The organism is Roseinatronobacter thiooxidans (assembly GCF_001870675.1).
Lineage (GTDB): Bacteria > Pseudomonadota > Alphaproteobacteria > Rhodobacterales > Rhodobacteraceae > Roseinatronobacter > Roseinatronobacter thiooxidans.
Genome location: NZ_MEHT01000001.1, coordinates 173,015 through 230,280 on the forward strand (window position 1 = coordinate 173,015; position 57,266 = coordinate 230,280).

Sequence of the window (57,266 nt, forward strand, 5' to 3'; positions counted from 1 at the left end):
GGCCGCGATGCGGCTGAATATTCCGGTGGTGTTTGTGTCCGGTGGGCCTATGGAGGCCGGCAAGGTCGAGGTTGATGGTGTCTCGAAGGCTGTCGATCTGGTTGATGCGATGGTTTGGGCAGCTGATGATAAATACACCGATGCACAGGTGCAGGCGATGGAAGAGGAAGCCTGTCCCACCTGTGGCTCTTGCTCTGGGATGTTCACGGCCAATTCAATGAACTGCCTGACCGAGGCACTGGGCCTGTCGCTGCCGGGCAATGGCTCGACGCTGGCCACGCACGCTTACCGCCAAAAGCTTTTCCTGCGCGCGGGTCATGTCATCGTGGATCTGGCCAAGCGCTACTATGAACAGGATGATGAGAGCGTGTTGCCGCGCAATATCGCGAGCTTCAAGGCGTTCGAGAATGCCATGTCGCTGGATATCGCGATGGGGGGCTCTACGAACACCGTGCTGCATCTGCTGGCCGCGGCCCATGAGGGTGAGATCGATTTCACTATGGCCGATATTGACAGGCTGTCGCGCAAGGTGCCCTGTCTGTGCAAGGTCGCCCCTGCAAAAGATGATGTGCATATGGAAGATGTGCACCGCGCAGGTGGCATCATGTCTATTCTGGGTCAGCTGGATCGCGCCGGGCTGTTGCATTGTGATCTGCCCACGGTGCACAGCGCGACAATGGGAATGGCGCTCGAAATGTGGGACATCACCCGCACTGATGACCCCGAAGTGCACGATTTTTTCCGCGCCGCCCCCGGTGGGGTGCGCACGACGCAGGCGTTCAGCCAGAGCAAGTCTTATGCCGCGCTGGATACCGACCGCGAAAAGGGCGTGATCCGCAACAAGGAGCACGCGTTTTCGCAAGATGGCGGGTTGGCCGTGCTGTTTGGCAATCTGGCCGAACAGGGCTGTATTGTGAAAACCGCCGGTGTGGACGAATCGATCCTGAAATTCAGCGGCCCTGCGCGCGTGTTCGAATCGCAGGATGACGCTGTCAGCGGCATTCTGACCGGCAAGGTTGTCGCGGGCGAGGTGGTGATCATCCGCTATGAAGGGCCACGCGGCGGGCCGGGCATGCAGGAAATGCTGTATCCCACCAGCTATCTGAAATCCAAAGGGCTGGGCAAGGACTGCGCGCTGATCACGGACGGGCGCTTTTCGGGGGGCACATCGGGCCTGTCCATCGGCCATGTCAGCCCCGAGGCAGAAGAGGGCGGGCTGATCGGTCTGGTGGAAACCGGCGATCTGGTCGAGATTGATATTCCAAACCGTACCATCAATCTGGCCGTCGATGATGCAATCCTTGCCGCGCGCCGCGCCGCGCAGGACGAAAAAGGCTGGCAACCGGCCAAGCCCCGCCCGCGCAAGGTGACGACCGCATTGCGCGCCTATGCCGCACTGACAACATCGGCGGCCATGGGTGCCGTGCGAAAATTGCCCGAAGGAATGTGACATGAGCCGCAGCGTTTATGTGAATGGCGACTACCTGCCCGAGGGCGAGGCGAAAATCTCGATCTTTGATCGGGGTTTTCTGATGGCCGATGGCGTCTATGAAGTGACCACTGTCATTGATGGCAAGCTGATAGACTTTGACGGGCATTTCACCCGCTTGCAGCGTTCGCTGGATGAATTGGGCATCGAGAACCCGATGGACCGCGACGCATGGCTGGAGGTGCACCGCCAGCTTGTGGACCAGAACGCGCTGGATCAGGGCATGATCTATTTGCAAGTGACGCGCGGCGCACCGGGTGACAGGGATTTCGTGTTTCCTGACCCTGAAACCACCAAGCCCACAGTTGTGTTGTTCACACAATCCAACCCTGCACTGGTGGACAGCCCGAAGGCGAAGAAGGGCATCAAGGTTATCACCATTGACGACATCCGCTGGGGTCGGCGCGACATCAAGACAGTGCAGCTTCTCTACCCCAGCATGGGCAAGATGATGGCAATCAAGCAGGGCGCGGATGATGCCTGGATGGTGCAGGAGGGCTGCGTGACCGAAGGCACCTCGAACAACGCCTATATCATCAAGGACGGGCGGATCGTGACGCGGGCGCTGTCGAATGACATCCTGCACGGGATCACCCGCGCCGCCGTGCTGCGCTTCGCGCAAGAGGCACAAATGCCGGTCGAAGAGCGCAGCTTCACTGTGCAAGAGGCGATGCAGGCGGATGAGGCCTTTGTGACCTCGGCCAGCACTTTTGTCATGCCCGTGGTGGAAATTGACGGGGCACGCTTGGGCACCGGCGCGCCGGGGCCACTGGCGCTGCGGCTGCGCGAAATCTATATCGAGGAAAGTCGCAAGGCCGCGATCTAGGGAACAAAATGGCCAGCGCATTGCTGGCCATTTTGCCTTTGCACGTCAGGCATTCTCCGCCCTGAAGAAGTTTTGCGACACGTCGAAGCGATCCGCGGGCATGCGCTGAACATCTTCAAGCGACAGGTTCACAATGTGGACCATGTCCCGCCCGTTTTCCACAACGAACAGATCATCACCGCGTTCTTCAAGCACAGCGGTAGGCGCAGGCGACCCGCCGTCAGGCGCCAGCTCGGAAAACACCCCTATATACTCGAAACTGTTGAAGCCGCTTGGGTCGGGGTCGAAGCCGGTAATCAACGCAGGCCCCAGATCTGCAGGTGATAATCCATAGACAATAATGTTGTTTGGTCCCTCGCCCAGCGCGAGCTTATCGCCCACCCCAATGCTGCCAGAAACGGCGGCATCAACCGCCTCTATTATGGTTGGCCCGGCCTGATACAAATTCGTTATTTCGCCAAAAGCATCGGATACAAAGGCATTGCCATCGTCCGCAGTAAAGACTTCTAAAGTGCCAGTCCCACCAACTATCGTGTCATTGCCGCTGTACGCTTGCACTACGGTAGCGCCTGATCCTACCTCAATATATGCCTCACCGGCAAAGGAAATGATCCTCGTCGACCCAGACCCCCCGATGATTGTATTGTCCGTTCCGAAAGAAGCGACATAAACGCTGACAAGGGCACCAGAGGCGCTCGCATCGACAGTATTCTGACCTTCGCCAATGGAAATCTGTGTGACAGAGGCCATCGTCAGCGAAAAGCTTTCAGCGTTCGCGTCTTCGATCAGGACAGTGCCGTTTTCCTCAATCGTGACCGACAAATCACCTTGGTAAAGAGTCAGATCAATCGCTGCGCGTTCAGGAATAAACACATCTCCGGCATAGTCGTTACCCAGATAATAGGTCGGTTCTTTGAAATCGTCGGAATCGTCAGGTAGCTGCGACAGGCCCGGTTCGATCAGGGTGCCGGGCAATGCCACATTTTCTGGCAACGCGAATGTATATTCCGCGCCTTGCACCTGTATGTCTACGCCTGCGACCACTTCTTCCGGTGTCAGCCCCTGAAGCCCGACAAACTCGATCCCGTCAACCAACACCATCGAGCCGTCATCCGTTGCGACGACAGAGATTTCCACCTCGCTTCCAAAAACCGGGTCCGGGCGGGACGAGTCGTACTTTCCTGTTGCTGCGATCGCCCATGTTGCGACACTTGCCTCGGATGATTTTTGCAGATCAAGAACCAGCGTGTCGCGCTCTGTGTCAAAATCCGTGATGGTGCTGACGGGCAGCGGGGTTCCATCGGCGGCCATGAAATTGCCGTCATCGTCAATACCCGCAGGAGAAATGACGAAGATGTCCGCACCGGGGCCGCCTGTCATAACCGAGCCGCCATGAGAGATCAGAACGTCCTGCCCATAGCCACCGTCAAGCACTTGTGGCCCGTCAGATGCGATCAGATAATCACCGATCAAGATGTCGTCACCACTTCCGCCAAAGGCGCTGTCATTTCCGAAAGCAACAAGAACGTCATCGCCGGAAGCGCCAAAAAGCGACACGCCCGGGCCTGTAAACCCAACCAGCGTATCATTTCCTTGAAGGCCCCGAATTTCGTCAAGACCCCCTTGCGCAATGATCAGATTGTCGCCGCGATTGCCGATCCCTGTGCGGGCGATCCGCTCTTCTTCTGTTTCAGGGAACTGAAACTCTGCCCCGATCACGTCAAGCGCGCCAAAATCTGTTGCAAGGGCTTCCAGCGCCGCCTGCATGTCGCCCCCGCCATAGCCGGACAGTTGCACCACATCCACGCCATCGACCTGCACCATCAGCCCCTCGCCATCGGGGGCGGGAACGCCTGTCAATGTGACCGTGTCATCATCGAACAGCGGAAAGCTGCTGCCGCGCAGGTCAAGGACAAGGCGATCCGCGTCAGGGCTGAAATCATTGATAACCGTAGGCGCAACGGGTTGGCCATTCTTGTCAAGCAGCGCGTTATTGGCCCCCAAGGGCAGCGGTTTGATCACGAAGGTGTCTTCGCCCTCGTCCCCCGTCAGAACGGCACCGCCCCCGTAAGAGACAAGCGTGTCATCCCCTTCGCCGCCCATAAGGGTGCTGTCGCCAAAGGTGATCAGCGTGTCATTGCCGCCAAACCCCTCCAGCACCTCGCCCCCGGCGCTGAACAACAGGTCATCGCCTGCGGTGCCTGCTGGCAAAGCCGGCGTAGCCTTGTCATCGTCCTGCGGGGGCGTATCCGTTTTCTCGTCGCTGCCAGAGCCGGAAAAAAAGTCGCTGAAGGCAAACAGCGCACCGATTCCAAATAATGCAAAAATAAAACCCGTGTTCATGTTTGAATCCAAAAAAGCCAATGCTTTGAGCGGATTTTTTCCTGAGTCAACGAAAAAAACCATGCACTCAACCCTGCCTTGCAAGGCCGCAGCTCAGTCGCGGGGCGCGGGGGCTGTGGGGCTGCGACGCAGGATCAGACAGCCTGCATCCCTGTCAAAATCCGCCCGATAGGCCAAGGCGTCTGATCGCGCGGGCCTTTCAAACTCTGCGCAGGCGCGCACAATATCAGGTGCTGTCCGCGTAACCTGATAGGGCGCGCCGGTCTTCGGGTCCGTCAGGGGCGGGGGCGGGGTGCAGGCGTCGGACGTGTCATCCAGCGCCAACCCCCGATCCAGCAGACAGGTCAGGTGCCGCCCCAGCGCGTTCAGATCGCTCATGCGCTGCGCATCGCGCCGCTCTGCGCGGGCCTGTTCCGGCCCGCCGATGGTCATGACCGCGCCAATCACCACTGCAAGGCTCAGGGCAACAAGGGCCAAGGCGGGTGCGCGCATGTCAGTTTTCCGCCAGAAAACTACGAAACCACGCGATGACCAGCCCCGCCACCAGCGCCACAATCGCCGCCTTGGCAATGAATTGCGCTGTAATATCCCCATTCAGAAATGCAAATACCACGGCAATCGCATCTGCCAGCAGCACAAGTGCGGCCAGAAACACAGTCACTGCGCCAAATTTCTTGCGGATGGGCGAGCGAAGCTGGCCGGGATTGGCGCGCGCGGCGCGGTCTGTGCGCGCCTGTAGCCACAGGAACAAAGGCAAGATCACCACAAGCACCGCAATCGACCAGCGCATCGCGCGTGCGGCCCCATAGCCGGACCAGTCATCCCCCTCTGGCAGCCAGATTTCTACCAGCCAGAAGGCCAGCGCCACCACATTCCAAGTGACAGACAGCAGCGCAAAGAACAAAAGCGCATAGGTGGCCGCTTCTGCCGCGCTGCCAGAGGGGCGCGGACGCGGCACGGGCAAGCGCAAGCCATGATCCGCCCACCCCGCCAGCGCGGTATCAATTTCAGGCTCTGACCAGCCAGCAGCCACCAGCGCGCGGCGCAACTCTGCCGCGCTGTGGCCTGCGCGAAACCCGTCCTGCACAAAGCGCGCCAGCTGGTCTGCGGGTTTCATCTGTCAGGGCTTCCCGCCCACATTCTCGGCAAAGGATTTCTCGAATGCCGCCTGTGTGTCGGCGCTTGCCTCGGTCTGGTGTTTGTCGCGCCATTCGGAATAGGGCATGCCATAGACAATTTCGCGCGCGGCCTCCTTGTCCATGTCGATACCGCGCGCCTGCGCGGCCTCCATATACCAGCGCGACAGGCAGTTGCGGCAAAAGCCTGTCAGGTTCATCATGTCGATATTCTGGACATCGGGGCGCTTGTGCATCAGATGGTCCATCAATGTGCGGAACGCGGCGGCTTCCAATTCTATGCGGGTCTGGTCGTCCATGTTCATACTCCCTGAATTTCAGCTAACCTGCGCCCGCTTCGCGCGCGCGTCAAGCCTGCGAAGGCTTGCAAAACACGCCGGACCTGTTAGGTGTTTGCGCTAACGGTTTCAGTTTGCCGGTTTCCTGTCATAAACCCTGCGTAAAGCTGACCAAGACATGCGGCGCTGCGCCGAAAGAAAGGATTTTGCATGACATCCCCCTTGCGTCGTCATCGTATGATCAAGATCGTGGCCACTCTGGGGCCATCATCTTCCAGTTACGAGATGATCCGCGCGCTGTTCGAAGCGGGCGCAGATGTGTTTCGCCTGAATATGAGTCACGGCACCCATGACGAGATTGCCGCCCGCCACGCGATCATCCGGCAGGTCGAAACGGATCTGGGCCGCCCGATTGCCATTCTCGCCGACCTTCAGGGGCCGAAACTGCGCGTTGGCACCTTCACCGAACCCTCGATCGAACTGGAAGACGGGCAGGACTTCCGCCTTGACCTGAACACCGCCGAAGGGGACGCCACGCGCGTAAACCTGCCCCACCCCGAAATTTTCAAGGCGCTGGAACCGGGCGCGGAACTGCTGGTGAATGATGGCAAGATCCGCCTGCGTGTGAACGCCTGCGGCCCCGATTTCGCGGATTGCACAGTTACCGTGGGCGGCACGATTTCCAACCGCAAGGGCGTGAACGTGCCAGAGGTGGTGCTGCCACTGGCCGCCCTGTCGGAAAAAGACCGCAACGATCTGGAATTCGTCTGCCGTCTGGGTGTGGACTGGCTGGCACTGTCCTTCGTGCAGCGCGCATCAGATGTGACAGAGGCCCGCGAACTGGCCCAGGGCCGCGCGGCGATCATGTCCAAGATCGAGAAACCCGCCGCCGTCAAGGCATTTGACGAAATCCTTGCTGTCTCTGACGGGATCATGGTGGCGCGCGGCGATCTTGGGGTGGAACTGCCGGTGCAAAACGTCCCGCCCATCCAGAAGCGCCTTGTGCGCCGCGCCCGCGCGGCCGCCAAACCAGTGATTGTGGCAACCCAGATGCTGGAATCCATGATCGAAAGCCCCATGCCCACCCGCGCCGAAGTCTCGGATGTGGCAACGGCCATCTATGAAGGCGCAGATGCGATCATGCTGTCTGCCGAATCTGCTGCCGGTCAATACCCGATAGAGGCTGTCACCACGATGAACAATGTCGCCATAGAGGTGGAAAGCGACCCCACCTATATCGACATCATCGACAGTTCGCGCAAAGTCGAGCACCACACCATCGCGGACGGAATTGTGGCCGCAGCCCGCGAACTGGCCGAGAAAACCGATATCGCCGCGATCTGCTGCTTTACGGAATCAGGCACCACCGCCAATCTGGTCGCGCGTGAACGCCCACATGTGCCCATCATCGCCATCACACCCATTCTGCCTGTGGCCCGCCGTCTGGCCTTGGTCTGGGGTGTGCATTGCGAAACTGTCGCAGGCGATGTCGAGCGGTTCAAGAAAGCGGTCATCAACGCTGTGCGGGTCGCGCGTAAATATGGCTTTGCCACCGAGAAGGACCAGATCCTTGTGACCGCAGGCATTCCGTTCAACCAGCCGGGCACGACCAATATTTTGCGCGTCGCACCCTGCGCAGAACACTTGATCATGACAGGAGAGCCTGAGTAAGCTGAAACAGGCATCATGCGGTGGCACATGGATCATGCGACGATCTTTCTGGCGGGCGTCTATCTTTTACCATTGGCAGGTGTCAGCTTTGTCAGTGCATGGGCGCATGGTCACAAACCTGTCTTTGCAACAGCCCTTCTGCTGCTCGGGGCGGCACTGATTGCCGGTGTCGGCATTGACCGCCCCGAAGGCTTGTATCACCTGTCTGAGATACCTGACCTGACAGTTCAGTTTGTTGCGCGGGTTGCAGCTCTTTTATAGGCGCTGCTCTTGCGTTGGGGCGGGTTCTGCGCTACTCGGCGCGCTCGAACCAGAATGCGGCCGGCCGAGAGGCATGCCGAGTCGCATCAACCACCCTCCACCGAAAGGAGACGGAAATGCCCAAGATGAAGACGAAATCCGGCGCGAAAAAGCGCTTCTCCATGACAGCCACAGGCAAGGTCAAGGCAGGTCAGGCAGGCAAACGCCACGGCATGATCAAGCGGACCAAAAAGTTCATTCGTGACGCGCGCGGCAACACAATCCTGTCCGAACAGGATTCGCGCATCGTCAAGAAATATATGCCCTACGACCGTTAAGGAGCAGCTGTCATGTCACGTGTAACGTCCGGCAAAGTCACCCACGCCCGTCATCGCAAGGTCGTCAAGGCCGCCAAAGGCTATTACGGCGCGCGTTCGCGCAACTTCCGCACTGCAACGCAGGCTGTGGATAAAGCAAACCAATACGCCACCCGCGACCGCAAGGTGCGCAAGCGGAATTTCCGCGCCCTGTGGATTCAGCGTATCAACGCCGCAGTCCGCGAGATTGATCCTTCGCTGACATATTCGCGTTTCATCAACGCGCTGGGTCTGGCCGGTATCGAAGTGGACCGCAAGGTTCTGGCCGATCTGGCTGTTCATGAACCCGACGCGTTTGGCCAGATTGTCGCCAAAGCCAAGGCTGCAATGGCCTGAGACGCGCCACAGCAAATCTTGAAACCCCGCAATGCTTATGTATTGCGGGGTTTTTACTAGCCGAATCCCTTGACCGAAAGCGCCGCGCGCCGTAAGAGAGCGCGACCCTTGGGCGGATTCGGCCACGGGTTTTCGCGTGTTTCCATACCTGACAGCTTCAGCAGGGTCAGGCGACCGCGTAACGATATGACAAGCATGACCTATCTCTGGCGGGCATCTCGATGGACCCGGTTGAAGACCAAAGCTATGGGCCAGCATCACCGACGCAGAAAAACTGCGTGCATATGAGAGGATTTGCGATGAACCTGATCGCACAGATCGAAGCCGAGCAGATTGCGCAGCTTGGCAAAGAAATTCCCGATTTCAAGGCGGGTGACACCATCCGCATCGGCTATAAAGTGACCGAGGGCACACGCTCGCGGGTGCAGAACTTTGAAGGCGTGTGCATCGCCCGCAAAGGCGGCACCGGCATCGCGGCATCGTTCACCGTGCGCAAAATTTCCTTCGGCGAAGGCGTGGAACGTGTATTCCCGCTGTATTCGACCAATATCGACAGCATCGAAGTTGTGCGTCGTGGCCGTGTGCGCCGTGCGAAGCTGTATTACCTGCGCGACCGTCGCGGTAAATCTGCCCGTATCGCAGAAAAGACCAACTACCGTCCGCTTGACGCGAAAGCCTGAGGAGCGCCGCCATGAAATCCGAAACTCATCCCGATTACCACCTGATCAATGTCAAGATGACCGATGGCACCATCGTTCAGATGAAATCGACTTGGGGCGCCGAGGGCGACACGCTGTCGCTGGACGTAGACCCAAGCGTGCACCCCGCATGGAACGGCGGCAGCAGCCGCCTTCTGGATACAGGTGGCCGCGTGTCGAAGTTCAAAAACAAATATGCCGGTCTTGGGTTCTGAAACCTGCCTGCATGACGTTTGGAAAGGCGCGGGAAACCGCGCCTTTTTCGTTGTCCGGCAAAGCGTTGTGCAGCATATGAGACAGCTTGTATCCGCCCAGCCGCCAGCCTAGATGGGTGCAGGCATATTTTAGGTTCAAAGTAGCGGGGCATTCGCGATGGCGCATATCATCGTGGTCGGCAATGAAAAAGGCGGATCAGGAAAATCTACTGTTTCGATGCATGTCTCAGTGGCGCTGGCCCGCATGGGGCAACGTGTGGGCGCGATGGATCTTGACCTGCGCCAGCTGACATTCGGGCGCTATATCGAAAACCGCCGCAACTGGATCACGCGCTCGGGGGTTGATCTGCCAAGCCCCCGTTTCCAGCCCCTGCCTGCCGTGACAGATTTCGATCTGCCAGAGGGGCCGCAACTGCATGACGCCCGCATGAGTGCCGCGCTGGAAGCGCTCAGCGCGGATTGCGACTATATCCTGATTGACTGCCCCGGTTCTTACACCAGACTCAGCCAGTTCGCGCATTCGGTTGCAGATACGCTGATCACCCCGATCAATGACAGTTTCATCGATTTCGACCTGCTGGCCCGCACAGACCCCGAAACCGGCGAGGTGCTGTCCCCCTCGATCTATTCTGAAATGGTCTGGAAAGCACGCCAGACCCGCGCGCAGGCCGGGTTGCGGCCCCTGAACTGGGTTGTCTTGCGCAACCGGATGGGCACCACCGCAATGCATAACAAACGCAAAGTGGGCGATGCGCTGGAAGTCCTGTCGCGCCGTATCGGCTTTCGTCTTGCGCCCGGTTTCAGTGAACGCGTTGTCTTTCGCGAGTTGTTTCCAAAGGGCCTGACCTTGCTGGACCTGCGCGATCTGGGGTCAGAGCCGATGACCATGTCCCATGTCGCAGCGCGGCAGGAATTGCGCGACCTTATGGGCGCGCTGGAGCTGCCGGAATTGCAGGTCAGTGTTTGAAATAGCCGCGTTCCGGCAACCGCGCACCCAAGCTGGCTGACAGCGTATCAATCCGCGAATTGACCCGTGCCGCTGCCGGCATTTCCTTGAATTTTCCGCGCGACAGCAAAGAAAACGCGGGGTCATCGCCGTGTTGGGCGCTGTCATCTGACAAGAACTGAAACATCTGCATGTCACTCCGGGCTGTTAACACAGACAGGTTGCTTGGCAGTAAGGGCAGAAATATGGCCGGATCAGGGCGATATTTTGAACATACGCTTTGATGGGGGGCGCGCCCCCTTGGTGCGATTTTCGCATCCCAAGGGGGCAGTAAGGGCAGGAATTACAACGCAACCAGGAACAGTGTAATCGCCGGAAAGGCCACCAGAACAACAACGCGGATCAGGTCTGACGCCACAAAAGGCATGACCGCGCGATAGGTGTCGGTGATCTTGGTTTTCGGGTCCATCGCATTGATAACAAACAGGTTCATGCCCACAGGCGGCGTGATCAACCCCACCTCGACCACAATCAGCACCAGAATCCCGAACCAGATGGCCGTCATCTCGATATTCGCACGCTCCAGCGCCAGAGCATTGACGCGCCGCAGGCCAAGCGCCTGAATTTGCTCGCGCGTCAACTCGGCCCCTGCGGCCAAGGCGGCCTCGACACTTCGCAACATCTCTGGCGCGACTTCTACACCCGCGCGGATCGCCTCGCGCGCGCGCGCGGCATGCAGATCGGCCATTGTGACGAAGTTGAAATCCAGCTCCATCATGATGGGCCAGAAAATCGGGATGGTCAGCAAGATCATGGACAGGCTGTCCATGACGCAGCCCAGAACAAGGTAAAAGCACAAGATCAGAATCAGCACCATCAGCGGGCTGAAGCCAGAGCCGCCCACCCATGCCGCAATGCTTTGGGGCACCTGTGTCAGTGCCAGAAACCCGTTATAGAACGCAGCACCAAAGATGATGAAAAAGATCATCGCACTGGAACGGGCTGTCACATAAAAGCTTTCGGCCAGCGTCTTGCGGGTTAGCCCGCCATTGGCCCATGCAATCAGCCCTGTCCCGAATGCCCCCACAGCGGCCCCTTCAGTTGGGGTGAACCAGCCTGCATAAATACCGCCCACAACCAGCCCGAACACCACCATCACCGGCCAGACCTTGAGAAGCGCGCGGAACCGCTCGCCATATGCCACACGCGGGCGGGTACCGGCGGAATCGGGGTACACCCGCACATAGATCGAGATGACGACAAGATAACCAAGCGCGGCCATGATGCCGGGAATGAACGCCGCCAGAAACAGCTTGGCAATGTTCTGTTCTGTCAGAATGGCATAAATCACCAGCACCACCGAAGGCGGGATCAGAATGCCCAGCGTGCCCCCCGCCGCCAGCGTCGCGGTTGAGAACCCGCCCGCATAGCCATAGCGTTTCAACTCTGGCAAGGCCACGCGGCTCATGGTGGCGGCGGTCGCAAGTGAAGACCCGCAAATCGCGCCAAACCCCGCACTGGACCCGATCGCCGCCATCGCCACACCCCCCTTGCGGTGGCCCAGCCACCCCTCGGCGGCTTTGAACAGCGCTTGCGACATGCCGCCCAGCGTGGCGAAATGGCCCATCAGCAAGAACATGGGGATGATCGACAGCGAATAACTGGCGAATGTGGTAAAAGTTTCGGTCTGCAAGCGCGAGAATGGCATATTGGTGCTGCCCGTCACCATCACCAGCCCGACCAGACCCGTCAGGAACATGGCCAGCCCAATGGGCACGCGCAGAAAGATCAGTGTCAGCAGGGCCGGAAACGACAGCAGCCCAATGGTCATCGCACTCAATGTTCGCTCTCCCCGCCTTCGCCGATAATGTCCTTGCCGCCAATCGCTTCCAGAACACGGATATAAACCATGTAGGCTGCGACAATCACCGCCCCCGATGCCGCGACCATACAGGCCGCATAGGGCCACCAGACCGGCCATTCCAGCAGATAGGTGGTCTGCCCTGTCCGCATCCGGCTGGACATGCCAATCGACAGGCGCCACGCGATCAGCGCGATTGCCCCCAGAAAAATCGTCTCGATAATCAGCCGCAACCAGCGGTTGGTTGCATCGCTTAGGAAGGCGGTGAAAATATCGACGCGCGCATGGCCCGATGTGATCTGGCACAAGGGCAAAAAGCAGAAAACCGCAAAGCCCATGCCCAGTTCCGTCAGTTCAAAATCGCCATAGATGGGACCAATGCCAAACCCCAACAGCCATGTGGCAAGCGCGGGCGCGACGCTTTGCACCATATCGGAATTCAGTGCCGTGCTGGCATGCCTGCCAAGGATCGAGACACAGGTCATCAGGATCAGCGCCGACAGCACGATCCCCCCGATCATCGCCAGACCCCGCGACAGTCCCATCATTACCGAATGCATCTTTACCCTACCCCTGCAAACTTTGGCGTAGCAAGGCGGCCCCCAAACCTTGGGGGCCGCCCCATGCCTGCCTGCCAGATTAGTTTGCGGCCTCGTATTCGGCCATCAATTCGCGCGCACGGTCAATAAGCGCCTGACCATCCTTGCCGCGCCCTTCCATATCCGCGATCCAGCGGTCATAGATGGGTTGTGCCAGCGCTTTCCACTCCTCGGCCTGTTCGGCAGAGATGGTGATGATGTTATTGCCCATCTCCTCGGCCATCTCGCGGCCCGGCGCGTCATAATCCTGCTGCGTGCCGCCCGCAAAGATCGAGAATTCCAGCCCCGACGCATTGTCGATCACCGCTTTCAGGTCATCTGGCAGCGCGTCATAGGTGGGCTGGTGCATGGCCAGCACGAATGTCACAGTATACAGCATCTCGCCTTCAAACTCGGTGTGGTTTTGCACCAGTTCAGGAATGCGCAGCGATGGGGTGACTTCCCATGGCATGACTGCCCCGTTGATCACCCCGCGCGACAGCGATTCGGGGGTTTGCGCAATCGGCATGCCCACCGGCGTTGCGCCCAGCGCTTCCAGCAATTGCACGGTCAGGCGCGAAGGGCCGCGCAACTGCATGCCGCGCAGGTCTGATGGCTGCGTCACAGGGTCTTCGGTGTGAATAACACCCGGCCCATGCACCCATGTGGCAATCATTTTGACATCGGAAAATTCATCCTGCATCGCTTCTTCATACATGGTCCAATAGGCATGCGACGCGGCGCGGGCATCGGTCACCATAAAGGGCAACTCGAACACCTCTGTGCTGGGGAAGCGCCCCGGCGTCAGGCCCACCACTGTCCAGATCACATCGGCGCTGCCGGATACGGCCTGATCATACAATTCGCCCGGCGTGCCGCCCAGTTGCATCGAGGGGAAGCGGTCCACCTTGATGCGGCCTTCGCTGTCCGCCTCGACGCGGTCGGCCCAGACATCCAGAATATGGGTTGGCACATTGGCTTGCGCTGCCAGAAAATGGTGTAGCTTAAGCGTAACCTCTTGGGCCAGCGCCGCGCTGCTGCTTAGTCCAAGGCCAAGGACACCCAATGCGGCACCCCCCATAAGCCCCAAAAGCGGTCTGCGTTTCATCATAATCTCCTCCCGTAAGATAATGTTGCATCCGCAACGATCTATGTGAAAGCACAAGAATCCTTATCATGCTACTGTTTTCTCGACCGAGCGGTTGATTTTGTTTGTTTTGCACGCCGGACCCTCTGCCCGGTCGCGCTAACACAGGCTCCCATAGGCCAAGATTGGACTGGCTTGGCCCGAAAAAGCAAGGTTTGATTCGCCTTGGCGGTTGCGCCCCAAACCGGCTGCGGGCAATGTAGCGCTTGTTTTCATGTGCTGGCGCAAGGAATGACATGGGCGCTGCAACATTATCTGACCTGATGCTGGCACAGCCCATGCGCGCGGGCAGTTTCATTGTCACTGTGTTTGGCGATGTCATCGCCCCGCGCGGCGGCGAGGTCTGGATCGGCAATCTGATCGAGTTTTGCGCCCCCTTCGGCATTAGCGAAACACTGATCCGCACCGCCGTATCGCGCCTTGTCAGCGCCGAGCAGCTTGCGGGCCACCGCAAGGGGCGGCGCAGCTTCTACCGCCTGACCAATGCCGCGCGGCTGGAATACCGGCAGGCGGCAGATATCATCTACGGGCAGTCCGAAAACCTGCCTTGGCGCGTGCTGTTCTTTGCCAAAGGGGCCGCATCTGCACAGATCGAAGGGGCGGGCCTGCATGGATATGTGGCCCTGAATGACACCTGCGCCTTTGGCCCTGCGCGCGGGCCGGTGCCAGACGGGGCGCTTGCCCTGACAGCCCCCCTTGTCGGGGCGCAGCACCAGATACGCGATTTGGGCGCGGCGCTATGGGGTCTGGATGCGCTGGCGCAAGAATATCAGGGCTTTCTGGCGCTGGCCGCGCAGATTGAACAGATGGGCCAGCTTCCCCCGCCCGACGCGCTGCAAGCGCGGGTTCTGCTGGTGCATGCTTTCCGCCAGATCATCTTGCGCGACCCGCGCTTGCCGCATGCGGCCCTTCCCCCCGACTGGGCGGGCCAGCGCGCCCGCACGCGGTTTGCGCAACTGTATCTGGGCCTGAGCGACGCCGCTGATTCGCATGTCGCAGCCAGTTTTCAAGGCTCTGACGGGCTATTGGCAGCACTGAACCCCGATGGGATTGCCCGCTACGATTTGCTGCGCAATAGCCTTAGCGCCTGAAATTAATACATTTTCTTCCGCTCACCCTCTAAAGCGTCACAAAATTATGAAAATTTAGCTTTGAGATGTGACATATCATGCGTATTGTCTGACCATTCGGTCGGTTATTCTCGGCCATGCTTTGGGAGGGGCAGGTTTGCAGCACGCTTTCATCTGTGACGCACAGCGCACGCCAGTCGGGCGCTATGGCGGGGCGCTCTCATCCATCCGCGCGGATGATCTGGCAGCCATTCCGCTGCGCGCGCTTGTGGCACGCAACCCCGCGCTGGATTGGGCCGCGGTCGAAGATGTGATCTATGGTTGCGCCAATCAGGCGGGCGAAGACAACCGCAATGTTGCGCGCATGGCCGCCCTTCTGGCGGGCCTGCCGGTCGATGTGCCGGGGATCACCGTGAACCGCCTGTGTGCCTCCGGGCTGGATGCCGTGGGCATGGCAGCACGCGCCATTCGCGCGGGCGATTGCGCGCTGATGCTGGCAGGCGGCGTCGAAAGCATGAGCCGCGCGCCCTTTGTCATGCCCAAGGCGGACTCTGCCTTTTCGCGCAGCAGCGCAATTTATGACACAACCATCGGCTGGCGGTTTGTGAACCCCAGGATGCAGGCGCAATATGGCGTCGACTCCATGCCCCAGACGGCAGACAATGTCGCCGCCGATTGGGGCGTGTCGCGCGCCGATCAGGATGCGTTCGCGCATCGCTCGCAATCGCGCTGGGCACAGGCGCAGGCACAGGGGCGCTTCGCATCCGAGATTTGCGCCGTTGACGTGCCGCAACGCAAACGCGACCCGCTGGTGATCGACACTGACGAACACCCCCGCCCTGACACCACGCTGGACACACTGACAAAATTGCGCGGCATCAACGGGCCAGAGTTAAGCGTGACGGCAGGCAATGCCAGCGGCGTGAATGATGGCGCGGCAGCCCTGCTGCTGGCCTCGGAAAGCATGGCGCAGGCACAGGGCCTGACACCGCGCGCCCGTGTCGTGGCCATGGCCGCCGCCGGTGTTGCGCCGCGCGTTATGGGCATTGGCCCTGTGCCTGCGGTGCGCAAGGCACTGGCGCTGGCGGGGCTAGGCATTGCCGATATGGACCTGATCGAATTGAACGAAGCTTTCGCTGCGCAAGCCCTTGCTGTGCTGCGCGACCTTGGCCTGCCCGATGATGCCCCCCATGTTAACCCCAATGGCGGCGCGATAGCGATGGGCCACCCGCTGGGTGCCTCTGGCGCGCGGATGGTCACCGCCGCCATATGGGAATTGCACCGCAGCGGCGGGCGCTATGCACTATGCACCATGTGCGTGGGCGTAGGCCAGGGCGTGGCGCTGATACTGGAACGAGTCTGAACACAGGAGTCCTGTCATGTATGCACAGATGGTAAAATCCGAAGCGAGTAATGACGACCCCGCCCTGCTGGCCGCCTTTCAGGCGCGCATTGACGCGGGCGAAAAGATCGAGCCGAAAGAATGGATGCCCGAGGGCTACCGCAAAACCCTGATCCGCCAGATCGGCCAGCACGCCCATTCCGAAATTGTGGGCCAACTGCCCGAAGGCAACTGGATCACCCGCGCCCCCACGCTGGAACGAAAAGCCATTCTGCTGGCCAAGGTCCAGGATGAGGCAGGCCATGGCCTGTATCTGTATTGCGCCGCTGAAACACTGGGCGTGTCGCGGGATGAACTGACCGAGGCGCTGTTGTCGGGCAAGATGAAATATTCATCCATCTTCAACTACCCGACCCTGACATGGGCCGATATGGGCGCAGTCGGCTGGCTGGTCGATGGCGCGGCGATCATGAATCAGGTGCCCTTGCAACGCACCAGCTTTGGCCCCTATGCCCGCGCGATGGTGCGCATCTGCAAGGAAGAAAGTTTCCACCAGCGTCAGGGCTATGACATCATGATGAAACTGGCCCAAGGCACGCCCGAGCAAAAGGCGATGGCCCAAGATGCGCTGAACCGCTTTTGGTATCCAAGCCTGATGATGTTCGGCCCCTCGGACAAGGATTCGGTGCATTCCGCGCAAAGCATGGCGTGGAAGATCAAGATGAACACCAATGACGAGCTGCGCCAGAAATTCGTCGACCAGACCGTGCCACAGGCCGAATATCTGGGCCTGACCGTGCCCGACCCTGCCGTGAAATGGAATGAAGAAAAGGGCGGCTATGACTTCTCGGAACCCGACTGGGCCGAATTCTTCGAGGTGATCAAGGGCAATGGCCCCTGCAACGCCGAGCGGATCGAGGCGCGGCAAAAGGCATGGGATGATGGCGCATGGTTCCGCGACGGGCTGATGGCACATGCCGCGAAGCAGCGCACAGCCAAGGTCGCGGCAGAGTAATCCTGCGGATCAGGGGGCTTCGCCCCCTACGGCCTGCGGCCTACCCCGAGAGTATTTAGAGCAAGAAAATGAGGATATGGATATGTCCAGTGAATGGCCTTTGTGGGAAATCTTCATTCGCGGCCAGCATGGGTTGAACCACCGCCATGTGGGCAGCCTGCACGCGCCCGATGCCGAGATGGCCGTGAAACATGCGCGCGATGTGTATACGCGGCGCAATGAAGGTGTCAGCATCTGGGTGGTGCCGTCGAATGCGATCACGGCCTCCAGCCCGTCGGACAAGGGACCGTTATTCGAGCCGTCAAATGCCAAAGTCTACCGGCATCCGACATTTTTCGACATTCCCGAAGACGTGGGGAAAATGTGATGGCTGTAGCGCTGGATCTGGATGTGGCCCTGTTTGAAGGGCTGTGCCGCTTGGGCGACAGCACGCTTGTGCTGGGCCACAGGGTGTCGGAATGGTGCGGCCATGCGCCTGTGCTGGAAGAAGATATCGCATTGGCCAATGTCGCGCTGGACCTGATCGGGCAGACGCAACTGTGGCTGGGGCTGGCTGCGGAGGTTGAGGGCCGCGGGCGCGACGCAGACAGGCTGGCGTTTCGCCGCGATGTCTGGGATTTTCGCAACCTGCTGCTGGTCGAGCGCCCGAATGGCGATTTCGGCCACACCTTGATGCGCCAGTTCCTGTTTGACGCATGGCACCAGCCGATGTTGAAGGCGCTGGAAGACTCCCACGACCCGCGCATTGCCGCGATTGCCGCCAAGGCGGGCAAGGAAGTGGCCTATCATCTGGAACGTTCGGCCGATCTGGTGATCCGGCTGGGCGATGGCACCGCTGAAAGCCATGGGCGCATGCAGACCGCACTTGACCGGCTGTGGCCCTATACCGGCGAGATGATGATGAGCGACGACACCGACCGCGCCCTGGCCGAAGCCGGGATCATACCCGCACCCGACAGCATCCGCCCGCAATGGGACGCAGTGGTGGCCGAGGTGCTGGCCGAAGCAACGCTGAAAGCCCCCGATCAGGCCTATATGCACAAGGGCGGCAAACAGGGCACGCATTCCGAGCATCTGGGCCATATGCTGGCGACAATGCAATGGCTGCAACGCGCCTATCCGGACTCGACATGGTAGCGCTGGCGCAGGTCTGGGACTGGCTGGCAAAGGTGCCGGACCCTGAAATCCCCGTCATCTCGGTCACCGATCTGGGGATCGTGCGCGATGTGGCCTATGACGGCGACACTTTGGTGGTGACAGTGACGCCCACCTATTCGGGCTGCCCTGCCACTGCCGTGATCAATTTCGAGATCGAGAAAGCCCTGCGCGCCCAAGGCGTGGACAAGCTGCGGCTGGAGCGCCGCCTTGACCCGCCATGGAGCACCGACTGGTTGACGCCAGCAGCACGCGACAAACTGCGCGCCTATGGCATTGCCCCCCCTATCGACGGGACAGGCGCGCAAGGCGTGGTTGCAGGCCGGATCAACCGGCTGACAGGGGCGGCACTTGTGGTGCCCTGCCCGCGCTGCGGGTCAGAACAGACGCAAAAGATCAGCCAGTTCGGGTCTACCCCCTGCAAAGCGGCCTATCAGTGCCGCGATTGTCTGGAACCGTTCGATTATTTCAAATGTATCTGAGGGCCGAGAGATGAGCCGTTTTCACCCGTTGCAAGTAACCGAAGTGCGCCACGACACGCGCGATTCCGTGATCGTCACCTTGCAGCCCAAGGATAGCGAGGCGTTTCGTTTTGTTCAGGGTCAATACCTGACCTTCCGCCGCGAATTTGACGGGCAGGAAATCCGGCGGTCCTATTCCATCTGTTCGGGGCTGGATGATGGCAGCTTGCGCGTGGGCATTAAGCGGGTCGAAGGGGGTGCGTTTTCCACTTGGGCCAATGAAAACCTTGCCCCCGGCGCGGTGTTGGAGGCCATGCCGCCCGCCGGCAATTTCCATGTGCCGCTAACGCCCGAGCAGGGGCGGCATTACCTTGGCTTTGCAGGCGGGTCCGGCATTACGCCAGTGCTGTCGATCATCCGCACTGTTCTAGCGAGAGAGCCGAAGGCGCGCTTCACGCTGGTCTATGCCAACCGGCAAATCAGCTCGATCATGTTCCGCGAAGAGTTGGAAGACCTGAAAAACCTGCATCTGGGGCGGCTGACCGTGCTGCATGTGCTGGAACAGGACGCGCAGGAAATCGAGCTGTTCACAGGCCGCATTGATGCCGACAAGATGGCCGCGCTGTTCACCCATTGGATTGACCCTGCATCGGTGGATTTGGCGTTCATTTGCGGGCCAGAGCCGATGATGCTGACGATTGCGGGCGCCTTGCGCGATCACGGGCTGGAGGAAGGGCAGATCAAGTTCGAGCTGTTCGCCTCGAACCAGCAGGGGCGGCTGAAACGCAGCGCGCAGGCAACTGCGCAGGCGGCAACGGGCAAGACCTGCGCGCTGACCGTCACACTGGATGGCACAACCCGCAACCTTAGCCTGCCGCTGGATGGCACCTCGGTTCTGGATGCCGCCCTTGGGGCCAGTCTGGACGCGCCCTTTGCCTGCAAGGCGGGTGTCTGTTCGACCTGCCGCGCCAAGGTGTTGGAGGGCGAGGCGGAAATGGCCGTAAACCACGCGCTGGAAGATTACGAAGTGCGCCAAGGCTATGTGCTGACCTGCCAATGCCTGCCGCTGAGTGACCGGCTGGTTATCAGCTATGACGAATAGGGGGGTGCGGCCATGAGCGAGATGCCAGTTGAAGACTATCTGGCCCAAGGCGGGCGGCTGACATCGCCCGGCAATGTGCCGCCGCGTTATCGGGGCGAGGTGCTGCGCCTGATGGCGGCCTTTGTCGATAGCGAATTGGCGGCCTCTGCGGGCTTTGCAGATGTCATTAATGATGCGCCCGGCATCACCTCGCGCATTGCCAGCGCGCGGATCGTGCTGGAGAAAGCCGATCATGCAGGGCGCGTGCTGAAGGTGATGGCCGAGTTCGGGGCCGACACCTCGCGCTATGTGGGCACGCACCCTTGGGCCGCACGGCTGGCGCGCGATGCCGATATTGGGGCCGCACGGCAGGGCGGCGATATGCGGCTGGCGGTGTTTCACTACCCGTTCACCGGCTGGGCCGATGCGGTGGTCATGAATGTCTTGCAAGGGGCGGCAGCGGTCATTCAGGTGCAGGAATTCGCGCGCATCTCCTACCAGCCACTGGCAGAGGTGTTTCGCGCGATCCTGCCCGTTGAGATGCGCCATGCGGAACTGGGGCGCGAAGGCTTGGCCCAGATCATGGCGGATGACGCGCAGCGCGTGCGCGCCTCGGTCGCCTATTGGCACCCGCGCGTGGGCTTGGGCTTTGGCGCGAAGGATTCGCAGCGGTTCGCGTTGCACCAGCGCCTTGGGCTACGGCACCGGCCCAATGCCGAATTGCTGGCGGAATGGCAGGCGACAGTTGCGGCGCAACTGGCGGAACATGGAATAAAGGTTGACTGATGCTTGATATGAAACACCCCCTGCGGCTGGAAAGCTATGTCTGCGGCGCGTGGCGCGCGGGGACGGGCAGCCCCAAGCCCTTGCGCGATGCCGCCACAGGCGCGGTGGTGGCCGAGATCGACTCGACCGGCTTGGATTTCGCCGAAACATTGGCTTACGGGCGCGCGGCAGGGGCACAGTTGCGCGCGATGAAACTGCATGACCGCGCGCTGATGCTCAAAGCGCTGGGTCTGCGGCTGATGGAGCAGAAAGACGCGTTTCATGCGCTCTCGCTCGCCACAGGGGCCACACCAAAAGACGGGCAGATAGATATTGAAGGCGGCATTGGCACGCTTTTGAACTATGCCTCCAAGGCGCGGCGCGAATTGCCCAATACCCGCATGCTGACAGATGGGGTGGTCGAACCGCTGTCGAAAGATGCCAGCTTTTCCGCGCAACATATCCTGTCGCCCCTGCGCGGGGTGGCGGTGCATATTAACGCGTTCAACTTTCCCATCTGGGGGATGCTGGAAAAACTGGCCCCCAATCTGCTGGCGGGCATGCCCGCGATTGTGAAACCGGCCAGCCAAACCGCCTATCTGACCGAATTGATGGTGCGCCGCATTATCGAGACGGGGCTTCTGCCCGAAGGCAGCCTGCAACTGGTCTGCGGCGGTGTCGGTGATCTGCTGGACCATGTGACAGGGCAGGATGTTGTCACCTTTACAGGGTCGGCCAGAACCGGGCAGATGTTGCGCGCCCATCCTGCGATCATCGGCAATTCCACCCGCTTCACCATGGAAGCCGACAGCCTGAATGCCTGCATTCTTGGCCCCGATGCAACATCGGACAGCCCCGAATTTGATCTGTTCATCCGCGAAGTCGTGCGCGAGGTGACTGCGAAAGCAGGGCAGAAATGCACCGCCATTCGCCGCGTCATCATCCCGCGCGCGCAGGCAGACGCGGTGCGCGCTGCGCTGGACGCCAAGCTGGGCGCAATTTCCGTGGGCCTGCCCAATGACCCCACAACCCGCATGGGCGCGCTGGCCAGTCTGGACCAGCGCGAAGATGTGCGCCGCGCGATTGCCGCACTTGCCAGTGAGGCCGAGATCATCTTCGGCAACCCCCAGTCCGTGCAAGTTACCACAGGCGACCCAGAAGCAGGCGCCTTCCTCAACCCCGTGCTGCTTTATGCCGACCAGCCCATGCGCGCGCAGGCCATCCATGATGTCGAAGCCTTCGGCCCTGTCGCCACACTCATGCCCTATGACGATCTAGGGCAGGCGGCGGAACTGGCCGCACTGGGCAAAGGCTCTCTCGTGTCGTCGCTGTTCACCAATGCGCCCGATGTGGCCGAGGATGTCGTGCTTGGGCTTGCCCCCTTTCATGGCCGCGTGATGATCGGCAACCGCGACAGCGCCAAATCGTCAACCGGCCACGGCTCTCCTTTGCCGATGCTGGTGCATGGCGGGCCGGGGCGCGCAGGCGGGGGCGAGGAATTGGGCGGCATGCGCGGCATGCACCATTACATGCAACGCACAGCCATACAGGGCGCACCGCGCCTGCTGGCCGCTGTCACAGGGCGCTGGCTGGACGGGGCAGAGGCCCGCGCCGACACTCACCCCTTCCGCAAATCACTGGCAAAGCTGCGCATCGGCGACCAGCTGATCACCGAAAAACGCGAAATCACGCTGGAAGATATCGAACATTTCGCAGGCTTCACCGGCGACACATTCTACGCCCATATGAACGAAGACGCCGCCCGCGCGAACCCGTTTTTCGAGGGGCGCGTGGCGCATGGCTATCTGATCGTGTCTTTTGCCGCTGGGCTGTTTGTGCAACCCGATCCGGGGCCGGTGCTGGCCAATTACGGCATCGACAACTTGCGTTTCCTGACGCCGGTTTACCCCGGCGACAGGCTTGGCGTGCAACTGACCTGCAAAGACATAAACCCCCGCGCCGAAGGCGACTATGGCGAAGTGCGCTGGGATTGTCAGGTCAGCAAAGCCGATGGCGAGGTTGTCGCCCTCTATGACGTGCTGACGATGGTTGCGAAAACATGGCCTGCCTGATTGGGCAGGCCACCCGTTACCGCCGCCCGCAGGCCCGCAATTGCTGGTCATACATCGCCGCGCGCGACGCCACACGATCGGCCACGCCAATCAACCACGGCTTGGAGTTGTAAGACCCGCGCCGGAACCCTGTATGCCCCTCATGATAGGCCAGATACTGGTTGCGGGCATCATTCAGCGGCACGCCGTTGCGTTCGCGCGTTTTGTTGGCATACCAGCCCACAAAATCGGTGGCATCGCGGATATTGGTACGCGACGACCGGCGGTTGCCCACCTCGCGGACATATTCTTCCCATGTGCCATCCAGCGCCTGCGAATAGCCCAGCGCGGAAGATTGCCGCCCCATCGGGATCACACCCAAAGTATAGCGCACAGGCGTGCGCGCATCGCCAATAAAGCGGCTTTCTGCGTGAATAATCGCCATCTGAACCGGCAGGGGCAGGCCCCAGCGCCGCTCTGTTGCGCGCATGGCCGCGAAATATTGCGGGCGCTCGCGTTCCATCAGGCAGGCATTTTCAAGATTTCGGGGGGCTGAAAACTGGGCGTCGCGCCTGCCGCATGCGGCAAACGTGGCAACCACCATTATTAAAAGGATCACTCTGCTCATTTTGACCTCAATTTTTCAGGCACAATAGCGAAATGCACCAATTTTGTAACCCCTGTCTGGCATGTGCAGGCGTCGAATTCCGCGTTCTGTGCTGTTCTGATGTGAATGTGAACTGCCGCCGCAGGTCTGCGCCCGTTAACCCCCTGTTCAGCCCTTGGTGGTACTCTGGTCTTGGGTGTTGAAATAGGTGGGATCATGCAAAAAGCTGACAATGTCAGGCCAATAATCATTAAACGCAAAAAGGTGGTCGCCGGTGGCGGGCATCATGGCGGGGCGTGGAAAGTCGCCTATGCCGATTTCGTCACGGCCATGATGGCCTTTTTCCTTATGCTCTGGCTGCTTGGCTCGGTGACCGAAGACAAGCGCAAGGGCATTGCCGATTACTTCTCTGAAACGCGCGCCATCCGCAGCGATTCCGCAGGCGGCAGCGATCTGTTCGATGGCATCTCCCTCTCGATCGAGCATTCGATCACCGACACAATCGCCACGCAGGAAAAATACCAGTCCGAAACCTTCGCGCTGGATCATATCATGGACCTGCTGGAAGGGTTCGCAATGCAGGACGCGGAATTTGCAGACGCCTTCAGACATGTTGCCATCCGCATAAGTGACGAGGGCCTGATCCTTGAATTATTCGATCTGGAGGATCGAAGCCTGTTTGAAGACGGCACCAATACCCCCCATCCCGTGCTGGAGTTTTTGGTCACAGCCATTGCAGATGCGTTTCGCACAGTTGTGAACCCTATCGCAGTTGGGGCACATTCGCGCAGCTTCCCTTCGGTTTTTCTGGAAAATCCGGTCTGGCCTGCGTCGCTTGAACGGGCGAAAAAAGTGCATGCCATGATGGAAGGTGCCGGCCTTGCCCCGCTGCGGTTTCACCGTGTCACAGGGCATGCAGACCGCAAACTCGCAGATCCGGTGCCAACCGCCGCACGCAACAACCGGATCGAACTTATCCTGCTGCGGCAATATGGTCCGGTCTAGGCTGTTAGGGGGAAATTAAGCCTCGGGCGACATACTGTTCCAAAGAATCAGTTCTGGAATGGAGTCGACATGAGCATTTCATCATCAATGAACGCAGGTGTTGCAGGGTTGCGGGCAAATGCGACGCGGCTTGCAACCATCTCCGACAATATCGCCAATTCGGCAACACACGGGTATCGCCGCGCGCAAACCTCGTTCCATTCCATGGTTGTCGGGAACGGCATGGCAGGACAGGGCAGTTTTGCTGCGGGCGGCGTGCGCACCACAACCCTGCGGCAGGTCGATCAGGGCGGGTCACTTCTTGGCACCCAGAACGCGACCGACATTGCCTTGTCGGGCAGGGGCTTTTTGCCGGTCACAACCGAACTGGGCGCACAGCTACAAGACGGGTCCGCGCCCCTGCTGCTGGCAACAACCGGATCATTCCGCCAGGATGCAAATGGCTTTATGCGCGATTCATCGGGCAATACATTGCTGGGATGGCCCGCAAATCTGGACGGCACAATCCCCGCACATGCGCGCGACAGCACTGCCACCCTGCGACCCATCCGGATAGAGGTTAACCAACAGGCTTTCTCGGAAACCACGCGGGTCAATTTCGGCGTCAACCTGCCCGCATCGGCAACCCAGGCAACCGCATCGGGCGAACCCCTGCGCATGTCGGTAGAATTTTTCAATTCACTCGGCCTTGCCGAAATGATCGATGTCGAACTCAGGCCCAATATCGGGCCACCCGAAAACACTTGGCGCATGAATCTGGAACATGTCCCGACAGGGGCGACGCTGGGCAACTATGATCTGGTTTTCGACGACACACCCGGACAGGGCGGCACATTGGCCGCGGTGACAGATGCGCTGGGGGGCGGTGTCGGCAATTACGACCCCGATGCCGGCACAATCCGGCTGGATGTCGGCGCCCAGCAAATAGATTTCTTCATCGGGCGCTACGCCGAAACGGGCGGTTTGGCACAGAAAGGAACATCTTTCTCGCCCGCGGGCATTGAACAGAACGGGTCTGGCGCAGGCAACCTTGTCGGGCTGATGATCGATGCAAAGGGCAATCTTGATGCTGTGTATGATCAGGGCTTCCGCCAGACATTATATCGCATCCCGATTGTTGATGTGCCCAATCCAAACGGCCTGACGGCCCTGAATTCCCAAACCTTTCAGGTCTCGCGCGACAGCGGGTCATTCTTTCTATGGGATGCGGGCGATGGTCCGGTGGGGGAATTTGTCGGCTTCTCCTTGCAGGAATCCGCGACCGATGTGGCCGCTGAACTGACCGGCCTTATCCAGACGCAGCGCGCGTATTCATCCAATGCAAAAGTCATCCAGACAGTTGACGAGATTTTTCAGGAAACCACCAATATCAAACGCTGACCCCAGCCCAGCATAAGGCCGCATCATGTCTTTATCACTCGCTCTGTCTTCTGCGCTCAGCGGCCTCAATGTGACGGCACGCGGCACGCAGCTTGTCTCGGACAATATCGCCAATGCCCAGACCGAAGGCTACGGGGTCCGCGCGCTGTCGCTGGCCGCGCGCAGCACGGGCGCGCAAGGCAGCGGCGTCATGGCCACAGGTATCTTGCGCGATGTGGACCCCGCGTTGCTGGCCGATCTGCGGCACGCCAAATCCGCGCAGTCCCGCGATCAGGTCATGTCAGGGTTCTGGGCACGGGTCGAAGGCGGCTTCGGAATGCCGGACGAACCGGACGGGCTGACATATCTGCTCGACGCGCTGCAAGTGTCGCTTCAGAATGCCGCCACCGAACCGGAGTCTGACATCCGTCTGCGCCAGATCACGCAGGCCGCAACCGACATCACGCGGCGCTTCGGCGCGGTAGATGACATGCTACAGGCCCAACGCGATGTTGCCGATGCAGCGCTGGCAAAAGATGTGGAATTCCTGAACCACGCCCTTGCCACTGTTGCAGATCTGAACACCAGAATACAGAAACAAACCCTTCTTGGCGGCGCGCCACAAAGTCTGGTCGATGCACGCCAAAAGCTTATTAGTGATATTTCACAAACCATCGCCATTCAGGAAATCCCGCGCGCAGACGGGCGGATCATGCTGATGGGCCAGGGCGGCCATATCCTTGTTGACAGAACCGCCGCACAATTCGGCTTTACCAGAACACCGGGGCCAGCGGCCCGCGACAGTGTCGAGGCCGGCAGCCTGTCGCGCGTCACGCTGAATGATCGGCCCTTGGCGCTAGACAACGCGCTGTTCTCCACAGGGCGGATGGGCGCTTTCCTTGAAATCCGCGACATATCCGCGCCCGCTGCCCAACTCCGGCTGGATTCTCTCGCCCATGACCTTGTGTCGCGCTTCGCGCAGCCCACCCTCGATCCCAGCCTCGGTGCGGCAGAATTCGGGCTGTTTTCCCTTGCCGGACTACACACAATGCCGCCAGACAAAACCGGAATTTCCGGCAAGATCGCCCTCAATCCCTTGGCTGACCCAGACAAGGGGGGCGCGCTATGGCGCTTGCGCCATGGTATGGGGCTGGCCAGCCTGCCCGCTGGAATGGCCTCTGACAATGCGCTCCTCTCCAACAAGCTGCACATGCTGGGCGCCCCGCGTACGCTGGCGGGCGGGTCCGGCCTGGCCAAACCTGCCGCACTGCATGCCGCCGACACGCTGTCCTTCCTCGCATCTGAACGGCTGGCACAGGACCAGCGCGGCGCGGCAAACACCGCCCGCGCTGCGGCATTGGAAGATGCATTCACGGCCCGCGGCGTGGATACCGACGCAGAATTAAGCAAGCTTCTGACTTTGGAACAGGCCTATGCCGCGAATGCAAAGGTCATCGCAACTGTCGACGCCATGTGGCGGACACTGCTGGAGAATGTGTAATGATGGCATCTGGTTTGGGCGACATGTCACACCGCCTTGCGCTGCAACGACAGGGCGCGGGTTTGAAACGCTCTATCGCCACCTTATCGCAAGATATGACAACAGGGTTGGTCAAGGACAAATCCGACAGGGTTAAGGGCGACTTTGCGACGCTTGCCACCATCAACAACGCCTTGCATATGGCAACCGCACGCAAGGACACCGCGCGATCGGCCGGAATGGTTTTTGCCGCCCAGCAAGCCATCCTTGACGATCTGGGTGCGCAGGCGCAATCCGGCTTTCTGGAGGAATTCAAGCGCGGTGCCGCCCCGTCCCAATCCGCGCTTGCATGGGGCACCCGCCTGATGGAAGACGGCTTTCGCCATGCGGTGGCACAGCTGAACACCAGCCTTGGCGGGCGCGCACTTTTTGCCGGAACCGCCACAGATGGCGCGGCCGTCATGGCCGCAGATGACATGCTTGATGCGATATTCCAAGACATGATGGCCGCCTATCCGGCAGGGCCTGATGCAGATACCGCGCATGAGTTTATTGCCGCATGGTTCGCAGTTGGCGGGCCGTTCGACATATCGGGCTATCTTGGCGGCCCCCAAATTCCGGCAAAGCTGGATCTTGGCCATGGCATAACAGTGGGGTTCGAGATGACCGCACAAGACCCCGCTTTCAGACAGGTTCTTGGCGCTTTTGCAACAGGGGCGATCCTGTCCAAAGGGGTGTTTGCGGCCGACCAAGCCGCGCAGCAAGCCCTGCTTGCACATGCCTCGCACGGGCTTGGGGCGGCGCATCACAGCCTGATCGGCCTCTCGGCCAGATTGGGCGCGGCAGAAGCGCGCGCCTCTGCCGGGCTTGCACGGGCAGAGGCGGAACACACCGCCATGTCCATTGCGCGCGTCGAAATTCTGGCAGCAGACCCTTATGAAACAGCCATGCAGCTGGAACAGGCCATGACACAGCTTGATCTGATTTATAACCTTACAGCGCGGCTGTCGCGGCTGTCTTTGGCGAATTATCTGCGATGAGCTGCGCTTTCATCAGATCGGTTTTTCTGGCCTTCCTGCTGGCCATGCTTGCCCATGCGGCCGACGCCTCTGTCCGGCTGAAAGACCTTGTCGAATTCGACGGTGTGCGCGGCAACGACCTGTTGGGCTACGGTCTGGTCGTGGGGCTGGATGGCACGGGCGATGGCATGCGCAACGCCCCGTTCACCGAGGATATTCTCTCAAATATCCTTGAGCGGCTTGGGGTGAATGTCACGGGTGAACAATTCCGGCCCAGAAATGTTGCTGCGGTCATCGTGACAGCCAGCCTGCCGCCCTTTGCCCGTGCGGGCGGGCGCGTGGATGTAACGGTCTCGGCAATCGGCGACGCGCGCAGCTTGTTGGGCGGCACCTTGGTCATGACCCCCCTCAACGGGGCCGATGGTGCAATTTACGCGGTCGCACAGGGCACGATTATCGCAGGCGGTGCCGCCGCAGAGGGGCAGGGCGCGCGCGAAGTGCGCGGCGTGCCCACCTCGGGGTCTATCCCGCTGGGCGCGCGGGTGGAACGAGAGGTGGATTTCGACTTCACCAGCCTGGAGCGGGTCCGGCTGGCGCTGCGCGTGCCCGATCTGACAACCGCCTTGCGCATTGAAACCGGCATTAACCGCGAATTCAACCGGCAGGTCGCCATGATGACAGACCCGGGCACCGTTGTTCTGGACCTGCGGCAAGTCAATGCGCCTTCGGCTGCGCATGCGCTGGCCCGGATCGAGAACCTGCGCATCACCCCCCAGATCCGCGCCCGCGTTGTGGTAGACCAACGCTCTGGCACGATCGTCATCGGCGAGGATGTCAGGATCAGCCGCGTCGCGGTTGCACAAGGCGGCTTGACCCTGCGCGTGGAAGAAACGCCGCTTGTGGTGCAACCAAACCCCTTTGCCGAAGGGGAAACGATTGTCGTTCCCCGCACACAGGCACAGATTCAAGACGCGCCGCCCATCGCCCTGGCCGAACTGCGCGAGGGCACCACGCTTTCCAACATTGTCGCAGGGTTGAACGCCTTGGGGGTGGCGCCGCGCGACATGATTGACATTCTCAACAGCATCAACGCGGCGGGGGCTTTGCATGCAGAACTGATCGTGCAGTGACGTGCCAACCTGTCAGCAGGGCGCAACCCCAAAGGGGCCTGCCTGCCCGAAGCAGTTTCCGCAAAAAACCGACCTGCATTTGCGGTTCGGAATTGCGACAAATCAAAACGCCAAAGCATCTGGGTGTGTCAACAAACCCCGATACGCTTCAGCCCTGTTCCGGCACCAGAATTTCGCGTTTGCCCACATGATTGGCCGCTGTGACAAGCCCCTCATCCTCCATCTGCTCGACAAGACGCGCGGCTTTGTTATAGCCGATGCCCAGTTTGCGCTGGATATAGCTGGTCGAACATTTGCGGTCCTGAATAACCACCTGCACCGCCTGATCATACAGCGCATCTTCGCCCGTGGTGTTGCCACCCAGCCCCAAGACCGCGTCAATATCGGCTTCCTTGTCGGATTCAGGGCCGTCAACCACGCCGGATTTGTAATCGGGCGGGCCGAAGGATTTCAGGTGGTTCACAACCTCTTCCACCTCTTCGTCGCTGACGAAAGGCCCGTGCACGCGCACAATCCGCGACCCGCCCGCCATATACAGCATGTCCCCCATGCCCAAAAGCTGCTCGGCGCCCTGTTCGCCCAGAATGGTGCGCGAGTCGATCTTGCTGGTCACCTGAAACGAAATCCGCGTGGGGAAGTTCGCCTTGATCGTGCCGGTAATCACATCGACCGAGGGGCGCTGCGTGGCCATGATCAGGTGAATGCCCGAGGCCCGCGCCATCTGCGCAAGACGCTGGATGCAAGCCTCGATTTCCTTGCCTGCCACCATCATCAGATCGGCCATCTCATCGACTACGACAACGATAAAGGGCAAAAGCTGCGGCGCGAATTCTTCCGTCTCGAACACCGGATCGCCGGTTTCATCGTCGAATCCGGTCTGGATGGTGCGCTTGAACATCTCGCCCTTGTCCAGCGCCTCGCGCACGCGGCCATTATAGCCGTCAATATTGCGCACGCCCATTTTCGACATTTTGCGATAGCGCTCTTCCATCTCGCCCACGACCCATTTCAGGGCCACAACGGCCTTTTTCGGGTCGGTCACCACGGGTGACAGCAGATGCGGAATGCCGTCATAGACCGACAGTTCCAGCATCTTGGGGTCGATCATGATCATCCGGCATTCATCGGGCGTCAGGCGATACAGCAGCGACAGGATCATGGTGTTGATCGCCACCGACTTGCCCGAACCTGTTGTCCCTGCAATCAGCAAATGCGGCATCTTGGCCAGATTGGCCACCACCGATTCACCATCAATGGATTTGCCCAGCGCCAGCGGCAGGCGCATCTGGGTATCGCCAAAATCGCGCGCCGACAGGATTTCGCGCAAAACCACTTTTTCGCGCTGCACATTGGGCAACTCGATCCCGATGATCGACCGGCCCGGCACAGTGGACACACGCGCCGACAGCGCCGACATGGACCGCGCAATGTCATCGGCCAGACCAATGACGCGGCTGGCCTTCAGCCCCGGTGCGGGTTCCAGTTCATATTGCGTCACAACAGGGCCGGGGCGGACGCTGACAATCTCGCCGCGCACGCCGTAATCATCCAGCACATTTTCCAGCATCCGCGCGTTTTCTTCCAACGCTTCATCGCTGAGCGTGTAGCGCTGCACCTCGCTTGGGTGTTCCAGAAGCGACAGGGGCGGCAGTTCAAACGCGGGCGCTGCGGGTTCGAATGCAAAGGCCGGTTCTGCCTCGGCCTGCGCCTGACGCGAGGGTTGCGGGCGGGCCTGCGGGGTGGCGACAACGCGGCGCTGCAAGACATGGCCTTTGCGCGGCGGGTCTTGTTCAAACAAGGGTTCTGCATGCAGCACCGGGGCCACAGGGGCAGGCGCAACCGGCGCGGAAGCAGGCGCAGGCGCGGCTGCGTGGGTTGGCTGCGCGGCAAGCATCCAGTCGGGCATGGGCACCGCGCCAAAGGGGGCAGCGGGCAAGCTGGCGCTAAGGCTGGCTGTGGCAACAGGCGGCACATCCTGTGGCGGCACGGGCTGGTGCAGCACAGGTTCTGCGGCGGCATGCGGCACGGGTTGCGGGGCAGGCGCGCGCAAGGGCGGTTCCGATACAGGGTGGCGCGTGCGGTCGAACTGAAACACCGGCTTGGCCCCCTTGCGGTGGCGAATTGCATCGGCAATGCGCGTCTTGATCCGCGCGTCGCCCGAGGGGCGCGCGTCGATCGCAGCCGCCGTCAGGCTGGGTTCCACCAACTCGCCCCGCAGGGGCATTGCAGCCTCTGGTTCGGGGGAAATGGCACCGTTTGGGCGGTTGCTCAGGGATTTCAGGCGCGCCAGCAAGCCGGATGGTGTCTCGTTCGGGTCCTCATGCTGAAACTGCGGGGCAGGGCGCGGGGGTGCAGGGTAATAGGCGTCCTCATCTTCCAGCAGCGGGTAATCGTGGTCATCCTCGCTGTGCAAGGCAAAGTCTTGTGGCGGATGGGCCGCCGCGCGGATCACGGGCGGCGCGCGGCGCGGCTGCCCGCCGTCCAGTCTGGGTTCTGCCCGCGACAAGGTGGGTTCCTGCGGGGCCGCGCCATATGCGGGGCGGGCATTCGGGGCAGGGTGGTGCCGCGCATCGGGCACCGGATGATAGGCCATCGCATCCTCTCGCGTTTGCGCACGCGAGATGCGGGTGTCGTGCAACTTGCGCGCCACGGCCCCGCCTGCCGCCCGAACGCCCAGCGCGCCACCTGCGGCACCACCGCGCAACAGCGCAAGCAAGGCGGCATAGCACAGAACTGTGCCTGCCAAAACAAACCCCAAAAAGCGCAATGCCTCATGCCGGTGAACGCCCAGGGTGAAAGCCCAGATCGCCACAGTCGCGCCCAGCATCACCAGCCCCATCAGCTTGACCCCGGCAGAGGCGCTCATGGGAAGGGCGTTTATCACCGCCCCCAGAACAGTGTCGCCAAACACCCCGCCCATACCATACAGCGTGTCCCAGCCGGCACTCGGCACCAGTGACGCACACCAAACCGAACTAAGCGCCAGCGCGATCGGCAGAAAAATGCCCCGCGCTAAAACCTGATCATGGCCAAACCCTGCAACCAGCCGCGCGCCCCAACCGACAAAGAACAGCACCAGACCCCAAGACGCCATGCCGATGATAATCATCATCGGCGATGCGATCATCGCACCCATGCGCCCAAGCGAGTTCTGGACCGGCACATCGGAAGAGCTAAGCCAGCTTGGGTCCGCCGGTGAATACGACCCCAGCATCAACGCGACCATGGCGCCCAGAACAATCAGCCCCAGCCCCAGCAATTCGCGGCCGCGCTTTTGCAACATTGCTTGCAGATTGCTGTCAAGCAAAGGGTCGCTCGAACGGGTGTTATAGGATGCCATCTGTTAAAGCCTCGTTACGGGTAAAGACAATTACGCAAGCGCCGAAGCGCCTCTTCCAGTTCGTCAATCGGGGCCACCATCGCCACGCGGATGAAATTCTTGCCGGGGTTCACACCTGCGATGTCGCGCGACAAATACGCCCCCGGCAAGACGCGAATGCCGGTTTTCTGCCACAGATGCAGGGCGGCGGCTTCGCCATCCTCTACAGGCAACCACAGGAAAAACCCTGCTTCCGGCCCCTGATAGCCGTCAACCGATGCAAATATGCGGTCGGCCAGCGCGTATTTCTGCTGATACAGCGCCCGAGAGCGGTTTACATGCGCTTCATCATTCCACGCGGCGGCGGCGACATGCTGCAAGGGTTCGGGCAAGGGCGCGCCCGCATAGGCCCGCAACTGGCGGATACGCCGGATCGACTCGACCCCGCCTGCAACAAAGCCAGACCGAATTCCCGGCAGGTTGGACCGTTTGGACAAGGAATGAAAAGACAACACGCGTTCGGGGTCCGCGCCCATGTCGCGCGCGGTTTGCAGCAGGCCGGGGGGGGGCGTGTCGCGGTAAATCTCGGAATAGCATTCATCGGCGAAAATGCGGAAATCGTGTTTTTCGGCCAAATCGATCAGATTGCGCAGATAGGCCGTGTCCGCAACAGACCCCTGCGGGTTCGCGGGTGAACAGATATAGACAATCGCGGCACGGTCCAGCACATCGGCGGGCAGGTTCGCGTAATCGGGCAAATGGCCGCTATCCTTGGTGGCGGGCACAAAGATCGCCTCGGCCCCCAGAACCAGCGCGGCCACAGCATATGCCTGATAAAACGGGTTCGGCGTCAGGATAACCGGCTGCTGGCCATTTTTGTGTTCAGGGCAAAGCGCAAGGGCCGCGTTGAACAACCCTTCGCGCGTGCCGTTCAGAACCATCAGGTTTTCATGGCCCAGCGTGGTCGCATAGCGGCGCGAAAACCACCCCTGAAGGGCATCCAGCAAGGGCGGGATACCTTCATTGACGGGGTATTTTGCAAATCCGTCCAGATGGGCATTCAGCACATCCGACAAAAAAGGCGGCATCTCGTGGCGCGGCTCGCCAATTGTCATGGCAATGGGCGCACCACCGGGTTGGTGGTGGTCCAACAGCGCACGCAGGCGCGGGAATGCGTATTCAGGCAGGTTCGAAAACCGCTCTGGAAATGCCATGGACTGCCTCTAATTCATGGGGTCTTTTGCCCCTATTGACTGGAAGCATACCCTGACAGATCGCGCTGGTCCAGAAAAAGGCTTGAAGAAACCACATTAACCCCGCGAATTTGTGGCATTTTCGCAGAACACACAAGATGTCGTGTGTCCTGCGTCCCTTTTCCCTAGCGCTAGCGCACGCCCTGACCTTAGTGCACCAGCTTTTCTGCCCCCGCCCCCAGACGCAGCAGGTTATCCTCGCGCATCGGGGGGGCCATCAGGCTGATCCCGACAGAGGGGGTTTGCGTGGGCAGGGTCAGCGCGCACAGGCCCAACAAGTTGCCAATCCGCGTGTTACGCAATGTCAGCAGGTTCTCGGTGGTGAAATAGGCGTGGTCATTCATCAACCGTTCGGCATCGGGGGGCATGTTGGGCGCAGTGGGCAGCAATACAGCGTCATACCCCGCAGTCTGCGCCAGATATGCCTGCCGATGCGCGCGCAACGCATCCCATGCTGCCAGATAATCCGTCGCCAGATGGTCGCGGCCAGAGCGGAACCGCTCCAGAATAGGTGCGAAGACGGCCTCTGGCCGCGTCTCGATCAACTCTCGCCACTGCGCATAGCATTCGGGTGTGTAGATAATGGCAGAAAGCGCCAGCGCCTCCTCGACCGGGGCAAGGGTGGCGCGGTCAATCTGCGCGCCTGCCGCTTCCAGTTGCGCCACCGCGCGCTCGAACCCCTGCGCGGGTTCATCGCGGATACCCTCGAACGGGGCACCCTCCAGCACCAGAAAGCGCCGCCCTGCCACTGTTGCGCCGCGCAGATCGGGGGCGGGGCGGTTTTCCATAATGGCCAGCACATGCGCGCAATCCTCGACACTGCGGGCCAACGGCCCGACAGAATCGAACTTCGGTGCCAAGGGCACCACCCCTTCCAACGACAACCGCCCCGATGTGGTTTTCAGCCCCACAAGGTCATTCCACGCGGCCGGAATGCGCACAGACCCGCCTGTATCCGACCCGATGGCAACAGGGGCCAGCCCGAAGGCCACCGATGCCGCCGACCCCGAAGACGACCCCCCCGGCACAGCCTGCGGGTTGTTAATGCAGGGCGGCGTTTCTGTCACAGGGTTCAGCCCCAAGCCCGAATAGGCGAATTCCGTCATATGTGTTTTGCCAAGGCAAACAGTGCCGGCTTGCGTCATGGCGCACAACATTGCCCCATCGGACGTGGGAACACGCCCGCGCAACAGCGCGGTGCCAGACTCGGTTGCAACACCTGCGGTGTCGAACAGGTCTTTCCATGACACCGGCACACCATCCAGCACCCCGCGCCGCAAGCCTGCCCGCGCACGGCCCCGCGCGGCCATAGCCTCGTCCAGCGCGCGTTCGGGCGTCAGCCGCGCATAAATGCGGGTGCCGACAGGGTGCGCGCGGATCGCGTCCAGAAAGGACTCTGTCAGTTCGACAGGGCAAATCGTGCCCGCCCCGATCTCGCGGCCCAGTTCACATGCCGATAGTTTGGCCCAGTTTTTATCCGTCATTTGCCCCTCGCGCTGCTGGCTTGTTTTGCAGGAAGGGACTATTTGCAGATAACAAATGTCAAGCCCAATAGGCATGGCAGGGCATGAAAAGGCATGGGTTTGGTGCTTTTGCCGCATGGACTTTGTGCATCTGGATGTCATAGTTGCACCATGACATATGACACCGATATCCTGATCGTGGGCGGCGGGCTGAATGGCCCGTCACTGGCACTGGCGCTGGCGCAAGGGGGCTTGCGCGTAACCGTGGTAGATGCGCTGCCGCGCGACACGCGCGCCGACCCCGAATTCGATGGCCGCTCCTATGCGATGGCAATCGCCTCGACCCGCGTTTTGGCGGGGTTGGGGGTGTGGGCCGATGTCGCGGACAAAACACAGCCCATCTTGCAGATCAAAGCCAGCGATGGCCGCCCCGCCGAAGGGGCCGCGCCGTTTTTCCTGCATTTCGACCATGCCGAGATTGAAGAAGGCCCGATGGGCCATATGCTGGAAGACCGCGTCTTGCGCCCTGCCCTTCTGGCGGCAATGGACCGCGAAGACCGTATCACACAGCTTTCGGGTGAACGTGTCGTCGCGCAGCAGATCGACGCACATGGCGCGACCGCCACCCTTGAAAGCGGCAAGACCCTGCGCGCGCGCCTGCTTATCGGCTGCGACGGGCGCGACAGCCCGACCGCCCAGCGCGCAGGCATCAAGCGCACCGGCTGGGATTACGGCCAGACAGGGCTGGTCTGCGCTGTGGCGCATGAACTGCCCCATAACGGCTGCGCGCATCAGTTTTTCATGCCTGCGGGACCATTGGCGATTTTGCCCTTGCCCGGCAACCGATCGTCCATTGTCTGGAGCGAACGCACAGACACCGCCGCCGCCATTCACGCGTTGGAGGATGACGCCTATCTGGACGCCCTGCGCCCCCGCTTTGGCGAATTTCTGGGCGATATTTCACTGGCAGGCAAGCGCTTTGCCTATCCGCTGAAACTGACCATCGCCAACAGCTTCATCGGCCCGCGTCTGGCGCTGGTGGGCGATGCGGCGCATGGGTTGCACCCGATTGCTGGGCAGGGTTTCAATTTCGGTCTGCGCGATGTGGCCGCACTGGCCGAGGTGCTGATCGAGGCGCAGCGGCGCGGCGAAGATATTGCAAGCCCGCTGGTGCTGGAACGCTACCAGCAATGGCGCCGCTTTGACACAATGGTTATGGCCGTTGGCACCGACAGCGTGAACCGCCTGTTTTCCAATGACAACCCGCTGTTGCGCGGGTTGCGCGATCTGGGCATGGGGGCCATTTCCGCCGTGCCCGCCCTGCGCCGGACCTTCATCCGGCAAGCCGCAGGGCTGACAGGCGACCTGCCCCGCCTGATGCGGGGCCTGCCGATCTGAAAGTGGCCCTGCCCAACTAGCGGGGCCCAATTAACGGGGCAGGGCCATCACCTCAACCCGCTCGCCCCGCACGGCAAGGCCGACTTCGCCGTTGCACAGGCTTAACGCGTCATCGCCAAACACCACCGCGCGCCAGCCCGACAGCGCGGGCACATCGCGCGCGCCTGCGGCCAAAGCATCCAGATCCGCCGCCGAGGCGATAAGTTTTGCCGCCACGCCAGTTGCATCGGATTTGGCCTTCAGCAGCACACGCAGCAAATCCGCCAATGCCGGATTGACCTGCAAATTCTCGCGGCCATTCTCTGGCTTTGGAAAATTCTCTGGTGCGCAATCCAGCCCACGGGCCACGGCATCCAGAATCCCTTGGGCAATCTCGCCCTTGCGGGCTTCGCGCAACAACAGGCGCGTGCGGCCCAGATCATCTGTGGTTTTGGGCTTGAGCGCGACCAGCTCCAACAGCGCATCATCCTTGAACACCCGAGAGCGCGGCACATCATTGGACTGCGCATGGGTTTCACGAAACTGCGCCAATTCGCGCATGATCGCCAGAAACCGACCGGAATCATTGCGCGTCTTGACACGCTTCCATGCCTCTTCGGGGCGGGTGATATAGGTTTCGGGATCGTCCAGCGTGGCAAGTTCTTCCGAAACCCAACTTGCGCGCCCCGTCTCTTCCAGCTTTGCCGCCAGTTTTTCATAGATCACGCGCAGATGGGTGACATCTGCCAGCGCATAGCCCAGTTGCGCATCGCTCAAGGGCCTGCGCGACCAGTCAGTGAAGCGGGAACTTTTATCAACACTGCCGCGCGTCAGTTTGCGCACAAGGGTTTCATACCCGATCTGGTCACCAAACCCGCAAACCATGGCGGCAATCTGGGTGTCAAACAGCGGCGTGGGCAGGGTGCGCCCCTCGATCAGGAAAATCTCCAGATCCTGCCGCGCGGCATGCAGCACCTTGACTGTGCTTGTATCGCGCAAAAGGGTATAAAACGGCTCTAGCGACAGGCCCTTGGCCAGCGGGTCAACCAGCACCGCAGGGCCGGTTTCCGGCCCGGCAGGGCCGGGCAAAGCCATCTGCAACAAACACAGCTTGGCATAATATGTCCGCTCGCGCAGAAACTCGGTGTCGATCGTCACATAGGGGGCTGCGTGCGCCTGCGCACAAAACCGCGCCAGTTCGTCGGTCGTGGTGATCAGATCCATTGAAATTGCCTGACTGCTTGTCCTGTAGCAAATGCATAGGCAAAATGCGCGACCTTGGAAAGCCCTACAACCAAGGACTTTCACCCGCGATACGCAGCGCGCGGGTGCCATACCCTGTTACAGCCCAAGCACTGTAATCTTGAACAGCATCCACAGGGCCATTGCGATCATCATCAGGTTTTCAGTCAGCGATACAAAGCCCAAAGGAACATTGCTGTCCCCGCCCACACAGGCGCATTTCAACTCTCGCTTGTCGATATAGACCGCCTTGAACACCGACACCGCGCCGATTGTGCCAATAAACAGCGCAACAGGTATCGAAAGCCACATCAGCGCGCCTGCAACCATCAAAATACCGGCCAGCCCTTCGGCAAACGGATAGACATATCCGTAGCGCACCCAGCGCTGTGCCAGCAGGTCATAATTCAGAAACATGGTCGAGAAACTCTCGATATCCTTCAGTTTCTGCAATGCCAGCAGGCACATGGCAAAGGCAATGAACCATTCGGCAGCCGTGATCGTCACCACCTGGCCAAAGGCCCCCCAACTGGCGGCCAAAGCCATCGCCGCCGCCATCGCAAACAGCGCAATGACAGGGGTATAGGTGGTTTCATCCTTATCCGGCACATCCTTGCCAAAATACGCCAGCAACTCTTCATACCCGCCAATCCTTTCGCCGCCGATAAACGCCTGCGGCGTGGTCGAGACACCATAGCGCGCGCGCACCTCATCTGTCTGCGCGCGGGTGGTCAGCGGGTGGTCTTCAACCTCAAAGCCCTGACGTTTCAGCAAATCAAGCGATTTCAGGCCATAGGGACATGTATGCTCTGTCATGACCATCCGGTAAAGCGTGGCGGTTTTCTGCGCCGTGGCTGGCATATGGCACCTTCTGCTTTCGGTTGGACCCTGCATCGCGGCAAACACGCACGCCGCAGCGGTCCGTGGGGGGGGTGCCCGCCCCGATGGCACTGCATCAGGGCGGGCGCGGCCTTGTGGCCTGCACTTAGGCGGCGTGCTGGTTTATGTTTTCTTCGGCAATCTGTGACATGGTCTTGTCGCCCGAATAGGCCGCATCCAGCATGGCGCGCAACACATCCACATCTTCGGTCAGGCCCAACTGGCTGGCAAAAGCGGCGGCACAGCCATAGCCCGCAATCGCATAATGCGCCATGCGCTGGTATTGCGTAATGATCACGGCATCGCGCACGGCATCCACAGCGAAATCTTCCCGCAGCGCATGGCTGCGCGCCTCTCGGACAAGTCCTTCCATGCCTTTGCACTGCGCCCCACCCACAGCGGCGGCATGGGGCTGAAGCAGTTTTTCAAGTTTGGCCGCGCCATCCTCTATGCCTGCGACGCCCCGCTCCAGCGCGTGGGTAAGCGGGTCTGCAGTGGCGGCGTCTGCCAGTTCGCGCGTGGCTTTCACGGCCTGCCGGTTGGCACTCAGCAAATCTTGCAACTGGTGGATATAGACATCTTTCAAGCTTTCCATGGTGAACTCCTTTCACATCGGGTTTCACATCCGGCCCACGACAGGGCCTTCTCACTCTCAACGCATGGGCAGGCGGGATGGTTGCGTTGAGCGGGTGATTTCTGCGCATTGCAGCACCCGCGCCCCACCCCCAGCCAGACAGCCGCAAACACCCGCTTTGCACAGCAATCATGGAACGTTTTTCCAGCCCGCGCGTTAAACTGTCTGGAGGAATTCATGTCATCATTGCGCAAAAAGCACCTGACGAAACCGATATTTCACTGGGCCAAAGGGGCCATGCCCAGCCTGTCACAGACAGAGCGCGAAGCGCTGGAGGCTGGCGAAACATGGTGGGATGCCGAATTGATGTCGGGCAACCCCGATTGGAAAAAGCTGCTTGCCACACCCGCCCCCGCATTGACCGAGGCAGAGCAGGCCTTTCTCGATGGCCCCTGTGTAAAGCTATGCACCATGCTGGATGACTGGGCGATCAACCGCACCGATGGCGACCTGCCCGCCCCCGTCTGGGAATTCATGCGCGAAAACAGGTTTTTCGGCCTGATCATCGCGCGCGATTATGGGGGCCTTGGCTTTTCCGCTTTTGCCCATTCCGAAGTGGTGCGCCGCGTGTCGATGGCCTCGATCCCTGCTGCGGTGACAGTCATGGTGCCCAATTCCCTTGGCCCCGGTGAATTGCTGCACCTGTTCGGCACAGATGCGCAGAAAGATCACTGGTTGCCACGGCTGGCAGACGGGCGCGAATTGCCCGCCTTTGGCCTGACCAGCGACGAGGCAGGCTCGGACGCCTCTGCCATGGTTGACACGGGTGTTGTCTGTCGCGGGCAGTGGCAGGGCAAAGAGGTGCTGGGCATACGGCTGAACTGGTCCAAGCGCTACATCACCCTAGCCCCTGTCTGCACCATCCTTGGCCTTGCTTTCAAACTGCAAGACCCCGACGGGCTGCTGGGCGACACCCCGGACCCCGGCATCACCTGCGCGCTGGTCCCCACCGACCTGCCCGGTGTGGAAACCGGACGCAGGCATATCCCTTCCGGCACCATGTTCCAGAACGGGCCAACCACGGGCAAGGATGTGTTCATTCCCGTGGACAATATCATCGGCGGGCCAGAGCAGGCAGGCAAGGGCTGGCTGATGCTGATGAGTGCTTTGGCGGCAGGGCGCGGTGTATCGCTGCCCTCGCTGGCCTGCGCGGGCACCACATTGGCAGCCCATTCCAGCGGGGCCTATGCGCGGGTGCGCGAACAGTTCAACCTGCCCATTGCAAAATTCGGCGGCATACAGGAACCGCTGGCGCGGCTTGCGGCCAATGCCTATGCGGTAAACGCCGCCCGCCACCTGACCTGCGCAGGGCTGGATGAAGGGCGCGCGCTGTCGGTCATCTCGGCGCTGATGAAATACTCCGCCACCGACCGCATGCGCGCATCCATTGACGACGCGATGGATATTCACGCGGGCAAAGCCGTGATTGACGGGCCGATGAATTACCTCTCGGCCAATTACCGCGCCGTGCCCATCGGCATTACGGTTGAAGGGGCCAATATCGTCACCCGCTCGCTTATGGTGTTCGGGCAAGGGGCCATTCGCGCGCATCCGCATCTGCTGGATGAAATTCTGGCGCTGGAAAACGGGCAGGAAGATGCAGGGCTGGCGGCCTTCGACACCCATTTCTGGCGCCATGTCGGCCATTCCATCCGCACGGTGGGCCGCAGCTTTGGCCGCGCGCTGACAGGCGCGCGCTTTGCCCCCGCCCCCCCAAAAGCCACCGAGGCGCGCGATGCGCCGCTTTACCGTGAACTGGCGCGCTGGTCGGCGGCCTATGCCATCACCGCAGATATGGCCTTTCTGACCATCGGCGGCGGGCTAAAGCGGATGGAAATGCTCTCGGGGCGCATGGCCGATATTCTAAGCGAGTTATACATCACCTCTGCCGTGCTGAAACACTGGCAAGATCAAGGCAGGCAGGCCGAAGATTTCGACCTTGTCGCCTATTGCGCGCAAAGCTCTTTCGCGCGCATCAGCGCCTTGCTGGATGACACGATCGCCAATTTCCCCGCGCGCGGCGCGGCATTGCTGCTGCGCGTCATCACCCGCCCGCGCGCTGTGGGGCGCGCGCCCTCCGATGCGCTGACCGCGCGCTGCGCCGCCCTTATCAGCGAAGACGGGCCAACCCGCGACAGGCTGGGCCGCGAGCTGACAGGGCCGGGGCAGACTGCGGGCATTGTCGCGCTGAATGACGCCTATCGCAAAACCATCGCCGCAGAGGGCCTGCGCAAACGCCTGCGCGAACTGGGCATGACCCCGACAGATGCCTTCAAGGCAGGGTTATTGACGCAGGCCGAGAAAACCCAGCTCGATGATCTGGCGCATGCCGTGGCCAAGGTGGTCGCGGTCGATGATTTCTCGCCCGAGGACTTCGCCGCCATGCTGCCCACACCCGAACACGCGCACCGCACCCACCCGAAACCCGAGGCCGCCGAATGACCGCGCCGAGAGAGGTTTTTCTTGTCGATGGCACGCGCACGCCTTTCTTGAAAGTGCGCGGCAAGCGCGGGCCATTCACCCCTGTGGATCTGGCGGTGCAATGCGGCCGCCCGCTGCTGGCGCGCCAGCCCTTTGCCCCCGATGCCTTCGACATGGTCATTCTGGGCTGCGTCAATGTCATCGCGGATGAAATGAACCCCGCCCGCGTGGCCGCCCTGCGGCTGGGCATGGGCGATCAGATGGTGGCCTTTACTGTCCAGATCAATTGCGGATCAGGCATGCAATCCATCGACACCGCCTTTCGCACCATCCGCGAAGGCTCTGCCGAGATGATCCTTGCAGGCGGGGCAGAGGCATTGAGCCATGCACCCCTGATGCTGCGCGATGCCGCGGTGGACTGGCTGGCAGGGGTGCAAACCGCCTCTGGCCCGTTCGCCACCGCGCAAAACGCGCTCAAGATCAAGCCCAAGCACCTCAAACCCGTGATCGGGCTGGAACGCGGCCTGACAGACCCGATTACCGACCTTAGCATGGGCCAGACAGCAGAAGTGCTGGCGCATCATTTCGGAATCACCCGCATGATGGCCGACACCTATGCGGTGGAAAGCCACGCCCGCTTGGCCGCAGCGCAACAGGACGGCACCCTGACGGACGAGGTTATGCCCGCCTTTGGCCCCGATGGCACAGTTTACCGCGCAGATGACGGCGTGCGCGAAGGCAGCACAGTGGCAAAGCTGGGCGGGCTGAAGCCTGTGTTTGAAAAACCCTATGGGCAGGTGACAGCGGGCAATGCCTCGCAGGTCACTGACGGGGCATCATGGTGCATTCTGGCCTCTGGGCAGGCTGTCGCAGAACATGGGCTAGTGCCTATCGCGCGGCTGGTCGATAGCGCATGGGCCGCGCTTGACCCGTCGCTTATGGGGCTGGGGCCGGTCATGTCGGCAACACCCCTGCTGACGCGCCACGGCTGGGGCCGCGAAGATATAGACCTGTGGGAAATAAACGAAGCCTTTGCCGCGCAGGTTCTGGCCTGCCTTGCCGCATGGCAAGACCCGCGCTTTTGCCGCGATGTGCTGGGCCTGAAAGACAGTTTCGGCGCAATCCCCCGCGACAGGCTGAACATTCACGGCGGCGCGATTGCACTGGGCCACCCAGTTGGCACCAGCGGCAACCGCATTGTGCTGCATCTGGCAAATGCCCTGAAAGCCGCAGGCGGGGGGCGCGGTGTGGCGACAGAATGCATTGGCGGCGGACAAGGCGGCGCGATGGTATTGGAGGCAGTCTGATGAACAAGCCATTTCAAGACTACCTGGCCCCCTCGATGCTGGAACTGGGCGGCGCAGATATGCCGGGCGATGGGGATTGGCGCTATGGCCAGGATACAGACCAGATCGGCTGGCTGGTGCTGGACCGCAAGGATGCGTCGGTCAACACCATCTCGGACAGTGTTTTGCGCGAACTTGACACCCACCTTGACCGGATCGAGGCCGCACCCCCCCGCGCGCTGGTGCTGCGCTCTGGCAAATCCGCAGGGTTTGCCGCAGGGGCCGATATTCACGCCCTCGCCAAAATGGATGCAGAACAAACCGCAAAACTGCTGAGCGAAGCGCATGCGGTGTTGCACCGGCTGGAAGGGCTGTCTTGCCCCACCATTGCAGTTGTACATGGCGCAGCCCTTGGCGCGGGGTTTGAAATGGCGCTGGCCTGTGACTACCGCATCGCCATTGAAGGGGCCTCTTTCGGGTTGCCCGAAGTGCAACTTGGCCTGCATCCGGGGCTGGGCGGCACCGTGCGCCTGCCCGCACTGATCGACCCGCTACAGGCCATGCAGATGATGCTGACAGGCAAGACCGCGCATACCAGACGCGCGCAAGATCTGGGCATCGCAGATATCGTGACCGAAGAACGCCATGTGCGCGCCGCAACGCTGGCCGTGGCACGCGGCGAGGTGGACCAGCACAAACGCGGCCTGATGGGGCACGCCTTCAGCCTGTCTGCCGCGCGCATTCTGGCCGCCGACAGAATGCGGCGCGAAGTGCAGAAGAAAGCCCCCAAACACCACTACCCCGCCCCCTATGCCCTGATCGAGATTTGGGCCGAACATGGCAACGACCCAAACGCCATGCAAAAGGCCGAAATCGCGTCATTCGCAAAGCTTTTGCAAACCGAGACCAGCAAGAACCTGATCCGCGCCTTCATGCTGCGCCAAACCCTGAAATCGGGCGCGAAAGGCGAATGCGACATCGCGCGTGTCCATGTGGTTGGCGCGGGCGTCATGGGGGCCGAAATTGCGGCATGGGGTGCCATGCAGGGCAAACAGGTCACTGTCACCGACCCGGATGAGGCCGCACTTGGCAAAACCATCCAGCAGGCCGCGCAAATCTGCAAACAGGCGCATAAAGACAGGCACGCCACCCGCGACACGCTGGACAGGCTTATGCCAGACCCGCGCGGCTATGGCGCGCGCCATGCCGATCTGGTGATCGAGGCAGGACCGGAAAACCCCGAGGTGAAAGCCAAAATCTTTGCCGAACTGGCAAAACGCATCAAGACAGGGGCCATTCTGGCCACCAACACCTCTAGCCTGCATATCGGCGCATTGACAAAACATGTGCCCGATACCGCGCGCTTTGCAGGCCTGCATTTCTTCAACCCCGTCAACAAGGTGCCGCTGGTCGAAGTGGTCAGCCATGACGCCACCAGCCCCGACACACGCGCGCGCCTGATGGCGTTTTGCACCTCCATCAACCGCCTGCCGGTTGCCGTGACAGACGCGCCGGGGTTCTTGGTAAACCGCGCGCTGATGCCCTATTTGCTGGAAGCGCTTTTGCTGATCGACGAAGGCACCCCGAAAGAGCGTATCGACCGCGCCGCGCTGGATTTCGGCATGCCGATGGGGCCAGTCACTTTGGCCGATCAGGTGGGGCTGGATATTTGCCTTGATGTCGCGCAAAGCCTACAAAAATCGCTCGATGGTAAAATCGCCTATGTCCCCGCATTGCTGCGCGACAAGGTCGAGGCGGGCGATCTGGGCCGCAAAACAGGGCGCGGCTTTTACGACTGGTCAAACGGCACGCCCACGCCCGCCACTAACGCCACCGCCAGCGAAGACCTGACAGACCGCCTGATCCTGCCCATGCTGGATGCCTGCGCCGAATGCCTGCGCAAAGGTGTCGTCGCCAACCGCGACGATCTGGATGCCGCGATGATCTTTGCCACAGGCTTTGCACCCTTCCGCGGCGGCCCCATGCACTATGCGGCCACCCGCGGCTTTGGCACCATTCACACGCGGCTGGAAGCGCTTGAAAAAGAATTCGGCGCGCGTTTCCAGCCCGACCCTTACTGGGCCACGCATGCCTGAACCCACGGCGCATTTCACCGATGAGGAGCCGGTCATTGACTGGATTCTCGCAACACTCGGGCATGATCTGCGCGTGGCCCTGCCGCTGGGGCTGGGCAAGCCGGTCACACTCATCAATGCGCTGGTGCGCCGTGCCTGCAATGACCCCTCGATACGCTTGCAGATTTTCACAGCCCTGACGCTAGAGCGGCCCACCCCCGCTTCCGATACCGAGCGCCGCTTTCTTGAACCCGCGCTGGACCGGCTGTTTGGTGCCTATCCGCAGATCGAATATGCCGCATTGTTGCGCGCGGGCAAACTGCCGCAAAATATCGAAGTTACCGAATTTTTCCTGCAAGCGCCAAACTGGGTGAAAGTGCCGCAAGCGCAGCAAAATTACGTTTCCGCCAATTATACCCACGCGCCTGATGTGCTGCTGGGGCAAGACCCAAACCTTGTCTTGCAACTGCTGGCCAGCGATGGCGCGCGCCTAAGCCTGTCTTGCAACACCGACATTACCAGCGACCTGTTGCGCCTGCGCCAGCAGGGCAAGGCCAGTTTCGCCTTTGTCGGGCAGGTGCATGCGGGCCTGCCCTTCATGGCAGGGCCTGCGGAACTGGCGGCTGCCGAATGCGGCGCGCTGCTTACCCCGGACACCCCGCCGCATGACCTGTTTTCGGTCGTCAAGCAACCTGTCGGGCTGCAAGATCACGCCATCGCGCTGCATGCCTCGCGGCTGGTGCGCGACGGGGGCACACTACAAATCGGCATTGGCCAGATCGGAGATGCGATTGCCCACGCCCTGACGCTTCGCCATGACGCGGAAATCGCACCGCTATGGGAAAACTGCCCCTTCCCGCGCGCGCCCCGCTTCGATGAAACCGGCCCGTTCCGGACCGGTCTGTATGGCGTAACAGAAATGCTGGTCGATGGGCTGCTCGCACTGTTTGAACGCGGCATCATCCGCCGAGAGGTGGATGGCGTGGCCATCCATGCAGGGTTTTTTCTGGACAGTCGGCAGTTCTACGCCCGCCTGCATGCCCTGCCCCCGCAGGACCGCGCGCGCATTGCCATGATGCCCGTGTCCTTTACCAATTCGCTTTTGGGGGACGAGCCTGCCAAACGCGCCGCGCGCCAGCACGCGCGCTTCATCAACTCTGCCATGATGGTCACCTTGCTGGGCGCGGTTGTGTCCGATGGCACCGAAAACGGGCAGGTTGTCAGCGGCGTGGGCGGGCAGTTCAATTTCGTGACCCAAGCCTTTGCGCTGGAACAGGCCCGCGCGGTCATCACCCTGCCCGCCACGCGCAAAGGCAGGCTGGGGCTGAAATCCAACATCCGGTTTTCCTATGGCCATGTCACCATTCCGCGCCATCTGCGCGATATTGTGGTCACCGAATACGGCATTGCCGATCTGCGCGGCAAAAGCGATGCCGATACCATTGCGGCCCTGCTGGAAATCGCCGACAGCCGCTTTCAGCCAGAACTGGAGGCAAAGGCCAAAGCTGCGGAGAAATTGCCAAAAAGCTACCGCTTGCCTGCATCCGCGCGCAACAATACCCCAAAAGCGCTGAACGCATGGTTGCGCCCGCATCAGCCCGCGCGCCTGCCCCGCTTCCCCTTCGGCACCGACTTCACCGAGATCGAGCAAATTCTGCTGCCCGCGCTGGCCGATCTGCGCGACGCCAGCACACGCTGGCCCGATCTGCTGGGGCTGATGGTTCGCGGCCTGCGCGGGCAACCGGCCCCGCGCGAAGAAAATGCACTGGCGCGCATGGCACTGCACCGGCCCGACACGCTCAAGACTCGGTTAACAGCTTTGGCCCTGCGCGGCGCATTGCGCCAGCAAACGCACTAAACGCGCCAAATATGCGCGCCCTGTCACCCGAATGTGACCACAAAAACAAACCCAACTGCCAGTCTGTCGCGTAATGTAGGGCAGATCATATTGGAGAGATGCGCGATGTTCAGAGTTTTTGCAGTCTTACTGCTGGCACTTCTGGGACTGCCAGCCGCCGCCCAGCAAACCGAAACCGCCCTTGTTGCAGGCGGCTGTTTCTGGTGTGTCGAATCCGATTTCCGGCGGGTCGAGGGGGTGACAGATGTGCGCGTAGGCTTTGCCGGCGGCACCACACCGGACCCCAGCTATGATGACGTGGTGCGCGGGCGCACCACACATCTGGAATCCGCGCTGATCACCTTCGACCCTGCGCAAATCAGCTATGACCAGATCCTGCATATGTTCCTGCGCTCAGTCGATGTGCTGGATGATGGCGGGCAATTCTGCGACCGTGGCGCGCATTACACCACGGCAATCTTTGCCACCCCTGACCAGATGGCGCAGGCACAGGCTGCTATTTCCGCCGCCGAAGCGGAACTTGGCCAAAGCATCGTCACCCCCGTGCGCGCAGCCACCCCGTTCTATGAGGCGGAAGAGTATCACCAGAATTACGCCAAATCCACAGAACGCACCCTGACCCGCTTTGGCTGGGTGGAACGGCAGGCAGCCTATAAAAACTACCGCGAAGGCTGCGGCCGTGACCGGCGCGTGAACCAGCTTTGGGGCATGTCAGCCCCGTTCGTGAATTAACGCCTCTATCTCGGCGCGCGTCGGCATGGCAGCGGCCGTGCCGTGCCGCGACACCTGAATGGCAGCGGCAGCAGCGGCAAATTGCATGGCATCTTCGGGCAAAGCCCCCATCGACAAGGCCGCCGCCAAAGCCCCTGTAAAGCAATCCCCTGCCCCTGTTGTATCCACCACCTGCGTGGGCAGGGCGGGCACAACAATATCGGGCGTGCCGCGCGCATGCCAGCTTGCCCCCTCGGCCCCGCGCGTGATGACAACAGTTTCCACCGGCAAATCTTCAAACGGCGTATCAAGCGCCGCGCGCAGCTGCGCTGCCTCGACCGCGTTCATGACCAGCGTGTTCACATAGGGCAGAACCGCGCGCACCGCCGCAATCTCGAACGGGGCGGCGGAATAGATCACTTCCATCCCCCGCCCCATCGCGGCTTCGGCAATTTCGGGCTGAAACGCGGTTTCATTCTGCAATAGCAAAATATCGTCCAGTTCCGCCTGTTCCAGCGCCGCAAGAACCGGCGCCAGCGCCATGGCCCGATTGGCCCCCGGTTCGATGATGATGGAATTCTCGCCCTGATGGTCCAGCAAGATCACCGCATGGCCTGTCGGCCCCTCAACCTGCTGGATGCCGTCACACACCACCCCGTCTGCCGCAAGCGCGGCCAGCGCGCGCGCGCCATCTGCCCCGACAGCACCCAGATGGCGCACCGGCGCGCCCGCGCGCGCCGCCGCAACAGATTGGTTGGCCCCCTTGCCCCCGAACTCTGTCCGATAGGCAGAGGCGGCAAGCGTCTCACCCGGTGCGGGCAAATGCGCCAGCCAGTAGAAATGGTCGATATTGATCGACCCGAAACACCAGACAGTCACGCCAATCCCTTTCAGACAATCTCGCAGGCGGCCATAACCGCCATATTGACAATGTCATTCACAGTAGACCCTGTCGAGCAGATCTGGATAGGCTGCGGCACACCGGCCAGAATTGGCCCGATCACCGTGGCCCCCGCCATTTCCTGCATCAGCTTCACCGAAATGGACGCCGAATGCCGCGCGGGCACAACCAGAATATTCGCAGGCCCTGTCAGGCGCGAGAACGGGTAATGCGCCGCCGCCGCAGGGTTCAATGCCACATCCACGGTCATCTCGCCCTCATATTCAAAATCCACCCCGCGCGCGTCCAGAATATCGGGGGCAAGATGCATCTTCTCGGCACGCTCGGACACCGGATAACCAAAGGTCGAGAAGCTGACAAAAGCCACGCGCGGCTCCAGCCCCAGATGCCGCGCGACCGATGCCGCACGCGTGGCAATATCGGCAAGGTCGGTATCGCTGGGCCATTCATGCACCAGCGTATCGGCAATCAGCACGATCCGCCCGTTATGCAACAGCGCGGTCACACCGGCCACCCCGTCCTTGGCGCGCGCATCGAACACATGGTTAATCAGCCCCAGCACATGCGCCGATTTGCGCGTGGCCCCGGTGACCAGCGCATCCCCATGCCCATGCGCCAGCATCAGCGCCGCAAACACATGCCGGTTGCGCGCCGCCAGACGGTGCACATCCTTCATGTCATGGCCCTGACGCTGCAACCGCTCATAGAGAAATGCCTTATATGTCTCCAGATGGCGGGTATTGCTGGCATTCACCACTGACAATTCGCGCACCGCATCGCCCAGCCCTGCCGCCTCCAGCTTGGCGCGCACATCCTCTTCGCGCCCGACAACCAGCGCTTGCCCGTAGCCGCCGCGCTGGTAGCTGACCGCCGCGCGCAAAACCCGCTCGTCATCACCCTCGGCAAAGATCATGCGCGATTGCTTCTGTTTGGCCCGCGCATGGATCGATTGCAAAATGCTGGCCGTCGGGTCCATCCGCGCCTTCAGCGCCTGAGTGTAGCCTTCCATGTCCAGAATGGGGCGGCGCGCAACGCCTGTGTCCATGCCCGCCTTGGCGACCGCAGGCGGAATGGTATGGATCAGACGCGGGTCAAACGGTGTCGGAATAATATAGTCGCGCCCGAAGGTCAGCTTGCGCCCATAGGCCATGGCCACCTCATCGGGCACATCCTCGCGCGCCAGTTCGGCCAGGGCCCGCGCACAGGCGATCTTCATCTCGTCATTGATCGCGCGCGCGTTAATATCCAGCGCCCCCCGAAACAGATAGGGAAAGCCCAGAACATTGTTCACCTGATTGGGGTAATCACTGCGCCCCGTGGCCACAATCGCATCGGCGCGCACCGATTGCGCTTCCTCTGGTGTGATCTCGGGGTCGGGGTTCGCCATGGCAAAGATCACCGGATTATCGCCCATGCTGGCAACCATCGCAGGCGTGACAGCGCCTTTCGCCGACACACCAAGAAACACATCCGCGCCCACCATCGCCTGTTCCAGCGTGCGCGCATCCGTGCGCGCGGCATGGGCAGATTTCCACTGGTTCATGCCTTCGGTCCGGCCCTGATAGATCACGCCCTTGGTGTCGCACATGATGCAATTGTCTTGCAGCGCGCCCATCGACTTGATCAGCTCCAGACAGGCAATGCCCGCCGCCCCCGCCCCGTTCAGAACGATCTTGCAATCCTCGATCCGCTTGCCTGACAATTCCAGCGCATTGATCAGCCCTGCCGCGCAAATCACCGCTGTGCCGTGCTGGTCGTCATGGAATACCGGAATATCCATGATCTCTTTCAACCGGCTTTCAATAATGAAACACTCGGGCGCCTTGATATCTTCCAGATTGATCCCGCCAAAGGTCGGCCCCATCAGCTTGACGGCCTGAATAATCTCGTCAGGGTCTTCGGTATCCAGCAAAATATCAATCGCGTTCACATCGGCAAACCGCTTGAACAGCACCGCCTTGCCTTCCATCACCGGCTTCGAGGCCAGCGCCCCCAGATTGCCCATGCCCAGAATGGCCGTGCCATTCGACACCACAGCCACCATATTGCCCTTGGTGGTGTAGTCATAGGCGGCCTGCGGGTCATCTGCGATGGCCTGCACCGGCACCGCCACTCCGGGGCTATAGGCCAGCGACAGATCCGCCTGCGTCGCCATCGGCTTCGAGGCGGAAATCGCATATTTGCCGGGTGTTGGCAGAAAATGATAGGCAAGCGCCTCTTCAGTGGTAAATTTGTTGCGCGACATGGGCAGGCCTCCTCCTGATTGGCGGTGTCATATCGGCTCCTGCCCCGCTCCACAACAAAGCGCAGCGCCTGTTATCGCTAACGCCCGCCCCATTTTCTTGCTTTAAATACTCTCAGGGGGTGAATTGAGGCGAAGCCGAAAGAGGGGGCGCGAGCGCCCCCTTTCCCCCGCCCGTCCCATTCGTTACCTATCAGCTCAAAGCCCAAGCCAAAGGACACACGCGGTGAACACTGTCACCCCCATGATGGCCCAGTATCTTCAGGTCAAAGCGCAACACCCGGATGCGCTGCTGTTCTACCGCATGGGCGATTTCTACGAACTGTTCTTTGACGATGCCGTGGCCGCCTCTGCGGCCCTCGACATTGCGCTGACCAAACGCGGCAAGCATCTGGATGAAGACATCGCCATGTGCGGCGTGCCCCACCATGCCGCCGAAGGGTATTTGCTGACACTCATCCGCAAGGGCTTTCGCGTCGCCATCGCCGAGCAGATGGAAACCCCCGAACAGGCCAAGAAACGCGGGCATAAATCGGTGGTCAACCGCGATGTGGTGCGCCTTGTTACCCCCGGCACGCTGACCGAAGACTCGCTTCTTGATGCGCGCCGCCACAACTTTCTTGCCGCTTTTGCCGAATTGCGCGACGAAGGCGCGCTGGCTTGGGCCGATATTTCCACAGGGCAGGTGCGCGTCATGCCCTGCACCCGCACCCGCCTTGGGCCGGAACTGGCCCGCTTGGCCCCGCGCGAATTGCTGGTCAGCGATGCCCGCGCCGAAGGCATCCGCCCCATTGCCGAGGATATGGGCGCAGCCCTCACCGGCCTTGCCCCTGCCAGCTTCGACAGTCAGGCCGCGGATGCGCGGCTTTGCGCGCTTTACAAGGTGCAATCCCTCGACGGGTTCGGGCAGTTCACACGGGCCGAGCGCGCGGCCTTGGGCGCGCTGGTCGATTATCTGGACCTGACCCAGCGCGGCAAACTGCCCTTGCTGCAACCCCCCGCCCGCGACACGGCAGAAGAGTTGGTCCAGATCGATGCCTCCACACGGCGCAATCTGGAACTGACGCAATCGCTGTCGGGCACCCGCGAGGGTGCGCTGCTGCATGCGATTGACCGCACAGTGACAGCCGCAGGCGCGCGGCTTTTGGAACGCCGCCTTGCCTCGCCCTCGCGCAGGCTGGATACGATCATGGAACGGCAACAGGCCGTCACCTTTCTGCATGGCACCGCCCGCCTGCGCGGCGATCTGCGCGCCGCCCTGAAGGAGGTACCCGATCTGGACCGCGCGCTCTCGCGCCTGTCACTGGACCGCGCAGGCCCGCGCGATCTGGGCGCGATCCGCAACGCCATTGCACAGGCCGAAGAAATCGCAGCCCTGCTGGCCCAGCAAGACGCCCCACCCCTGCTGGCAGATGCCGCCACAGCCCTGCAAGGCCATGACGCCCTGCTGGATTTGCTGGATGCCGCCCTCATCGCCGCGCCCCCCTTGCTGGCGCGCGATGGCGGCTTTATCGCGCCCGGCCATGACCCCGATCTGGACGAGGCGCGCCAACTGCGCGACGAAGGCCGCAGCGTCATTGCCGCAATGCAGGCCGATTATGCAAGCGACACCGGCATCCCCTCGCTGAAAATCAAGCACAACAATGTGCTGGGTTATTTCATCGAAGTCACCGCCACCCATGCCGAGCGGATGCTGTCAGAACCGCTGTCATCGCGCTACATCCACCGCCAGACCACCGCCAATCAGGTGCGCTTTACCACTGTGGCCCTGTCGGAAATGGAAACCCGCATCCTGAATGCCGGCGCGCGCGCATTGGAGATTGAAAAGCGCCTGTTTGCCGCGTTGCGCGATGCCATTCTGGCGCGCGCGCCCGCCCTTGCCCAAACCGCGCGCGCCTTGGCCGAGATCGACCTTGCCGCAGGCTTGGCAGATATCGCGCAATCGGCTGGCTGGTGCGCGCCAAAGCTGGACCAATCGCGCATCTTCCAGATCACCGGCGGGCGGCACCCTGTTGTGGAAGCCGCACTAGAACGCTCGGGCCAGCCCTTTATTGCCAATGACTGCGACCTGAGCGCCGAGAAGACCGCCGCCATCTGGCTGCTGACAGGCCCGAACATGGCGGGCAAATCCACCTTTCTGCGGCAGAATGCCGTGATTGCCATTCTGGCGCAGATGGGCGCATGGGTGCCTGCGACATCGGCGCAGATCGGGCTGGTCAGTCAGGTGTTCAGCCGCGTGGGCGCCAGTGATGATCTGGCGCGCGGGCGGTCCACCTTCATGGTGGAAATGGTCGAAACCGCCGCCATCCTCAATCAGGCCGATGACCGCGCGCTGGTGATCCTTGATGAGATCGGGCGCGGCACGGCCACCTATGACGGGCTGTCGATTGCATGGGCCACGCTAGAGCATTTGCACGACGTGAACCGCGCCCGCGCCCTGTTTGCCACCCATTACCATGAAATGAGCGCGCTGGCAGGCCGGCTGGACGGCGTGGAAAACGCCACTGTCACTGTCAAGGAATGGGAAGGCGAGGTGATCTTCCTGCACGAGGTGAAACGCGGCGCGGCAGATCGCAGCTATGGGGTGCAGGTCGCGCGGCTGGCAGGGCTGCCCGACAGGGTTATTGCACGCGCGCGCGAGGTTCTCAGCGCGCTGGAACAGGGCGAGGCAGGCACCAAACCCAAAGCGCTGATCGACGATCTGCCGCTCTTCTCTGCCGCGCGCGCGCCCGCGCCGCAAAAACCGCCCACCTCGCCCGCAATGGAAAAGCTGGCGCAGATCAACCCGGATGAATTGACCCCGAGAGAGGCGCTTGATCTGATGTATGAATTGCGCGCGCTGGCCAAACCCTAGCGGTGCTGCCAGACTGATGCCCCCCGATGGCGATATGGGGACCATTGAAGCGTTGCCCCAAGCCGCGCAGCGTCGGGCCGCGGTGCGGCGATCCTCACGCCCTGCTACAGCGCTTTATGCTGGCCAAATCCGCGTAAGATCAAGGCTTTGCGCAGTGCCAAGCCAAATCGCCGTGCCGTGGGTGCGGCCCGGCGATGCGCGGCGGGCCTGCGGCCCTTGATTCCGCGCTTGGGGCTGCTCTCTGACACACACAACAAAAAAGAGGGGCCACGCGCCCCCCTTCCCTGTCTCATAACACTGTCCGCCGCGCCTAGTTTGCAGGCGTAGATGACACGCCCACATGCGCAGGGCGCAAAAGCTGGTCATGCAGCATGAACCCTTCGGCCATGACCTGAATGATCTGCCCCGCCTTGAAATCCGGCACTGGCGCTTCAAACATGGCCTGATGCGAATGCGGGTCAAACATCTCGCCCACTTCGGGGCTGATGCGCTGAACACCGTGCTTGGTCAGAATATTCGTCAGCTCGCGCAAGGTCAGCTCGACCCCTTCGACCAGACCGGCAGCGGCAGCGCGGGTTTCCTCGGTCGCGGCATTCAATGCGCGGGTCAGGTTGTCATAGACCGGCAGCATATCGCGCGCGATTTTCGAGCCGCCATAAAGCTGCGCATCGCGGCGGTCTTTCTCGGCGCGTTTGCGGCTGTTTTCAGCATCGGCCAGCGCGCGGATCATGCGGTCGCGCATCTCATCGCGCTGCGCGATCAGCATGTCGATCTCGGCCTCCAGCGCGCTGACAGGGTCTTGCTGCGCCTCTTCCGCCTCTGGGGCATCAAGGCTTGCGTCATCCTCATGCATAAGGGGGTCGTCTTCGGGGCTTGGCTTTGCGTCGGCCATCATCTTGCCTTTTCCTTCGTTACTCTGTGCGCCGGTTTGTCAGCATCCGGCCAACAAGCTGCGCGGTATAATCCACAATCGGCACGATGCGCCCGTAATTCAACCGTGTCGGGCCAATCACACCAACCGCACCGATGATCTTGCGTTCTGCGTTCATATAAGGGGAAACAACCAAAGTTGAACCCGTCAGCGAAAAAAGACGGTTCTCGGCCCCGATAAAGATGCGAACCCCCTCGCCCTGTTCTGTCAGTTCCAGAAATTCCGTGATGTCGCGCTTTCGCTCCAGATCGTCAAACAGGGTTCGGATGCGCTCGATATCTTCAGCGGGCGCGCCTTCGTCAAGCAAATTCGCGCGGCCCCGCACAATCAACCGCTCTTGCAGCTCGCCCTCGCTTTCCCACACGGCCAGCCCCTGTTCAACCAAAGTGGCGGCCAGCGCGTCAATCTCGCGCCGGTTGCGGGCAATCTCGGAACGGAACCGTTCCAGCAAGGACGAAACCGTTGCGCCATCTATCATCGAATTCAGATAATTCGCAGCCTCGCGCATGGCAGACGGGGTCATGCCCTTGGGCGGGGTGAACAGGCGGTTTTCAACATGCCCATCTGCAAAGACCAGCACCACCAAGGCACGGTCCGGCCCAAGCGAGACAAATTCGATATGCCGGATCGCGGCTTCATGCTTGGGTGACAGCACAAGCGAGGCCCCTTGCGTGATCCCGCTAAGGGCACCGCCCACCTGTTCCAGCAAGCCCGCAACATCGCGTTCATTGCTGCCAAGGGTCGAGTCCAGCTTCTCGCGGTCATGCTGGTCAAGCGGCGAGACTTCCAGCAGCGAATCCACAAATAACCGCAAACCCAGATTGGTGGGAATCCGACCGGCAGAAATATGCGGGCTGTCCAGCAGGCCCAAATATTCCAGATCTTGCATAACATTGCGAATGGTGGCGGCTGAAACCTTCTCGCTCATGTCGCGGGTCAGGGTGCGTGACCCGACAGGATGACCGGAATGCAGATAGCCTTCGACCACGCGGCGAAACACCTCGCGCGAGCGGGTGTTCATTTCCTCCAGCAGATGCTGTGCATCAGGTGTGGTCCGCATTCAAAACTCCAACGGCGGGGGCATGCGCCTGTGTCAAATGCACTTGAAAACGTCACCAATTTCAAGGGCAATCAGGCTTGCATCCGCCCTGTCCGGCCCTGTAACGATGCAAAGAACCCAAACAAGGATGAATTCATGCGCCCGTCAGGTAGAGATTTAGACACGATCCGCACAATTTCAATCGAACCCCATGTGACAAAGCATGCCGAAGGGTCTTGCATGATCTCGATGGGTGACACCAAGGTTCTGTGTACAGCCTCTCTCGAAGATCGCACACCCCCATTCTTGCGCAATACAGGGCTGGGCTGGGTCACGGCCGAATATGGCATGCTGCCACGGTCCACCAACACGCGCATGCGGCGCGAGGCGGCGTCGGGCAAACAACAGGGGCGCACAGTCGAGATTCAGCGCCTGATCGGGCGCGCGCTGCGGGCCTGTGTGGACCGCTCGGCCCTTGGGGAACGCCAGATCACGATTGACTGCGATGTGATTCAGGCCGATGGCGGCACGCGCTGCGCCGCGATTACAGGCGGTTGGGTGGCGCTGCGTCTGGCGGTGAACAAGCTGCTGAAAGCAGGCGATGTGGTGTCAGACCCGATTACAGACCATCTGGCGGCGGTGTCTTGCGGCATCTATGCGGGCCAGCCTGTGCTGGATCTGGACTATGCCGAAGACAGCACCGCAGGGGTGGATGGCAATTTCATCCTGCTTGGCTCTGGCCGGTTGGTCGAGGTGCAGATGAGCGCGGAAGGCGCCACCTTCTCGCGCATGGAAATGGACCAGCTTCTGAACCTTGCCGAAAAAGGCGTGGGCGAACTGGTCGCAGCGCAGAAAGCAGCAGTTGCATGAGGCGCTTTGACGGCAAGACCCTGCTGGTTGCCACGCATAACGCGGGCAAGCTGGAAGAATTCCAGCAGATCATGACCCCCAAGGGGATCACGGTCACCTCTGCCGCCGAACATGGGCTGCCAGAACCTGCCGAGACGGAAACCACCTTTATCGGCAATGCGCGCATCAAGGCACATGCGGCGGCCAAGGCGACCGGCTTGCCTGCACTGGCCGATGATTCCGGGCTGGAG

Annotated in this window: 51 protein-coding genes (2 of these 51 running past the window's edge); 32 read left to right on the forward strand and 19 right to left on the reverse strand. The window is 61.1% G+C overall.

The annotated features are described in order from the left end of the window. Both ilvD and BG455_RS00740 read left to right on the forward strand, forming a co-directional pair. Positions 1–1,450 carry the 3' portion of a dihydroxy-acid dehydratase gene (gene ilvD / locus BG455_RS00735; RefSeq protein WP_071468197.1) on the forward strand. It extends 392 nt beyond the left edge of the window, so 1,450 of the gene's 1,842 nt are visible here — the last part of the coding sequence; its start codon lies off the left edge, out of view; it ends in the stop codon at positions 1,448–1,450. Position 1,451: 1 nt separating this feature from the next. Next, positions 1,452–2,315, forward strand: a complete 864-nt coding sequence (locus BG455_RS00740) for a D-amino-acid transaminase (protein ID WP_071468034.1) — start codon at positions 1,452–1,454, stop codon at positions 2,313–2,315. Between the two features lie 45 nt (positions 2,316–2,360). On the opposite strand, the gene BG455_RS00745 is transcribed toward BG455_RS00740, so the two are convergent. The 4 genes from BG455_RS00745 to BG455_RS00760 all read right to left on the reverse strand — a co-directional run bounded on the left by BG455_RS00745 (position 2,361) and on the right by BG455_RS00760 (position 6,093). Next, the gene (locus BG455_RS00745; RefSeq protein WP_143079854.1) at positions 2,361–4,658 is read right to left on the reverse strand and encodes a calcium-binding protein; all 2,298 of its coding nucleotides are present in this window, start codon (positions 4,656–4,658) and stop codon (positions 2,361–2,363) included. Positions 4,659–4,751: 93 nt separating this feature from the next. After that, positions 4,752–5,150 carry a hypothetical protein gene (locus tag BG455_RS00750; protein ID WP_071468036.1) on the reverse strand — a complete coding sequence of 133 codons (399 nt, stop codon included), beginning with the start codon at positions 5,148–5,150 and terminating at the stop codon, positions 4,752–4,754. Position 5,151: 1 nt separating this feature from the next. Then, entirely contained in the window at positions 5,152–5,775 is a 624-nt protein-coding gene (locus tag BG455_RS00755) for a DUF5671 domain-containing protein (RefSeq protein ID WP_071468037.1), read from the reverse strand. Positions 5,776–5,778: 3 nt separating this feature from the next. Continuing rightward, positions 5,779–6,093, reverse strand: coding sequence for a DUF1244 domain-containing protein (locus BG455_RS00760; protein WP_071468038.1), 315 nt, complete (start codon positions 6,091–6,093; stop codon positions 5,779–5,781). Positions 6,094–6,294: 201 nt separating this feature from the next. Between BG455_RS00760 and pyk the strand changes: the two genes are divergently transcribed. From pyk to BG455_RS00795, 7 genes are all read left to right on the forward strand, one after another. After that, on the forward strand, positions 6,295–7,743 hold the full coding sequence (gene pyk, locus BG455_RS00765) for a pyruvate kinase (RefSeq protein WP_071468198.1): 1,449 nt from the start codon (positions 6,295–6,297) through the stop codon (positions 7,741–7,743). A 15-nt stretch (positions 7,744–7,758) separates the two neighbouring features. After that, positions 7,759–8,004, forward strand: coding sequence for a hypothetical protein (locus BG455_RS00770; protein ID WP_143079855.1), 246 nt, complete (start codon positions 7,759–7,761; stop codon positions 8,002–8,004). 116 nt (positions 8,005–8,120) lie between these two features. Beyond that, on the forward strand, positions 8,121–8,321 hold the full coding sequence (rpmI, locus tag BG455_RS00775; RefSeq protein ID WP_071468040.1) for a 50S ribosomal protein L35: 201 nt from the start codon (positions 8,121–8,123) through the stop codon (positions 8,319–8,321). A gap of 12 nt (positions 8,322–8,333) precedes the next feature. Next, entirely contained in the window at positions 8,334–8,696 is a 363-nt protein-coding gene (gene rplT / locus BG455_RS00780) for a 50S ribosomal protein L20 (RefSeq protein ID WP_071468041.1), read from the forward strand. A 299-nt stretch (positions 8,697–8,995) separates the two neighbouring features. After that, entirely contained in the window at positions 8,996–9,376 is a 381-nt protein-coding gene (gene rplS, locus BG455_RS00785) for a 50S ribosomal protein L19 (protein WP_071468042.1), read from the forward strand. A gap of 11 nt (positions 9,377–9,387) precedes the next feature. Continuing rightward, positions 9,388–9,609 (forward strand): 50S ribosomal protein L31, encoded by a 222-nt coding sequence (gene rpmE / locus BG455_RS00790; RefSeq protein ID WP_071468043.1) that lies wholly within the window; start codon positions 9,388–9,390, stop codon positions 9,607–9,609. Between the two features lie 157 nt (positions 9,610–9,766). Beyond that, positions 9,767–10,576, forward strand: coding sequence for a division plane positioning ATPase MipZ (locus BG455_RS00795; RefSeq protein ID WP_071468044.1), 810 nt, complete (start codon positions 9,767–9,769; stop codon positions 10,574–10,576). Here BG455_RS00795 and BG455_RS00800 read toward each other — a convergent pair. The 4 genes from BG455_RS00800 to BG455_RS00815 all read right to left on the reverse strand — a co-directional run bounded on the left by BG455_RS00800 (position 10,566) and on the right by BG455_RS00815 (position 14,105). Then, positions 10,566–10,748 (reverse strand): hypothetical protein, encoded by a 183-nt coding sequence (locus BG455_RS00800; RefSeq protein ID WP_071468045.1) that lies wholly within the window; start codon positions 10,746–10,748, stop codon positions 10,566–10,568. The genes BG455_RS00795 and BG455_RS00800 overlap by 11 nt on opposite strands. A gap of 150 nt (positions 10,749–10,898) precedes the next feature. Next, on the reverse strand, positions 10,899–12,395 hold the full coding sequence (locus tag BG455_RS00805) for a TRAP transporter large permease (RefSeq protein WP_071468046.1): 1,497 nt from the start codon (positions 12,393–12,395) through the stop codon (positions 10,899–10,901). After that, positions 12,392–12,961, reverse strand: a complete 570-nt coding sequence (locus tag BG455_RS00810; RefSeq protein ID WP_245735430.1) for a TRAP transporter small permease — start codon at positions 12,959–12,961, stop codon at positions 12,392–12,394. The genes BG455_RS00805 and BG455_RS00810 overlap by 4 nt, the downstream gene beginning before the upstream one ends. Before the next feature lie 94 nt (positions 12,962–13,055). Then, complete coding sequence (locus BG455_RS00815) at positions 13,056–14,105, reverse strand: TRAP transporter substrate-binding protein (protein ID WP_071468048.1); 1,050 nt, start codon at positions 14,103–14,105, stop codon at positions 13,056–13,058. A gap of 272 nt (positions 14,106–14,377) precedes the next feature. On the opposite strand from BG455_RS00815, the gene BG455_RS00820 reads away from it, so the two are divergent. The 9 genes from BG455_RS00820 (at position 14,378) to paaZ (ending at position 23,102) form a co-directional block, all read left to right on the forward strand. Continuing rightward, the gene (locus BG455_RS00820) at positions 14,378–15,232 is read left to right on the forward strand and encodes a PaaX family transcriptional regulator (RefSeq protein WP_071468049.1); all 855 of its coding nucleotides are present in this window, start codon (positions 14,378–14,380) and stop codon (positions 15,230–15,232) included. 136 nt (positions 15,233–15,368) lie between these two features. Beyond that, on the forward strand, positions 15,369–16,574 hold the full coding sequence (gene pcaF / locus BG455_RS00825) for a 3-oxoadipyl-CoA thiolase (RefSeq protein ID WP_071468199.1): 1,206 nt from the start codon (positions 15,369–15,371) through the stop codon (positions 16,572–16,574). Positions 16,575–16,590: 16 nt separating this feature from the next. Then, positions 16,591–17,568 (forward strand): 1,2-phenylacetyl-CoA epoxidase subunit PaaA, encoded by a 978-nt coding sequence (gene paaA, locus BG455_RS00830; protein ID WP_071468050.1) that lies wholly within the window; start codon positions 16,591–16,593, stop codon positions 17,566–17,568. Between the two features lie 82 nt (positions 17,569–17,650). Next, the gene (gene paaB, locus BG455_RS00835) at positions 17,651–17,935 is read left to right on the forward strand and encodes a 1,2-phenylacetyl-CoA epoxidase subunit PaaB (protein WP_071468200.1); all 285 of its coding nucleotides are present in this window, start codon (positions 17,651–17,653) and stop codon (positions 17,933–17,935) included. Continuing rightward, the gene (gene paaC, locus BG455_RS00840; RefSeq protein WP_071468051.1) at positions 17,935–18,705 is read left to right on the forward strand and encodes a 1,2-phenylacetyl-CoA epoxidase subunit PaaC; all 771 of its coding nucleotides are present in this window, start codon (positions 17,935–17,937) and stop codon (positions 18,703–18,705) included. Before paaB ends, paaC begins: the two co-directional genes overlap by 1 nt. Further along, a complete protein-coding gene (gene paaD, locus BG455_RS00845) occupies positions 18,669–19,205 on the forward strand; it encodes a 1,2-phenylacetyl-CoA epoxidase subunit PaaD (RefSeq protein WP_071468052.1) in 537 nt (178 codons plus the stop codon). Before paaC ends, paaD begins: the two co-directional genes overlap by 37 nt. A gap of 10 nt (positions 19,206–19,215) precedes the next feature. Beyond that, positions 19,216–20,286, forward strand: a complete 1,071-nt coding sequence (locus BG455_RS00850; protein ID WP_071468053.1) for a 2Fe-2S iron-sulfur cluster-binding protein — start codon at positions 19,216–19,218, stop codon at positions 20,284–20,286. 12 nt (positions 20,287–20,298) lie between these two features. Continuing rightward, complete coding sequence (locus tag BG455_RS00855) at positions 20,299–21,051, forward strand: Phenylacetic acid catabolic protein (protein WP_071468054.1); 753 nt, start codon at positions 20,299–20,301, stop codon at positions 21,049–21,051. Positions 21,052–21,059: 8 nt separating this feature from the next. After that, positions 21,060–23,102, forward strand: coding sequence for a phenylacetic acid degradation bifunctional protein PaaZ (gene paaZ / locus BG455_RS00860; RefSeq protein ID WP_071468201.1), 2,043 nt, complete (start codon positions 21,060–21,062; stop codon positions 23,100–23,102). Positions 23,103–23,118: 16 nt separating this feature from the next. Here the strand turns inward: paaZ and BG455_RS00865 are convergent, their stop codons facing one another. Continuing rightward, positions 23,119–23,709 (reverse strand): transglycosylase SLT domain-containing protein, encoded by a 591-nt coding sequence (locus BG455_RS00865; protein WP_071468055.1) that lies wholly within the window; start codon positions 23,707–23,709, stop codon positions 23,119–23,121. Positions 23,710–23,904: 195 nt separating this feature from the next. Between BG455_RS00865 and BG455_RS00870 the strand changes: the two genes are divergently transcribed. From BG455_RS00870 to BG455_RS00890, 5 genes are all read left to right on the forward strand, one after another. Further along, positions 23,905–24,693, forward strand: coding sequence for a flagellar motor protein MotB (locus BG455_RS00870; protein ID WP_071468056.1), 789 nt, complete (start codon positions 23,905–23,907; stop codon positions 24,691–24,693). A 69-nt stretch (positions 24,694–24,762) separates the two neighbouring features. Beyond that, positions 24,763–26,073 (forward strand): flagellar hook protein FlgE, encoded by a 1,311-nt coding sequence (locus BG455_RS00875; protein ID WP_071468057.1) that lies wholly within the window; start codon positions 24,763–24,765, stop codon positions 26,071–26,073. A gap of 25 nt (positions 26,074–26,098) precedes the next feature. After that, positions 26,099–27,553 (forward strand): FlgK family flagellar hook-associated protein, encoded by a 1,455-nt coding sequence (locus BG455_RS00880; protein WP_071468058.1) that lies wholly within the window; start codon positions 26,099–26,101, stop codon positions 27,551–27,553. 23 nt (positions 27,554–27,576) lie between these two features. Next, positions 27,577–28,572: a flagellin gene (locus BG455_RS00885; protein ID WP_218147525.1), complete on the forward strand. Its 996-nt coding sequence runs from the start codon at positions 27,577–27,579 to the stop codon at positions 28,570–28,572. Between the two features lie 44 nt (positions 28,573–28,616). Further along, the gene (locus BG455_RS00890; protein WP_245735440.1) at positions 28,617–29,681 is read left to right on the forward strand and encodes a flagellar basal body P-ring protein FlgI; all 1,065 of its coding nucleotides are present in this window, start codon (positions 28,617–28,619) and stop codon (positions 29,679–29,681) included. Between the two features lie 148 nt (positions 29,682–29,829). Here BG455_RS00890 and BG455_RS00895 read toward each other — a convergent pair whose 3' ends face one another. The 3 genes from BG455_RS00895 to BG455_RS00905 form a co-directional block, all read right to left on the reverse strand. Then, the gene (locus BG455_RS00895) at positions 29,830–33,021 is read right to left on the reverse strand and encodes a DNA translocase FtsK (RefSeq protein WP_071468061.1); all 3,192 of its coding nucleotides are present in this window, start codon (positions 33,019–33,021) and stop codon (positions 29,830–29,832) included. A gap of 14 nt (positions 33,022–33,035) precedes the next feature. Continuing rightward, the gene (locus BG455_RS00900) at positions 33,036–34,214 is read right to left on the reverse strand and encodes an aminotransferase class I/II-fold pyridoxal phosphate-dependent enzyme (RefSeq protein WP_071468062.1); all 1,179 of its coding nucleotides are present in this window, start codon (positions 34,212–34,214) and stop codon (positions 33,036–33,038) included. Positions 34,215–34,402: 188 nt separating this feature from the next. After that, positions 34,403–35,737: an amidase gene (locus BG455_RS00905; protein ID WP_071468202.1), complete on the reverse strand. Its 1,335-nt coding sequence runs from the start codon at positions 35,735–35,737 to the stop codon at positions 34,403–34,405. A 150-nt stretch (positions 35,738–35,887) separates the two neighbouring features. On the opposite strand from BG455_RS00905, the gene BG455_RS00910 reads away from it, so the two are divergent. Then, the gene (locus BG455_RS00910) at positions 35,888–37,114 is read left to right on the forward strand and encodes an FAD-dependent monooxygenase (protein ID WP_071468063.1); all 1,227 of its coding nucleotides are present in this window, start codon (positions 35,888–35,890) and stop codon (positions 37,112–37,114) included. A gap of 30 nt (positions 37,115–37,144) precedes the next feature. Here the strand turns inward: BG455_RS00910 and rnd are convergent, their stop codons facing one another. From rnd to BG455_RS00925, 3 genes are all read right to left on the reverse strand, one after another. Further along, positions 37,145–38,317: a ribonuclease D gene (gene rnd / locus BG455_RS00915; RefSeq protein ID WP_071468064.1), complete on the reverse strand. Its 1,173-nt coding sequence runs from the start codon at positions 38,315–38,317 to the stop codon at positions 37,145–37,147. A gap of 117 nt (positions 38,318–38,434) precedes the next feature. Beyond that, positions 38,435–39,196, reverse strand: coding sequence for a MauE/DoxX family redox-associated membrane protein (locus tag BG455_RS00920; protein ID WP_071468065.1), 762 nt, complete (start codon positions 39,194–39,196; stop codon positions 38,435–38,437). Positions 39,197–39,320: 124 nt separating this feature from the next. Continuing rightward, positions 39,321–39,809: a DUF892 family protein gene (locus BG455_RS00925; RefSeq protein WP_071468066.1), complete on the reverse strand. Its 489-nt coding sequence runs from the start codon at positions 39,807–39,809 to the stop codon at positions 39,321–39,323. A 216-nt stretch (positions 39,810–40,025) separates the two neighbouring features. Here BG455_RS00925 and BG455_RS00930 point away from each other — a divergent pair, with 216 nt between their 5' ends. The 5 genes from BG455_RS00930 to msrA all read left to right on the forward strand — a co-directional run bounded on the left by BG455_RS00930 (position 40,026) and on the right by msrA (position 48,220). Further along, positions 40,026–42,290, forward strand: a complete 2,265-nt coding sequence (locus BG455_RS00930) for an acyl-CoA dehydrogenase (protein WP_071468067.1) — start codon at positions 40,026–40,028, stop codon at positions 42,288–42,290. Further along, positions 42,287–43,576, forward strand: coding sequence for an acetyl-CoA C-acetyltransferase (locus BG455_RS00935; RefSeq protein WP_071468068.1), 1,290 nt, complete (start codon positions 42,287–42,289; stop codon positions 43,574–43,576). The genes BG455_RS00930 and BG455_RS00935 overlap by 4 nt, the downstream gene beginning before the upstream one ends. Continuing rightward, positions 43,576–45,651 carry a 3-hydroxyacyl-CoA dehydrogenase NAD-binding domain-containing protein gene (locus BG455_RS00940; protein ID WP_071468069.1) on the forward strand — a complete coding sequence of 692 codons (2,076 nt, stop codon included), beginning with the start codon at positions 43,576–43,578 and terminating at the stop codon, positions 45,649–45,651. Before BG455_RS00935 ends, BG455_RS00940 begins: the two co-directional genes overlap by 1 nt. After that, positions 45,644–47,488, forward strand: coding sequence for an acetyl-CoA hydrolase/transferase C-terminal domain-containing protein (locus BG455_RS00945; RefSeq protein ID WP_071468070.1), 1,845 nt, complete (start codon positions 45,644–45,646; stop codon positions 47,486–47,488). Before BG455_RS00940 ends, BG455_RS00945 begins: the two co-directional genes overlap by 8 nt. 105 nt (positions 47,489–47,593) lie before the next feature. Then, the gene (gene msrA / locus BG455_RS00950) at positions 47,594–48,220 is read left to right on the forward strand and encodes a peptide-methionine (S)-S-oxide reductase MsrA (protein WP_071468071.1); all 627 of its coding nucleotides are present in this window, start codon (positions 47,594–47,596) and stop codon (positions 48,218–48,220) included. On the opposite strand, the gene BG455_RS00955 is transcribed toward msrA, so the two are convergent. Next, complete coding sequence (locus BG455_RS00955; protein ID WP_071468072.1) at positions 48,200–49,078, reverse strand: ribokinase; 879 nt, start codon at positions 49,076–49,078, stop codon at positions 48,200–48,202. The genes msrA and BG455_RS00955 overlap by 21 nt on opposite strands. Positions 49,079–49,089: 11 nt before the next feature. After that, complete coding sequence (locus BG455_RS00960; protein WP_071468073.1) at positions 49,090–51,345, reverse strand: NADP-dependent malic enzyme; 2,256 nt, start codon at positions 51,343–51,345, stop codon at positions 49,090–49,092. A 241-nt stretch (positions 51,346–51,586) separates the two neighbouring features. Here BG455_RS00960 and mutS point away from each other — a divergent pair, with 241 nt between their 5' ends. Beyond that, a complete protein-coding gene (gene mutS, locus BG455_RS00965) occupies positions 51,587–54,196 on the forward strand; it encodes a DNA mismatch repair protein MutS (RefSeq protein WP_071468074.1) in 2,610 nt (869 codons plus the stop codon). Positions 54,197–54,506: 310 nt separating this feature from the next. Here the strand turns inward: mutS and BG455_RS00970 are convergent, their stop codons facing one another. Both BG455_RS00970 and hrcA read right to left on the reverse strand, forming a co-directional pair. Continuing rightward, positions 54,507–55,088, reverse strand: a complete 582-nt coding sequence (locus BG455_RS00970; protein WP_071468075.1) for a nucleotide exchange factor GrpE — start codon at positions 55,086–55,088, stop codon at positions 54,507–54,509. 19 nt (positions 55,089–55,107) lie between these two features. After that, complete coding sequence (gene hrcA / locus BG455_RS00975; RefSeq protein WP_071468076.1) at positions 55,108–56,187, reverse strand: heat-inducible transcriptional repressor HrcA; 1,080 nt, start codon at positions 56,185–56,187, stop codon at positions 55,108–55,110. A 135-nt stretch (positions 56,188–56,322) separates the two neighbouring features. Between hrcA and rph the strand changes: the two genes are divergently transcribed. Beyond that, the gene (gene rph / locus BG455_RS00980; RefSeq protein WP_071468203.1) at positions 56,323–57,036 is read left to right on the forward strand and encodes a ribonuclease PH; all 714 of its coding nucleotides are present in this window, start codon (positions 56,323–56,325) and stop codon (positions 57,034–57,036) included. Next, positions 57,033–57,266, forward strand: partial view of an RdgB/HAM1 family non-canonical purine NTP pyrophosphatase gene (gene rdgB, locus BG455_RS00985; RefSeq protein ID WP_071468077.1) — the beginning only. Its footprint extends 375 nt past the window's final position; the window shows 234 of its 609 coding nt (coding positions 1–234); the start codon lies at positions 57,033–57,035; the stop codon falls past the right edge of the window. Before rph ends, rdgB begins: the two co-directional genes overlap by 4 nt.

What these genes read in the sequence shown, in the direction of transcription:
- BG455_RS00750 (WP_071468036.1), bottom strand. Translation starts at nt 5,150, where the DNA reads ATGCGCGCACCCGCCTTGGCCCTTGTTGCCCTGAGCCTTGCAGTGGTG.
- BG455_RS00880 (WP_071468058.1), top strand. Translation starts at nt 26,099, where the DNA reads ATGTCTTTATCACTCGCTCTGTCTTCTGCGCTCAGCGGCCTCAATGTG.
- paaD (WP_071468052.1), top strand. Translation starts at nt 18,669, where the DNA reads ATGGCTGCAACGCGCCTATCCGGACTCGACATGGTAGCGCTGGCGCAG.
- hrcA (WP_071468076.1), bottom strand. Translation starts at nt 56,187, where the DNA reads ATGCGGACCACACCTGATGCACAGCATCTGCTGGAGGAAATGAACACC.
- rph (WP_071468203.1), top strand. Translation starts at nt 56,323, where the DNA reads ATGCGCCCGTCAGGTAGAGATTTAGACACGATCCGCACAATTTCAATC.
- BG455_RS00900 (WP_071468062.1), bottom strand. Translation starts at nt 34,214, where the DNA reads ATGGCATTTCCAGAGCGGTTTTCGAACCTGCCTGAATACGCATTCCCG.
- rnd (WP_071468064.1), bottom strand. Translation starts at nt 38,317, where the DNA reads ATGGATCTGATCACCACGACCGACGAACTGGCGCGGTTTTGTGCGCAG.
- msrA (WP_071468071.1), top strand. Translation starts at nt 47,594, where the DNA reads ATGTTCAGAGTTTTTGCAGTCTTACTGCTGGCACTTCTGGGACTGCCA.
- BG455_RS00850 (WP_071468053.1), top strand. Translation starts at nt 19,216, where the DNA reads ATGAGCCGTTTTCACCCGTTGCAAGTAACCGAAGTGCGCCACGACACG.
- BG455_RS00760 (WP_071468038.1), bottom strand. Translation starts at nt 6,093, where the DNA reads ATGGACGACCAGACCCGCATAGAATTGGAAGCCGCCGCGTTCCGCACA.
- BG455_RS00970 (WP_071468075.1), bottom strand. Translation starts at nt 55,088, where the DNA reads ATGGCCGACGCAAAGCCAAGCCCCGAAGACGACCCCCTTATGCATGAG.
- BG455_RS00910 (WP_071468063.1), top strand. Translation starts at nt 35,888, where the DNA reads ATGACATATGACACCGATATCCTGATCGTGGGCGGCGGGCTGAATGGC.
- BG455_RS00755 (WP_071468037.1), bottom strand. Translation starts at nt 5,775, where the DNA reads ATGAAACCCGCAGACCAGCTGGCGCGCTTTGTGCAGGACGGGTTTCGC.
- BG455_RS00865 (WP_071468055.1), bottom strand. Translation starts at nt 23,709, where the DNA reads ATGAGCAGAGTGATCCTTTTAATAATGGTGGTTGCCACGTTTGCCGCA.
- BG455_RS00925 (WP_071468066.1), bottom strand. Translation starts at nt 39,809, where the DNA reads ATGGAAAGCTTGAAAGATGTCTATATCCACCAGTTGCAAGATTTGCTG.
- paaA (WP_071468050.1), top strand. Translation starts at nt 16,591, where the DNA reads ATGTATGCACAGATGGTAAAATCCGAAGCGAGTAATGACGACCCCGCC.
- BG455_RS00820 (WP_071468049.1), top strand. Translation starts at nt 14,378, where the DNA reads ATGGGCGCTGCAACATTATCTGACCTGATGCTGGCACAGCCCATGCGC.
- BG455_RS00800 (WP_071468045.1), bottom strand. Translation starts at nt 10,748, where the DNA reads ATGCAGATGTTTCAGTTCTTGTCAGATGACAGCGCCCAACACGGCGAT.
- BG455_RS00745 (WP_143079854.1), bottom strand. Translation starts at nt 4,658, where the DNA reads ATGAACACGGGTTTTATTTTTGCATTATTTGGAATCGGTGCGCTGTTT.
- BG455_RS00905 (WP_071468202.1), bottom strand. Translation starts at nt 35,737, where the DNA reads ATGACGGATAAAAACTGGGCCAAACTATCGGCATGTGAACTGGGCCGC.
- BG455_RS00875 (WP_071468057.1), top strand. Translation starts at nt 24,763, where the DNA reads ATGAGCATTTCATCATCAATGAACGCAGGTGTTGCAGGGTTGCGGGCA.
- BG455_RS00945 (WP_071468070.1), top strand. Translation starts at nt 45,644, where the DNA reads ATGCCTGAACCCACGGCGCATTTCACCGATGAGGAGCCGGTCATTGAC.
- rpmI (WP_071468040.1), top strand. Translation starts at nt 8,121, where the DNA reads ATGCCCAAGATGAAGACGAAATCCGGCGCGAAAAAGCGCTTCTCCATG.
- BG455_RS00885 (WP_218147525.1), top strand. Translation starts at nt 27,577, where the DNA reads ATGTCACACCGCCTTGCGCTGCAACGACAGGGCGCGGGTTTGAAACGC.
- BG455_RS00815 (WP_071468048.1), bottom strand. Translation starts at nt 14,105, where the DNA reads ATGATGAAACGCAGACCGCTTTTGGGGCTTATGGGGGGTGCCGCATTG.
- BG455_RS00770 (WP_143079855.1), top strand. Translation starts at nt 7,759, where the DNA reads ATGCGGTGGCACATGGATCATGCGACGATCTTTCTGGCGGGCGTCTAT.
- BG455_RS00920 (WP_071468065.1), bottom strand. Translation starts at nt 39,196, where the DNA reads ATGCCAGCCACGGCGCAGAAAACCGCCACGCTTTACCGGATGGTCATG.
- BG455_RS00810 (WP_245735430.1), bottom strand. Translation starts at nt 12,961, where the DNA reads ATGGGACTGTCGCGGGGTCTGGCGATGATCGGGGGGATCGTGCTGTCG.
- BG455_RS00740 (WP_071468034.1), top strand. Translation starts at nt 1,452, where the DNA reads ATGAGCCGCAGCGTTTATGTGAATGGCGACTACCTGCCCGAGGGCGAG.
- rpmE (WP_071468043.1), top strand. Translation starts at nt 9,388, where the DNA reads ATGAAATCCGAAACTCATCCCGATTACCACCTGATCAATGTCAAGATG.
- BG455_RS00930 (WP_071468067.1), top strand. Translation starts at nt 40,026, where the DNA reads ATGTCATCATTGCGCAAAAAGCACCTGACGAAACCGATATTTCACTGG.
- rplT (WP_071468041.1), top strand. Translation starts at nt 8,334, where the DNA reads ATGTCACGTGTAACGTCCGGCAAAGTCACCCACGCCCGTCATCGCAAG.
- BG455_RS00870 (WP_071468056.1), top strand. Translation starts at nt 23,905, where the DNA reads ATGCAAAAAGCTGACAATGTCAGGCCAATAATCATTAAACGCAAAAAG.
- BG455_RS00960 (WP_071468073.1), bottom strand. Translation starts at nt 51,345, where the DNA reads ATGTCGCGCAACAAATTTACCACTGAAGAGGCGCTTGCCTATCATTTT.
- paaB (WP_071468200.1), top strand. Translation starts at nt 17,651, where the DNA reads ATGTCCAGTGAATGGCCTTTGTGGGAAATCTTCATTCGCGGCCAGCAT.
- mutS (WP_071468074.1), top strand. Translation starts at nt 51,587, where the DNA reads ATGATGGCCCAGTATCTTCAGGTCAAAGCGCAACACCCGGATGCGCTG.
- BG455_RS00940 (WP_071468069.1), top strand. Translation starts at nt 43,576, where the DNA reads ATGAACAAGCCATTTCAAGACTACCTGGCCCCCTCGATGCTGGAACTG.
- rplS (WP_071468042.1), top strand. Translation starts at nt 8,996, where the DNA reads ATGAACCTGATCGCACAGATCGAAGCCGAGCAGATTGCGCAGCTTGGC.
- BG455_RS00935 (WP_071468068.1), top strand. Translation starts at nt 42,287, where the DNA reads ATGACCGCGCCGAGAGAGGTTTTTCTTGTCGATGGCACGCGCACGCCT.
- paaZ (WP_071468201.1), top strand. Translation starts at nt 21,060, where the DNA reads ATGAAACACCCCCTGCGGCTGGAAAGCTATGTCTGCGGCGCGTGGCGC.
- BG455_RS00795 (WP_071468044.1), top strand. Translation starts at nt 9,767, where the DNA reads ATGGCGCATATCATCGTGGTCGGCAATGAAAAAGGCGGATCAGGAAAA.
- BG455_RS00895 (WP_071468061.1), bottom strand. Translation starts at nt 33,021, where the DNA reads ATGGCATCCTATAACACCCGTTCGAGCGACCCTTTGCTTGACAGCAAT.
- BG455_RS00855 (WP_071468054.1), top strand. Translation starts at nt 20,299, where the DNA reads ATGAGCGAGATGCCAGTTGAAGACTATCTGGCCCAAGGCGGGCGGCTG.
- paaC (WP_071468051.1), top strand. Translation starts at nt 17,935, where the DNA reads ATGGCTGTAGCGCTGGATCTGGATGTGGCCCTGTTTGAAGGGCTGTGC.
- BG455_RS00890 (WP_245735440.1), top strand. Translation starts at nt 28,617, where the DNA reads ATGCTTGCCCATGCGGCCGACGCCTCTGTCCGGCTGAAAGACCTTGTC.